Source organism: Massilia genomosp. 1 (genome assembly GCF_011682185.1).
In the GTDB taxonomy this organism is placed as follows: domain Bacteria; phylum Pseudomonadota; class Gammaproteobacteria; order Burkholderiales; family Burkholderiaceae_D; genus Telluria_A; species Telluria_A rubra.
This window is the reverse complement of record NZ_WHJF01000041.1, coordinates 1-55,390: the sequence shown is the minus strand read 5'-3', so window position 1 is coordinate 55,390 and position 55,390 is coordinate 1. Positions and strand designations below refer to the sequence as shown.

Annotated in this window: 52 protein-coding genes; 31 read left to right on the top strand and 21 right to left on the bottom strand. The window is 63.5% G+C overall.

Annotated elements, in window-relative coordinates; translation table 11 throughout:
* Positions 1-81 precede the first annotated feature (81 nt).
* A complete protein-coding gene (locus F1735_RS16775; RefSeq protein ID WP_167237990.1) occupies positions 82-2,079 on the bottom strand; it encodes a DNA topoisomerase IV subunit B in 1,998 nt (665 codons plus the stop codon).
* 196 nt (positions 2,080-2,275) lie between these two features.
* Between F1735_RS16775 and F1735_RS16770 the strand changes: the two genes are divergently transcribed.
* On the top strand, positions 2,276-3,067 hold the full coding sequence (locus tag F1735_RS16770) for a response regulator (protein WP_229505821.1): 792 nt from the start codon (positions 2,276-2,278) through the stop codon (positions 3,065-3,067).
* A 68-nt stretch (positions 3,068-3,135) separates the two neighbouring features.
* Positions 3,136-4,146 carry a gamma-glutamyl-gamma-aminobutyrate hydrolase family protein gene (locus F1735_RS16765; RefSeq protein WP_229505820.1) on the top strand — a complete coding sequence of 337 codons (1,011 nt, stop codon included), beginning with the start codon at positions 3,136-3,138 and terminating at the stop codon, positions 4,144-4,146.
* 127 nt (positions 4,147-4,273) lie between these two features.
* On the opposite strand, the gene F1735_RS16760 is transcribed toward F1735_RS16765, so the two are convergent.
* The 5 genes from F1735_RS16760 to F1735_RS16740 all read right to left on the bottom strand — a co-directional run bounded on the left by F1735_RS16760 (position 4,274) and on the right by F1735_RS16740 (position 9,352).
* Positions 4,274-5,395 (bottom strand): YbdK family carboxylate-amine ligase, encoded by a 1,122-nt coding sequence (locus tag F1735_RS16760; protein ID WP_167237988.1) that lies wholly within the window; start codon positions 5,393-5,395, stop codon positions 4,274-4,276.
* 1 nt (position 5,396) lies between these two features.
* Positions 5,397-6,578 carry a cation:proton antiporter gene (locus tag F1735_RS16755; protein WP_167237987.1) on the bottom strand — a complete coding sequence of 394 codons (1,182 nt, stop codon included), beginning with the start codon at positions 6,576-6,578 and terminating at the stop codon, positions 5,397-5,399.
* Positions 6,579-6,715: 137 nt separating this feature from the next.
* A complete protein-coding gene (locus F1735_RS16750) occupies positions 6,716-7,885 on the bottom strand; it encodes a vWA domain-containing protein (RefSeq protein WP_167237986.1) in 1,170 nt (389 codons plus the stop codon).
* A gap of 1 nt (position 7,886) precedes the next feature.
* A complete protein-coding gene (locus F1735_RS16745; protein WP_167237985.1) occupies positions 7,887-8,486 on the bottom strand; it encodes a GNAT family N-acetyltransferase in 600 nt (199 codons plus the stop codon).
* A complete protein-coding gene (locus tag F1735_RS16740; RefSeq protein WP_167237984.1) occupies positions 8,486-9,352 on the bottom strand; it encodes an AAA family ATPase in 867 nt (288 codons plus the stop codon). Before F1735_RS16740 ends, F1735_RS16745 begins: the two co-directional genes overlap by 1 nt.
* 176 nt (positions 9,353-9,528) lie before the next feature.
* Between F1735_RS16740 and F1735_RS16735 the strand changes: the two genes are divergently transcribed.
* The 4 genes from F1735_RS16735 (at position 9,529) to F1735_RS16720 (ending at position 13,139) form a co-directional block, all read left to right on the top strand.
* Entirely contained in the window at positions 9,529-9,849 is a 321-nt protein-coding gene (locus F1735_RS16735; protein WP_126076226.1) for a c-type cytochrome, read from the top strand.
* Positions 9,850-9,859: 10 nt separating this feature from the next.
* On the top strand, positions 9,860-10,201 hold the full coding sequence (locus tag F1735_RS16730; protein ID WP_167237983.1) for a c-type cytochrome: 342 nt from the start codon (positions 9,860-9,862) through the stop codon (positions 10,199-10,201).
* Between the two features lie 260 nt (positions 10,202-10,461).
* Positions 10,462-11,613 carry a helix-turn-helix domain-containing protein gene (locus F1735_RS16725; RefSeq protein WP_167237982.1) on the top strand — a complete coding sequence of 384 codons (1,152 nt, stop codon included), beginning with the start codon at positions 10,462-10,464 and terminating at the stop codon, positions 11,611-11,613.
* A gap of 50 nt (positions 11,614-11,663) precedes the next feature.
* Complete coding sequence (locus F1735_RS16720; RefSeq protein WP_167237981.1) at positions 11,664-13,139, top strand: amidohydrolase family protein; 1,476 nt, start codon at positions 11,664-11,666, stop codon at positions 13,137-13,139.
* Between the two features lie 15 nt (positions 13,140-13,154).
* On the opposite strand, the gene F1735_RS16715 is transcribed toward F1735_RS16720, so the two are convergent.
* The 3 genes from F1735_RS16715 to F1735_RS16705 form a co-directional block, all read right to left on the bottom strand.
* The gene (locus F1735_RS16715; RefSeq protein ID WP_166871871.1) at positions 13,155-13,580 is read right to left on the bottom strand and encodes a DUF1841 family protein; all 426 of its coding nucleotides are present in this window, start codon (positions 13,578-13,580) and stop codon (positions 13,155-13,157) included.
* A gap of 67 nt (positions 13,581-13,647) precedes the next feature.
* The gene (locus F1735_RS16710) at positions 13,648-15,186 is read right to left on the bottom strand and encodes a retropepsin-like aspartic protease (RefSeq protein WP_167237980.1); all 1,539 of its coding nucleotides are present in this window, start codon (positions 15,184-15,186) and stop codon (positions 13,648-13,650) included.
* 88 nt (positions 15,187-15,274) lie between these two features.
* Positions 15,275-15,883: an RNA pyrophosphohydrolase gene (locus F1735_RS16705; protein WP_166887230.1), complete on the bottom strand. Its 609-nt coding sequence runs from the start codon at positions 15,881-15,883 to the stop codon at positions 15,275-15,277.
* A gap of 204 nt (positions 15,884-16,087) precedes the next feature.
* On the opposite strand from F1735_RS16705, the gene F1735_RS16700 reads away from it, so the two are divergent.
* The 4 genes from F1735_RS16700 (at position 16,088) to F1735_RS16685 (ending at position 21,688) form a co-directional block, all read left to right on the top strand.
* A complete protein-coding gene (locus tag F1735_RS16700; protein ID WP_167237979.1) occupies positions 16,088-17,821 on the top strand; it encodes a proline--tRNA ligase in 1,734 nt (577 codons plus the stop codon).
* A gap of 11 nt (positions 17,822-17,832) precedes the next feature.
* Positions 17,833-18,438: a lytic transglycosylase domain-containing protein gene (locus F1735_RS16695; protein ID WP_167237992.1), complete on the top strand. Its 606-nt coding sequence runs from the start codon at positions 17,833-17,835 to the stop codon at positions 18,436-18,438.
* 387 nt (positions 18,439-18,825) lie between these two features.
* Positions 18,826-20,265 (top strand): alkaline phosphatase, encoded by a 1,440-nt coding sequence (locus F1735_RS16690; RefSeq protein WP_167237978.1) that lies wholly within the window; start codon positions 18,826-18,828, stop codon positions 20,263-20,265.
* Between the two features lie 34 nt (positions 20,266-20,299).
* Positions 20,300-21,688 (top strand): alkaline phosphatase, encoded by a 1,389-nt coding sequence (locus F1735_RS16685; protein ID WP_167237977.1) that lies wholly within the window; start codon positions 20,300-20,302, stop codon positions 21,686-21,688.
* Between the two features lie 83 nt (positions 21,689-21,771).
* Here the strand turns inward: F1735_RS16685 and F1735_RS16680 are convergent, their stop codons facing one another.
* Both F1735_RS16680 and ffh read right to left on the bottom strand, forming a co-directional pair.
* Positions 21,772-22,185: an SWIB/MDM2 domain-containing protein gene (locus F1735_RS16680; RefSeq protein ID WP_099875175.1), complete on the bottom strand. Its 414-nt coding sequence runs from the start codon at positions 22,183-22,185 to the stop codon at positions 21,772-21,774.
* 304 nt (positions 22,186-22,489) lie between these two features.
* Positions 22,490-23,860 (bottom strand): signal recognition particle protein, encoded by a 1,371-nt coding sequence (gene ffh, locus F1735_RS16675; protein ID WP_166887218.1) that lies wholly within the window; start codon positions 23,858-23,860, stop codon positions 22,490-22,492.
* Between the two features lie 63 nt (positions 23,861-23,923).
* Here ffh and F1735_RS16670 point away from each other — a divergent pair, with 63 nt between their 5' ends.
* The 7 genes from F1735_RS16670 to F1735_RS16640 all read left to right on the top strand — a co-directional run bounded on the left by F1735_RS16670 (position 23,924) and on the right by F1735_RS16640 (position 33,211).
* Entirely contained in the window at positions 23,924-24,082 is a 159-nt protein-coding gene (locus F1735_RS16670; RefSeq protein WP_167237950.1) for a hypothetical protein, read from the top strand.
* Between the two features lie 122 nt (positions 24,083-24,204).
* The gene (locus F1735_RS16665) at positions 24,205-25,008 is read left to right on the top strand and encodes a cytochrome C assembly family protein (protein WP_167237976.1); all 804 of its coding nucleotides are present in this window, start codon (positions 24,205-24,207) and stop codon (positions 25,006-25,008) included.
* Positions 25,005-25,271, top strand: a complete 267-nt coding sequence (locus tag F1735_RS16660; protein WP_167237975.1) for a PP0621 family protein — start codon at positions 25,005-25,007, stop codon at positions 25,269-25,271. The genes F1735_RS16665 and F1735_RS16660 overlap by 4 nt, the downstream gene beginning before the upstream one ends.
* A 3-nt stretch (positions 25,272-25,274) precedes the next feature.
* Positions 25,275-27,005 carry a sensor histidine kinase gene (locus tag F1735_RS16655; RefSeq protein ID WP_167237974.1) on the top strand — a complete coding sequence of 577 codons (1,731 nt, stop codon included), beginning with the start codon at positions 25,275-25,277 and terminating at the stop codon, positions 27,003-27,005.
* Positions 27,002-28,420 (top strand): sigma-54-dependent transcriptional regulator, encoded by a 1,419-nt coding sequence (locus tag F1735_RS16650; RefSeq protein WP_167237973.1) that lies wholly within the window; start codon positions 27,002-27,004, stop codon positions 28,418-28,420. Before F1735_RS16655 ends, F1735_RS16650 begins: the two co-directional genes overlap by 4 nt.
* A 622-nt stretch (positions 28,421-29,042) precedes the next feature.
* Positions 29,043-32,003 (top strand): ribonucleoside-diphosphate reductase subunit alpha, encoded by a 2,961-nt coding sequence (locus tag F1735_RS16645; protein WP_167237972.1) that lies wholly within the window; start codon positions 29,043-29,045, stop codon positions 32,001-32,003.
* Positions 32,004-32,089: 86 nt separating this feature from the next.
* On the top strand, positions 32,090-33,211 hold the full coding sequence (locus F1735_RS16640) for a ribonucleotide-diphosphate reductase subunit beta (RefSeq protein WP_167237971.1): 1,122 nt from the start codon (positions 32,090-32,092) through the stop codon (positions 33,209-33,211).
* Between the two features lie 55 nt (positions 33,212-33,266).
* Here F1735_RS16640 and F1735_RS16635 read toward each other — a convergent pair whose 3' ends face one another.
* Complete coding sequence (locus F1735_RS16635; protein WP_167237970.1) at positions 33,267-33,746, bottom strand: cache domain-containing protein; 480 nt, start codon at positions 33,744-33,746, stop codon at positions 33,267-33,269.
* Positions 33,747-33,876: 130 nt separating this feature from the next.
* A complete protein-coding gene (locus F1735_RS16630; protein ID WP_167237969.1) occupies positions 33,877-34,200 on the bottom strand; it encodes a hypothetical protein in 324 nt (107 codons plus the stop codon).
* A 501-nt stretch (positions 34,201-34,701) separates the two neighbouring features.
* Between F1735_RS16630 and F1735_RS16625 the strand changes: the two genes are divergently transcribed.
* From F1735_RS16625 to F1735_RS16615, 3 genes are all read left to right on the top strand, one after another.
* Complete coding sequence (locus tag F1735_RS16625) at positions 34,702-35,730, top strand: transcriptional regulator (RefSeq protein ID WP_167237968.1); 1,029 nt, start codon at positions 34,702-34,704, stop codon at positions 35,728-35,730.
* 78 nt (positions 35,731-35,808) lie between these two features.
* Positions 35,809-36,339 (top strand): YggT family protein, encoded by a 531-nt coding sequence (locus F1735_RS16620; RefSeq protein WP_373888537.1) that lies wholly within the window; start codon positions 35,809-35,811, stop codon positions 36,337-36,339.
* Positions 36,336-36,635 (top strand): DUF167 domain-containing protein, encoded by a 300-nt coding sequence (locus F1735_RS16615; protein ID WP_167237967.1) that lies wholly within the window; start codon positions 36,336-36,338, stop codon positions 36,633-36,635. Before F1735_RS16620 ends, F1735_RS16615 begins: the two co-directional genes overlap by 4 nt.
* 78 nt (positions 36,636-36,713) lie before the next feature.
* Here the strand turns inward: F1735_RS16615 and F1735_RS16610 are convergent, their stop codons facing one another.
* From F1735_RS16610 to F1735_RS16575, 8 genes are all read right to left on the bottom strand, one after another.
* On the bottom strand, positions 36,714-37,652 hold the full coding sequence (locus F1735_RS16610; RefSeq protein ID WP_167237966.1) for a carbohydrate kinase family protein: 939 nt from the start codon (positions 37,650-37,652) through the stop codon (positions 36,714-36,716).
* Positions 37,653-37,661: 9 nt separating this feature from the next.
* Positions 37,662-39,806 (bottom strand): zinc-ribbon and DUF3426 domain-containing protein, encoded by a 2,145-nt coding sequence (locus F1735_RS16605; RefSeq protein WP_167237965.1) that lies wholly within the window; start codon positions 39,804-39,806, stop codon positions 37,662-37,664.
* 4 nt (positions 39,807-39,810) lie between these two features.
* Positions 39,811-40,758, bottom strand: coding sequence for a 50S ribosomal protein L11 methyltransferase (gene prmA / locus F1735_RS16600; protein ID WP_167237964.1), 948 nt, complete (start codon positions 40,756-40,758; stop codon positions 39,811-39,813).
* On the bottom strand, positions 40,755-42,155 hold the full coding sequence (gene accC / locus F1735_RS16595; RefSeq protein ID WP_166887165.1) for an acetyl-CoA carboxylase biotin carboxylase subunit: 1,401 nt from the start codon (positions 42,153-42,155) through the stop codon (positions 40,755-40,757). Before accC ends, prmA begins: the two co-directional genes overlap by 4 nt.
* Before the next feature lie 9 nt (positions 42,156-42,164).
* A complete protein-coding gene (gene accB / locus F1735_RS16590) occupies positions 42,165-42,629 on the bottom strand; it encodes an acetyl-CoA carboxylase biotin carboxyl carrier protein (RefSeq protein ID WP_166887162.1) in 465 nt (154 codons plus the stop codon).
* 92 nt (positions 42,630-42,721) lie between these two features.
* Positions 42,722-43,159 carry a type II 3-dehydroquinate dehydratase gene (aroQ, locus tag F1735_RS16585; RefSeq protein ID WP_167237963.1) on the bottom strand — a complete coding sequence of 146 codons (438 nt, stop codon included), beginning with the start codon at positions 43,157-43,159 and terminating at the stop codon, positions 42,722-42,724.
* Positions 43,160-43,356: 197 nt separating this feature from the next.
* Positions 43,357-43,929 carry a TlpA family protein disulfide reductase gene (locus F1735_RS16580; protein WP_167237962.1) on the bottom strand — a complete coding sequence of 191 codons (573 nt, stop codon included), beginning with the start codon at positions 43,927-43,929 and terminating at the stop codon, positions 43,357-43,359.
* Positions 43,926-44,570, bottom strand: a complete 645-nt coding sequence (locus F1735_RS16575) for a hypothetical protein (RefSeq protein WP_167237961.1) — start codon at positions 44,568-44,570, stop codon at positions 43,926-43,928. Before F1735_RS16575 ends, F1735_RS16580 begins: the two co-directional genes overlap by 4 nt.
* Positions 44,571-44,648: 78 nt before the next feature.
* Here F1735_RS16575 and mpl point away from each other — a divergent pair, with 78 nt between their 5' ends.
* The 11 genes from mpl (at position 44,649) to F1735_RS16520 (ending at position 55,299) form a co-directional block, all read left to right on the top strand.
* On the top strand, positions 44,649-46,040 hold the full coding sequence (mpl, locus tag F1735_RS16570) for a UDP-N-acetylmuramate:L-alanyl-gamma-D-glutamyl-meso-diaminopimelate ligase (RefSeq protein ID WP_167237960.1): 1,392 nt from the start codon (positions 44,649-44,651) through the stop codon (positions 46,038-46,040).
* Complete coding sequence (locus F1735_RS16565; RefSeq protein WP_167237959.1) at positions 46,037-46,624, top strand: YqiA/YcfP family alpha/beta fold hydrolase; 588 nt, start codon at positions 46,037-46,039, stop codon at positions 46,622-46,624. The genes mpl and F1735_RS16565 overlap by 4 nt, the downstream gene beginning before the upstream one ends.
* On the top strand, positions 46,621-47,214 hold the full coding sequence (locus F1735_RS16560; RefSeq protein ID WP_167237958.1) for a chorismate--pyruvate lyase family protein: 594 nt from the start codon (positions 46,621-46,623) through the stop codon (positions 47,212-47,214). The genes F1735_RS16565 and F1735_RS16560 overlap by 4 nt, the downstream gene beginning before the upstream one ends.
* A 42-nt stretch (positions 47,215-47,256) precedes the next feature.
* Positions 47,257-49,314 carry a ribonuclease catalytic domain-containing protein gene (locus F1735_RS16555; protein WP_167237957.1) on the top strand — a complete coding sequence of 686 codons (2,058 nt, stop codon included), beginning with the start codon at positions 47,257-47,259 and terminating at the stop codon, positions 49,312-49,314.
* Between the two features lie 79 nt (positions 49,315-49,393).
* Positions 49,394-50,278 (top strand): energy transducer TonB, encoded by an 885-nt coding sequence (locus F1735_RS16550; protein WP_167237956.1) that lies wholly within the window; start codon positions 49,394-49,396, stop codon positions 50,276-50,278.
* Positions 50,275-51,102 (top strand): shikimate dehydrogenase, encoded by an 828-nt coding sequence (gene aroE, locus F1735_RS16545; protein WP_167237955.1) that lies wholly within the window; start codon positions 50,275-50,277, stop codon positions 51,100-51,102. The genes F1735_RS16550 and aroE overlap by 4 nt, the downstream gene beginning before the upstream one ends.
* Complete coding sequence (gene mtgA, locus F1735_RS16540) at positions 51,099-51,824, top strand: monofunctional biosynthetic peptidoglycan transglycosylase (RefSeq protein ID WP_167237954.1); 726 nt, start codon at positions 51,099-51,101, stop codon at positions 51,822-51,824. Before aroE ends, mtgA begins: the two co-directional genes overlap by 4 nt.
* A gap of 20 nt (positions 51,825-51,844) precedes the next feature.
* Positions 51,845-52,267: a DUF4124 domain-containing protein gene (locus F1735_RS16535; protein ID WP_167237953.1), complete on the top strand. Its 423-nt coding sequence runs from the start codon at positions 51,845-51,847 to the stop codon at positions 52,265-52,267.
* Positions 52,268-52,348: 81 nt separating this feature from the next.
* Positions 52,349-53,314 carry a magnesium/cobalt transporter CorA gene (corA, locus tag F1735_RS16530; protein WP_166887131.1) on the top strand — a complete coding sequence of 322 codons (966 nt, stop codon included), beginning with the start codon at positions 52,349-52,351 and terminating at the stop codon, positions 53,312-53,314.
* Between the two features lie 297 nt (positions 53,315-53,611).
* Positions 53,612-54,724: a DUF2169 family type VI secretion system accessory protein gene (locus F1735_RS16525; RefSeq protein WP_167237952.1), complete on the top strand. Its 1,113-nt coding sequence runs from the start codon at positions 53,612-53,614 to the stop codon at positions 54,722-54,724.
* Positions 54,721-55,299, top strand: coding sequence for a hypothetical protein (locus F1735_RS16520; protein WP_167237951.1), 579 nt, complete (start codon positions 54,721-54,723; stop codon positions 55,297-55,299). Before F1735_RS16525 ends, F1735_RS16520 begins: the two co-directional genes overlap by 4 nt.
* Positions 55,300-55,390: the final 91 nt, after the last annotated feature.

The following is a 55,390-nucleotide window of genomic DNA, read 5'->3' as shown; positions in this document are numbered from 1 at the left end:
TGGCTTCGGTGACACCGGGGTCAGACCCCTAAAAGAAGAACCGGGGTCTGACCCCAATTCTCCACCGCTCTTGCAACAAAATCAGATGTCGGCTTCGGTTTCGTTGCCATGTTCTTCGATCCAGGCGCGGCGGGCGGCGGCTTCGCCTTTGCCCATCAGCATGTTAAAGCGCGCCGAGGCGTCAATGTGGCTGAAGTCGCCCAAGGATACCGGCAGCAAACGCCGCGTGTCCGGGTTCATCGTGGTTTCCCACAGCTGTTCCGCATTCATCTCGCCCAGGCCCTTGAAGCGCGAAATGCTCCAGCTGCCTTCTTTCAAGCCTTCTTTCATCAGCTTGTCCTGGATCGCCACCAGCTCGCCATCGTCGAGCGCGTACAGCTTCTGGATCGGCTTCTTGCCGCGCGCCGGGGCGTCGACCCGGTACAGCGGCGGGCGCGCCACGCAGATGTGGCCGGGCGCGAACAGGGCCGGGAAGTGCTTGAAGAACAAGGTCAGCAGCAATACCTGGATGTGCGAGCCGTCCACGTCCGCATCGGACAGGATGCAGATCTTGCCGTAACGCAGGTTTGAGAGGTCGGGCGTGTCGCCCACGCCGTGCGGATCGACCCCGATCGCCACGGCGATATCGTGGATCTCGTTGTTGGCGAACAGGCGGTCGCGGTCGGTTTCCCAGGAGTTGAGCACCTTGCCGCGCAGCGGCAGGATGGCCTGGAATTCCTTGTCGCGCCCCATCTTGGCCGAACCGCCCGCCGAGTCGCCCTCGACCAGGAACAGTTCGTTGCGGCCGATGTCGCTCGATTCGCAATCGGTCAGCTTGCCCGGCAAAACGGCCACGCCCGAGGATTTTTTCTTTTCGACTTTTTGCAGCGAGCGCAGGCGCGACTGGGCCTGGCGGATCACCAGTTCGGCCAGCTTGCGGCCGTATTCGACGTGCTGGTTGAGCCACAGTTCGAGCGGCGGCTTGGCGAAGGTCGACACCAGCCGCACCGCGTCGCGCGAGTTCAGGCGTTCCTTGATCTGGCCCTGGAACTGCGGATCGAGCACTTTGGCCGAGAGCACGAAGGAGACGCGCGCGAACACGTCTTCCGGCATCAGTTTTACGCCTTTCGGCAGCAGCGCGTGCATCTCGACAAAGCTCTTGACCGCGCCGAACAGGCCGTCGCGCAGGCCCGATTCGTGGGTGCCGCCGTTCGAGGTCGGAATCAGGTTCACGTACGATTCGCGCACCACCGCGCCTTCTTCGGTCCACGCCACCACCCAGGCCGCGCCTTCGCCTTCGGCAAAGCCGTCCGACTCGCCGTTGGAATACTGGGCGCCTTCGAACACGGGAATGACGGTGTCGCCGCTGGTACTTTGCGCCAGCATTTCATTGAGGTAGCCGCGCAGGCCTTCGTCGTACTTCCAGGTCGTCACGTCGCCGGTCTTGGCGATGGTGAGGGTGACCGTCACGCCGGGCAGCAGCACCGCCTTGGAGCGCAGCAGGCGCGCAAGCTCGACCTGCGAGATCGCCGGCGAATCGAAATATTTCGGGTTCGGCCAGGCGCTCACGCGGGTGCCGCTCTTCTTGCCGTCGCGCGGCGCCGGGATCGACGCCAATGGCTCGATCACGTCGCCGTCGGCGAACACCATCTTGTGCAGGCCGGTGCCGTTGTCTTCCTTGCGCCAGACCGTGATTTCCAGGCGCGAGGAAAGCGCGTTGGTCACCGACACGCCGACGCCGTGCAAGCCGCCCGAGAAGGCATACGCGCCGCCCGAACCCTTGTCGAACTTGCCGCCCGCGTGCAGGCGCGTAAAGACGATTTCCACCGTCGGCACGCCTTCTTCGGGATGCAGGCCGACCGGGATGCCGCGGCCGTCGTCTTCGACCGTGATCGAGCCGTCCGCATTGACCGTCACGCCGATATTCTTGCAATGGCCGCCGAGCGCTTCATCGGAGGCGTTATCGATCACTTCCTGGATGATGTGCAGCGGATTTTCCGTGCGGGTGTACATGCCCGGACGCTGTTTGACGGGTTCGAGTCCCTTGAGGACCCGGATGGAGGATTCGCTGTAGTCGGATGCAGGTTTTTTGGTGGCCATATCTAAGTTCTTTATGCGGATGCCTGCGCATTCTATCTTGTCAGCCGGAAAAGAAGCCAAATTTGAGCGCGCTGAATGTGCTTGCCAGCCCGGACGATTGTGGTTAGATTTGTACGCACACCAACAGGTGTGGTCAAAACTATTCCATAAGTTGCTAAAAATGCATTCAAAAAGGCAGTCTCTGAGCGTTCGCCTGTTGGGCTTTCCTTCTTCCGAAGGGGCCGAGCTGGGGACGGCGCTGGCCCATCCCCCGCGCGACGGCCCGTCGTATTCTTGCTTGCTGGGCGACAGTTTGCAAGAGCCGGACCTGATGATTGCCAACGGCGACGACCTGAGCGCGCTGGCCGCCTTGCTGGCGTGGCAGCCGGACCGGCTGCGTCCCGGCCTGGTGATCGGTTCGGCCGGGATGGACTTTCCCTGCGCGCAGCTGGCGCGGCCCCTGGACATGTTCCAGATGTTCAAGCAGCTCACCGAGCTGGGACGCAAGCGCGCCGAGGCGGTGAAAAACATGCCGGCGCCCGTCGCCGCGCCGCAGCACGAGCGGCGCCGCCGCATCCGCCTCGATCTTGACGTCACCGACCCGGCCGAGTTCATCAAGATGCGGCGCCCGGCCCCCGCCGGCGCGGTGCTCATCGTCGACAAGCGCGGCGCGCTGCGCGACCATGTGGCGCGCCTGCTCGCGCCGCACCAGGTGGCGGTGGAGTGGACCGAAAGCGCGGTGGCGGCGCTGCGCCTGTGCGCCGAGACGCCGGTGGCGGTGGTGATGATCAATACCTCCACGCCCGGCGTCGATCCGTATGCGCTGTGCAGCGAGATCAAGCGCCAGGACGGGGCCGAACGGATCGCCGTGGTGCTGCTGGTGAACCAGGCGTCCGGCTACGATACGGCGCGTGCGCGGGCGGCCGGGGTGCGCGGCCTGCTCGACAAGCCGATGGCCGACCGTCATCTGCTGGCGGCGCTCAAGAAGCTGCTGTCGCTGCCGGCTTAGGAAGTGACAGTCACAATTTTGTTACAACTTTGAATCGTGCGCCCGCATGGGAGCGCTATATTTAAGGCATGCCCGATACTGACAAGCCCCTGTTGCCCACCGCCGTTCCCGATCCTTCGCCTGTTCTTCCGTCCGGGCAGGAGACCGATACCGGTGTCCATGCGCCGCGCGTTCCCGACCGGCGCGCCGCCGACGCCCTGCCGCGCTACCAGAAAGACAGCGACACGCCGCTGGCCCTGGCGCGCCGCGTGCTGGCCTCGCGCTGGCGCAACCTGCGCGACAAGATCGGCCGCGACTTCATGCGACGCACCTTGCGCATCGGGGTCTCGGCGCGGATTTTCCATCCCGAGCCTGGCTCGACCGGCCTGCGCAGCAAGAATTTGCAGTACCTGGAGGAGTCGATTGCGCAGTGGGTGATGTCGCGCGATGTGCTGGTGTTTATGATTCCCACGGTCAATACCAACGGCTTGCTACATCCCAGTAACATCACCTTGCGCCATTACGCGCGCCATCTCGACGGGCTGGTGCTGCAGGGCGGGGCCGACGTGTCGCCGCAGACGTATTCGGAAAGCCCGACCCGGCCCGAATGGAGCGGCGACCGCGCGCGCGATGTGTACGAGCTCGAACTGCTGCACGAATTCGTCGATGCGGGTAAACCGGTGCTGGGCATTTGCCGGGGGTGCCAGTTGATCAATGTGGCGTTCGGGGGGACCTTGTACCAGGACGTGGCGACCAATGTGCCGGCGGCGCACGCGCACGTACACAGCGATTACGACGCGCACCGGCACAAGGTGATTTTTCCGTCGGGGTCGTCGCTGGGACGCATGTTCCCGGACGTGCGGCGGCCGGTGGTCAATTCGATTCACCACCAGGCGGTCAAGGACCTGGGGCGCGATATTTTGGTGGAGGCGATGTCGGACCCGGACGGGATTATCGAAGCGATCCGCTATCAACGGGCCAATTTTGTGATGGGATTGCAGTGGCACCCGGAGTTTCACCGGGCCGGTGGAGTGGATCTGCTGGACTGCACGCCGATCCTGGACGAGTTCTTGCGGGCGGCGCGCGAAACGCGGTTGTAATCGATATCCCGTCGTTCCCGGCCTCGGCGGCCCCCTTGGCGGGAACCCAAGTTCGTTCCGTAGTTGTTGGCCGCGCGACGAACTTGGGTTCCCGCCGAGGGCCGCCTTGGCGCGGGAACGACGTAGGCTAGCGCTTGCCCCTGAAGCGCCGGATCGCCGCATTGACCATCCCCTCGGCGCTGCCCTGTTCCTCATACTGCCTGCGTAAATACGTCGCGTCGCTGGCCTCCTGCGCCGCCGTCGACAAATGCCTGAGCGCCCCCAAGCTGCCCAGCGCTTCGCCGTGAGGCTCTATCTTCCTCAACGTCGTCAGGATATCCTCGCGCAGCGACATCGTCTCGTAGGTCTTCGGATGGGTAATCGCCCCATCGAGCCCGAAGCGGCACGCCTGGAAGCGGTTGAAGTTATACACAAGATAGTCGTCTTCCACCGGCGGCTCTTCGCGCCGCTCCAGCAGATGGCGGCACAGCGCCTGTAAATACCCGGCCAGGGCCGCTGCCCGTTCCACCGTCAGCGGCGTGTCGCACACGCGCAGCTCGATGGTGCCGTACTCCGGCTTGGGCCGCACATCCCAGTAAAAATCCTTCATGCTCTTGATGATGCCGGTGCCTTCCATCTTCGCAAAGTACACATTCGCAAATTCGTCCCAGCTCAATGTAAACGGCGCGCGCCCGCTCATCGGAAACGCAAACACCGAATTCAAACGCGCCGAATCGAACAAACTGTCGTGCCCCTGCACGAACGGCGACGAGGCCGACAGCGCGATAAAGTGCGGAATATACCGGTTCAGCGAATGCAGCAAGAACATCGCATCGTCGCCCGAGGCGCAGCCGATGTGCACGTGCTGCCCGAACACCGTGAACTGCTTGGCCAGGTAGCCGTACAGGGACGAGAGCTCCTGGAAGCGCTGCTTCGGATAGATTTTCTGCTCCGACCAGTGCTGGAACGGATGCGTGCCGCCGCCGCACAAGCCGATATTGAGGCGGTCGCCCGCCGCCACCAGGATATCGCGGATCTCCAGCAGTTCGGCCAGCAGCGGCAGGTGGCTCGAATGCACGCTCGAATTAATCTCGATCATGCTCTCGGCGATTTCGGGCGTCACATTGCCGGGGAAGGGCTTTTGCGCGAGCAGGTGCAGCAGGTCGGGACTGGCGGCGGTCAGGTCGAAGTCCGACAGGCTGACCAATTGCAGCTCCAGTTCCACGCCAAAGGTCAGTGCCTTGGAAGTGGCAAACGGTTCAAGCGCCATCTCAGGCCTCCGTGGTTTCGCGGGCCCAGATCAGGGCGCGCTGGATGATAATGGGGCCGAATACTTCGAGCATCATGGTCACCGCGGCCATCGAGCGCAGTTCCTGCACGTCGATCCCGCGCGAACGCGCATGCTCGAGCAGCAAAATGACGAACACCGACACCGGCGCGAGCGCGAGGCCGGTCAGCGCACCTTTGCGCCACGAGATGCCGGACAGCTGCGAGAAGACCGTCACGCCCAGCGTCTTGGTGAGCAGGCGCACGATCACCACCGTCACCGCCAGGGCGCCGCCGGCCATCAGTTCGCGCCATTCCAGGGTCGAGGCAGCGTACACGAACAGCAGCACGGTCAGCAACTCGCCGAGCGCGCCGAAATTGCGCTGCGCGCCGCTGAAGGCCACGCGCCGGTGGCGCGCCGTCAGGCCGAAGGCCAGGGTGGCCATCACCGGCGACAGGTGCATGGTATAGGTGATCGAGACGATCAAGATGACGGCCAGTGCAAAGGCCACCGTGGCGTCCTGCGCCAGGTTGCCGAGGTGGCGCAGCATGGCCGGCACCACCACCCCGAACACGGCGCCGATGACGCCCGAGATCAACAGCGCAACCAGGCTGTTGATGGTGGCGTCGCCGATGTCCGACGAACTGTGGAACAGCCAGAAGCCGACGATCACGTTAAACGTAAACACCGACAGCACGCAGTTGATCGCCGACAGGTGCAGCACCCGTTCGGTCACCTGGCCGGAGCTGCGCTGTTCATTGATGATGCGTACCACCGTGGCGGGCGAGGTGGACATGGCGAGCGAGGCGAGCATCAGTGCGGTCATGGTGCTCACGCCGAACCACAGGGCGACGAAATACACGGCCACAAAGGTGCCCAGCGCTTCGACCAGCGAGGCCATCGCGAACCAGGGATTCATGCGCAGCCAGCGCAGGTTGATGCGGTAGCCAAGTTCGAACAAAATCAGGCCGAAGGCCACGTCGGCCATGAACAGGACCGTGCCCGTTCCGGAGGTCGATGCGGGCAGCACGCCGATCTGGGTGCTGGCCAGCGCAAAACCGACAATGCCGTAGAAGCTGATGCGCGGCAGGCCGGTCCAGCGCTTGCCGAATTCGCCGGCCATCCAGGCGATACAGATCGCGAAGGGCCAGGCGAGATTGGTGAGGATCGTCAGCAGATCGGGCATGAATTCCTTTCGTTCCACCGGTCGATGGGTGCGCCAAGATTCTACAAGACGAGGCCGTGCGCACGATTCCGCATCACGAAAAATGTTGCCCAAAGTGCAAGCGGGCGCTCCGGGCAGCGCCGCAACAGGCTATTGGGCTATTTGCTCAAGGTGCGCATGGCGCGCTCGAGGCCATCGATCGTCAGCGGGAACATGCGGTGGCTCACAATCTGGCGGATCAGCGATATCGACTGGCGGTACTGCCACACGCCTTCCTGCTCGGGATTGAGCCAGGCGAATTTGGGGAAGGCATGGCAAAAACGCGCCAGCCAGGCGGCGCCGGCTTCTTCGTTGTTGTATTCGACCGAGCCGCCCGGATGCAACACTTCGTAGGGGCTCATGGTGGCGTCGCCGACGAAAATGAGCTTGGTGTCGGCCGGGTACTTGCGCAGGATGTCCCAGGTCGGAAAGCGCTCGGCGTTGCGGCGCCGGTTGTTCTTCCACAGGTAGTCGTAGACGCAGTTATGGAAGTAGAAGAACTCCATGTTCTTGAATTCCGTCTTCGCCGCCGAAAACAGTTCTTCGGTGCGTTCGATATGGTCGTCCATCGAGCCGCCCACGTCGAGCAACATCAATACCTTCACCTTGTTGCGGCGTTCGGGCCGCATCTTGATGTCCAGGAAGCCGGCGTTGTTGGCGGTGGCGTGGATGGTGGCGTCGAGCGCCAGTTCGTCCTCGGCGCCTTCGCGCGCGAACTTGCGCAGGCGGCGCAGCGCCACCTTGATGTTGCGCGTGCCCAGTTCGCGTTCGGCGTCGTAGTCGCGGTAGGCGCGCTGTTCCCACACCTTGACGGCGGTGCGGTTGCCGCCCTTGCCGCCGATGCGCACGCCTTCCGGATTGGTGCCGCCGTTCCCGAACGGGGAGGTGCCGCCGGTGCCGATCCATTTGCTGCCGCCTTCATGGCGCTCTTTTTGTTCCTTGAGCAGTTCGTTCAGGCGGTCCATCAGCTTGTCGTAGCCGAATTTTTCGAGCTGGCGTTTCTGCTCGTCCGACAGTTCGCGCTCCATGCGCTTGACCAGCCAGTCGAGCGGAATGGCGGCATTGGTCTCGAAGGCGGCGTTGATGCCCTTGAAGTACTGGGCAAAGGCGCGGTCGAATTTGTCGTAGTGCGCTTCGTCCTTGACCAGGGTCAGGCGCGCTACATAATAGAAGTCGTCCATCGATGCGCCGACGACGTTGCGCTGCATCGCTTCAAGGAGCGTGAGGAACTCCTTGATCGTGACCGGGATTTTGGCGTCCTTGAGGGTAAAGAAGAAGTCGATCAGCACCTTATGTTTCCCCCCTCGCCCCCGCGCGTTGCAGCTGGTAGTGCAAGTGCGACTTGATTTCGGGCCATTCGCCGCGCGCGATGCTGTACATGACCGTGTCGCGCACGGTGCCGTCGCGGCGCACCGCGTTGTGGCGGATCACGCCATCTTTTTTGGCGCCGAGGCGCTCGATGGCCGCCTGCGAAGCGTGGTTGAAGTTATCGGTGCGCAGGCCGACCACCGCGCAGCCGAGCGTGTCGAAGGCGTGCGAGAGCAGCAGCAGTTTGCAGCTGGTGTTGACATGGCTGCGCTGGCGGCTTTTGGCGTACCAGGTCCAGCCGATGTCGAGCCGGTCGACCTTGGGCAAAATGTCGTGGTAGCTGGTCGAGCCGACAACGTGCCCGCTGCCGATGTCGATCACGGCGAAGGCCAGCCGGTCGGGCGTATCGAGGGCATGGCCGATGTACTGCTCCACGTTGTGCGGCTCCGGCACCGAGGTGACGCGGATGTTCCACAGTTCGCCGTCGGCGGCGGCCGCGCGCAGGCCCTCGGCGTGCGCCAGCGACAGCGGTTCCAGGCGAACCCCGTTGAACTCGAGGGTGAGGGCGTCGACCTGGATCATCAGCGGTTGGTCCGCGACATATATACCAGGCGCTCGAACAGGTGTACGTCCTGCTCGTTTTTCAGCAGGGCGCCGTGCAGCGGCGGCACGATGGCCTTGGCGTCATTGCTGCGCAGCGCTTCGGGCGGGATGTCTTCGGCCAGCAGCAGCTTGAGCCAGTCCAAAAATTCCGAGGTCGAGGGCTTTTTCTTCAGGCCCGGCACGTCGCGCACTTCGTAGAAGCTTTGCAGCGCCTGCGCCAGCAGGTCTTGTTTCAAGGTCGGGTAATGCACCTTGACGATCTGCTCCATCGTGTCCTTGTCGGGGAATTTGATGTAGTGGAAGAAGCAGCGGCGCAAGAACGCGTCCGGCAGTTCTTTTTCATTGTTCGAGGTGATGATCACCAGCGGGCGGTGCTTGGCCACGACCATTTCGCGCGTCTCGTAGACGTAGAACTCCATGCGGTCAAGTTCGCGCAGCAGGTCGTTGGGGAACTCGATGTCGGCCTTGTCGATTTCGTCGATCAGCAGCACCACCGGCTCGGGCGCGGTGAAGGCTTGCCACAGCACGCCCTTGACGATGTAGTTGTGGATCTCGCGCACGCGCTCGTCGCCGAGCTGCGAGTCGCGCAGACGCGACACCGCGTCGTACTCGTACAGGCCTTGCTGGGCCTTGGTGGTGGACTTGATATGCCACTGCATCAGCGGCATGTTCAGGGCGGCCGCGACTTCTTCGGCCAGCATGGTTTTGCCGGTACCCGGCTCGCCCTTGATCAGCAAGGGACGCTGCAAGGTGAGGGCGGCGTTGACCGCCAGTTTCAGGTCGGCGGTGGCGACGTAACTGTCCGAACCCTGGAAGCGGTGCGCCTGCGAAGTCGATGCGTGCATGTGCGTGTATGGTCAAAAGTGGAATTATTTCGAGTATATGCCAGAACCGGAAGGGCGGCACTGCAACACCGTGGAAGTGGACGGGTCACGTCAGTTCGGTTAAACTCTCAGGTTGATAGTGCAAAACATAATAAGTTTGCACGTGCGATACCCGATTATCACTTACCCTCGCCACCATGAAAAAACTCATCGCACTCCTCGTGCTCGCCTGCGTCGCGAACGTGTCCGCCGCAGCGGACATCGTTGGAAACGCCAAGGCTGCCAAAGTTGAACAATGTATCGGCTGCCACGGCATCCCCGGTTACAAAGCGACTTTCCCCGAAGTCTATCCGGTGCCGATGATTGGCGGCCAGTCGGCCAAGTACATCGAAAACGCGTTGAACGCCTATAAAAAGGGCGACCGCAAACATCCTTCGATGCGCGGTGTGGCCGGCAGCATGACCGACCAGGATATCGCCGATGTCGCTGCCTACTACTCGCAGCAAGTGAAAAAATAAGGACAGAGCCATGAAAAAACTGATGATCGCCCTGTTCTGCGGCGCTGTATCCCTGAGCGCAAGCGCCGGCGGCAATATCGCCAATGGCGAAGCCCTGGCCAAGAAATACAACTGCGCGTCCTGCCACGGCGCCGACTACACCAAGCCGACCGACCCGAGCTACCCGAAGCTGGCCGGCCAGCACGCCGAATACCTGAAGCACGCTTTGACCGCCTACAAGCGCGGCGACGGCCCGAACGGCCGTAACAACGCCATCATGGGCGGCTTCGCCAAGCCATTGTCCGGCAAAGATGTCGAAGACCTGGCAGCCTACCTGCACAGCCTTCCTTCGGGACTGGTGCTGCAGCGCTAAGGGGTACGTACTCTCGGCACGCACCGGCAGCACCCCGGGCGCCTTCCACCTTCTCTTGATCGGGAAGGGGAGGGCGTTTTGTATTGGTCCCCCGCTTACGGAGCCGCGTTTGCCTGCCTTGTCGCCGCACTACCTCAAATCGAAGCTGCCCAGCGGCCTGACCGTGGCGCTGGCCATGGTGCCGGAGGCGACATGATCGAGGCGAACCTGGCCGAGGACCCGCGCTACCGTATCGCCGACGACAAGCTGGCCTGAGCGTCATGACGCAAAGCGCCCTCTCCGTACTCCTGCTGCTGGCGATGGGGCAGGGCATGTTCCTGGCAATCGCCTTGCTGGCGGCGCGCCAGGCCGAGCTGCGCGGGGCCAACCGCCTGCTGGCAGCGCTGCTGCTGGGGAGCGTGGCGGTCATCGGGCACGCCTGGCTCGGCATCAACCATCTATATACGACCTATCCGCACAGCGCCCTGGCGATTGCCACCATTGGTTTGCTGAGCGGGCCGCTGCTGTATTTATACCTGCGCAGCGCGCTGACCGAACGGCGCCTGGCCGCGCGCGACTGGCTCCACGGCGCGCCGTTTTTGCTGGCGACAGTGGCCATGCTGCCGTTTTACCTGCAAAGCGCCGCGGCCAAGCTGGCCTGGATGCAGCAGCGCCCGGTGCTGCCCTGGTATATCGGGCTGTCGGTGCTGGTCAAGACGGCGATGTTCGTCTGTTATGTCGTCGCCAGCTACCGCCTGATGCGCGGCGCCGCCGGCGGTCCGCTGGCCGGCGGCCTGGCGCGCCTGGCCAAGATCTGGGTGATCGGCGCCGCTGGCAGCGTGGCCGCCTTCGGCATCGAATTTTTCGACGTGGCGCTGCCGCTGTCGTCGGACGCGCTCGGCGCCATTGCGCTGGCCTGTTTTGTCTACGCCACCGCGTTCCTGGCGATTCGCCTGCCGCTCGGGTATCGCGCGCAGGCGCCGATACCTGCGCCATTGCCGGAACCGGTTCCGGCGCCGCGCTACGCCAACAAACGGCTGTCGGAAACGGACCGCGCCAGCTTTCTCGATGCATTGAAACGGTGCATGGAAGTCGACCAGGTGTATCGCAACGGCGAACTGACGCTCGACGAACTGGCCGCGCTGCTGGCCATGACCCCGCACGAACTGTCGCAGCTGATCAACGATGCCTGTGGCGTCAACTTGCAGGAATACCTGAACCGCTACCGGGTCGATGCGCTCAAAGTGGCTTTGCTGGCGCCCGGGGAGGCCAATGCCAGCATCCTCGAGCTGGCGCTGGCGTGTGGCTTTAATAGCAAGACCACCCTGAACCGCGCATTCAAGAAGCAGACCGGCCTGACCCCGTCCGAATTTCGCCGTGGCGGCTGCGGAACAGGTGCCGAATCATCATCCGGGACGACTCCTCCGGGCTAAATCGTGAAAATGGGTTCATTCGCCCCTTCACTTACCGTTACGGAGATTTGATGAAACCTACCCTGTTGCCGGCCTTTCTGGCCTCCCTGCTGCTGTGTACCCCGGCCATTGGCGCCGGCACGATCTGGATTTCGAACGTCAAGCTGGTCTCGCCCGAAAAGCTCGACCGCGTCGAAACGGGCGCTGTGCTGATCGAGGGCGGGCGCATCGCCCGGGTTGAGCGCGGCCCGTCCGGCCCCGCCCCGGCCGGCGCCAGCGTGGTCGATGGCAAAGGCTACTACCTCACCCCCGGCCTGATCGACTCGCACGTACACCTGCACGCCGTGCCGGGCATGAGCATGGAGCAGGGCGCGTCCGGCGACAGCCTGGCCCAGGCCTACTTCCGCCAGCTGCCGCGCTCGTTCCTGTATTACGGCTTTACCACCGTGATCGACCTGGCCGTGTCGGATTTCGGCGTGATCGAGCGCTTGCGCAAGGCGCCGCTGCATCCCGACGTATTCCATTGCGGCGAGCCGCTGGTGCTGGCCAACGGCTACCCGATGTCGTTCTACGCGCCCGATAAACGCTTCCAGGGCTTCGGGAACTACCTGTTCGATCCGGCCATGCCGACCTTGGTGCCGGAGCAGTTTGCGCCCTCGGCGCACACCGTGGCGGCGGGGGTGGCGCGGGTGGCCAAGGCCGGCGGCATCTGCGTGAAGACCCACTTCGAACGCGGTTTCGGGGCCGACCGCAACCTGCCGGTGATGAGCCCCGCCAAATTTGCCGAAGTGCGGGCCGCGACCACGCGGGCCGGCAAGGTGCTGGTCACGCACGCCAATTCGTTCGAAGCGCAGTCGTTCGCGGTGGCCGGGCGGGCGGACGTGCTGGCGCACGGCATGTGGCACTGGGGAGCGCTGAACGGCCGGCCCGGCCTGCCGCCGGAGATCAAGGCGCTGCTCGACAAGATCGTCGACCAGCGCACCGGCTACCAGCCGACCATGCAGGTGCTGTATGGCTTGCGCGCGTATGTGGAGCCGGGTTATCTGGACGATCCCGCCTTGCGCAAGGTGGTGCCGGCCTCGCTGCTGGCCTGGTTTTCAACGCCGCAAGGGCAATGGTTCAAGCCGGAAGTGACCGAAGGCGAAATTGACGCCGCCGTCATGCAGTCGATGGAAGGGCCGCTGCGGCGCCAGCGCGCGGTGGTGGCCTACCTGGCCGGGCGCGACGCCAACTTCGTGTTCGGGTCGGATACGCCGTCGTCGCCGACCTATGGCAATTTGCCGGGCTTGAATGGCTATCGCGAGATGCGGCAATTGCACGCGGCGGGCATGTCGCTGGCGCAGATTTTCAGGGCGGCGACCATCAACAATGCACGCACCTTCAAGCTCGATGGGGAACTGGGATCGATCGAAGTGGGCAAGGCGGCCAACCTGCTCTTGATGAAAACCTCGCCGCTGGAGGATGTGAGCGCGTATGACAGCGTGCTGACGGTGTGGGTACGGGGCGAGCAAACGGCGCGCGAGGCGCTGGCGGCGGATTATCGATAGCGCGAGCGGAGCGGATCAAGCGCAGCGCGCACGCACGCACTCGACGTACGCAACGCTGTCGGGCGGCACGCCGTTGCGCTGCGAAGTCCAGATCATCTGGCCCAGGCATTCCATGATTTCGTGATGGGCGTCATGCGCCCCCAGGCGCTGGGTCAGCGCATTGCAGGCCGCCCGGATTCCCGGCGGCTGGTCGATCGACACCTGCTCGGCGATCGACAGATGCATCGACAGGTGCAAGAACGGATTGGCCTGCCCGCCCTCGACCGAATAATCGCGCGCGAGCGCCGCTTCGGCGTCGGACAGCACGTCGGCATACTCGGGATGCTGGACGATCCAGTCGGCGGCGATGGCGTCCATCGGGCTGAGGATCTCGCCGCTGCGCTGCTTGCGGTAGGCTTCGCAGAAAAAACGGCGAACGTCGTCGGAGGAAGGGGTAAACATGATTGGCGGGGCGGGCAAATGGTTCAGGCCGCATTGTACCGCCATCGCCGCGCCGCCGTCGCTACGGCTAGTTCTTCCTCGGCTTGCAGGCGTCGCTGATGCTGTCCATGGTCTGGTGCGCCAGCGCCAGCTCGCCCGAGCTGCGCTGCAGCGACGCGATGTAGCCACCGGCCTGGCAGACGCGCGCCCGCTCCTGGGTGCTGCCGTCGCGGGCGGCGGCCATCAGCGCGGCGGCGTCGATCCGGCCCAGGTAGAAGGCGGCCACCGGCGCTGGCCAGCGCGTGTCGGTGGCCGCCGCCAGCTCGCGTCTGGCGGCCTCGCGCTCGCCGGCCTCGACCTGGGCCAGGAACAGCGCCAGGTCCAGCTCGATCTTGTCGGGCTTGCCGGCCAGGACGGCGCGCAGGCGCGTGACCGCCTCCTGCGGCTTGCCGGCTTCGCGCAGCAGGCGTGCCGTGAGCAGCAGCGCGGCCGGATGGTTGTGCGCGGCCGCCTTGTCGAGCCACGCACGGGCCTCGATCTGGTCTTTGGGCAGGCGCGCGCCATTGTAGTAGTCGCGCGCCAGGATGTACTGGGCGTCGGCGTTGCCGGCGTCGGCCTCCTTGCGCACCAGGGCCAGGTTGCCGCTGCCCGGCTTGGCGAACACCTCGCCGCCCAGGTAGCTCAGGTAAACGCGGCGCTGGCTGTTGACAAACAAGACCCGGTGCGCGCGCAGGAAGTCGGTGCCGAGGATGACATCGACCTGCCCGTACTCGCCATTGAGCGATTCGGCGATGGCGATATCGGCATTGCGCACCGTCTCGTCGCCGATGGTGAAGGTCTTGAAGACGGCGTTCCAGCGCGCCGCCCGGCCGCCGCCGGCGCCGACAAAGAAGCCGTTGCGCTTCACGTCCGCCATGTCGGTGGTGACGCCGGCGCGCCGCGCGGCGTTCTGGCTGATCGAGCTCACGCCCGCGCCGGTGTCGAGAATCGCCGAAAGGGTCACGCCGTTGACCCGCACCTCCACCTGCGGCGTGGCCGCCTTGCGGCTGGTGCCGCAGGAGGACGTGCAAGTCATCGGCACCATCATGGCCTGCGCATCCCAGTACGACAGCAGATTGTCGTCATTGCAGTTCTCGCTGCGGTGAAAGCGCAGCACCTTGTCGGCCAGCGCCACTTCGAGATCGGACTGCATCAGGAAGTCGGCGCCGACGATCGCGTCGTACCAGGGCGTGGTGCCCATCTCGCCGAGGACCGGCAGGGTGATCTTGCCGCCGCCGCCCGGGCCGACGGTGAAGTCGTCCAGGCTCGCCAGATAGAGCGCGCTGCTGCCGCCCGTTCCCGCCACTGTTCGCCCGCCGCCGGAGCGCAGCGCCAGTTTGCGGTTCTCGGCCCCGGTGCGGGTCAGCATGGTCATGAAGGCGCCGGTATCGAGCAGCATGAGCGCCGGCTTGCCGTTAATGGCGCCGTGTACGGACGGCTGCAGCGCCGCGCCGCGCAAGGTGATCGGCAGCGCTTGCTGCTGGACGAATGTGCAGGCGGGGGACGGCGCGGCAAAGCCGGTGGCGGGCGCCGCGACGCACAGCACGGACAGAAGCAGGGCGCAACAGGGGAGGCGGAAGATCGGCATGGCAGGGATTATACGCCCTAAAAATTGCCTGAAAAGCAACTACCCGGACGAAAAAACGGCGCCGTGAAGCGCCGTTTCGGGTTGCTTGCTAGTCCTTGCTCGGCACCAGCACCAGTTGCGGTTCCGGGGTACAGGGCTGTTCCGGAGAGGGCTGGCGCGGCGCGTGCGGCTGGCGCAGGTAGCGCGCCGTGTGGCGCCGTTCGTGCGTATGGCCGCCGTTGGCCGGCCAGGTCAGGAAACGCGACAACTCCTGCAAGGCACGCTGGTACACATCGCGCTTGAACTCGATGACCACATCGAGCGGCACCCAGTAATCGTGCCAGCGCCAGGCGTCGAACTCGGGATGGTCGGTCAGGCGCAGGTTGACGTCGTTATCGCGGGCACACATGCGCAGCAGGAACCAGATCTGCTTTTGCCCGCGGTAATGACCGCGAATCTCGCGCTTGATAAAATGGTCGGGTACTTCATAGCGCAGCCAGTCGCGGGTACGTCCCACAATCTTCACATGCTCCTGCCGCAGCCCTATTTCTTCCTCCAGTTCGCGATACATTGCCTGTTCCGGTGTCTCACCGTATTTAATGCCCCCTTGCGGGAACTGCCACGAGTGCTCGCGCACCCGCTTGCCCCACCACACCTCGTTATGGGCGTTTAGCAGGATGATGCCGACGTTGGGCCGGAACCCTTCACGATCGAGCATAGTGCACCTCGAAACTTTCTGCCAGCGCGCGCCTTCTTTACATATTTGCCCACAAATTCTGGTCCCCGCCCGGCTTTCGGGGTACGAAAACGGCAGGAACCGCGTCAAACGGGTCCATTTGTATAAGATTTGGACGCATCAGCCAGCTAATCCTTTAAAATTAGGTTGATTATAACCCTCTCTTTTTAAAAAGAATTCACCGATATGCGTGCCTCCCGTTTTTTTATTTCAACTTTAAAAGATGCACCTTCCGACGCTGAAATCGTCAGTCACCAGCTGATGATGCGCGCAGGAATGATCAAGCGCCTCGGCTCCGGTATCTATACCTACATGCCGACCGGCCTGCGCGTGATCCGCAAGGTCGAAGCGATTATCCGCGAGGAAATGAACAAGGCGGGAGGCATCGAACTGCTGATGCCGCTGGTGCAGCCAGCCGAGCTGTGGCAGGAAACCGGCCGCTGGGAAAAGATGGGGCCGGAACTGATGCGCGTGAAAGACCGCCACGGCCGCGAATACGCGATCCAGCCGACCTCGGAAGAAGTCATCACCGACGTGGTGCGCTCCGAGATCAAGTCCTACCGCCAGCTGCCGCTCAATTTTTATCACATCCAGACCAAGTTCCGCGACGAGCGCCGTCCGCGTTTCGGCTTGATGCGCGGCCGTGAATTCACCATGAAAGATGCGTACTCGTTCGACCGCGACGAAGCGAGCATGAAGGCCTCGTACAAGATCATGTACGACGCCTACACCGCCATTTTCAACCGCTTCGGTTTGACATTCCGCGCGGTGGCGGCCGACAACGGCGCCATCGGCGGCTCCGGCTCGCACGAATTCCACGTCATCGCCAGCACCGGCGAAGACGCCATCGTCTACTGCCCGACGTCCGACTACGCGGCCAACATGGAAGCGGCCGAAGCGCTGCCGCCGGCCGCCGCGCGCGCCGCCGCCACTGCGCCCCTGAGCAAGACCGCCACCCCTGGCGCGACCAAATGCGAGGCCGTGGCCGAGCTGCTCAAGCTGCCGTTGAACCAGACCGTCAAGACCATCGCCCTGACGGTCGAAAAAGAAGTCGCCGGCAAGCAGGTGCTGGAAAACTGGATGCTGCTGCTGCGCGGCGACCATGAAGTCAACGAGATCAAGGTCGGCAAGGTAGCCGGCCTGGCCGGGTACCGCTTCGCCACCGAAGCCGAGATCCTGGCCTGCTACGGCAGCATTCCCGGCTACCTCGGTCCGATCGGCACCAAGCAGCCGGTCACCATCGTGGCCGACCGCACGGTTGCCAACATGGCCGATTTCGTCTGCGGCGCCAATGAAGAAGGCTTCCACTACACGGGCGCCAACTGGGTGCGCGACCTGCCCGAAGGCTTGGTAGCCGACCTGCGCAACGTGGTCGAAGGCGACGCCTCGCCGGACGGCAAAGGCGTGCTGGCGATCGAACGCGGCATCGAAGTCGGTCACGTGTTCCAGCTCGGGACGTCCTACTCCGAGAGCATGAAAGCGACGTTCCTGGACGAAAACGGCAAGCCTGCGCCGCTGCAGATGGGTTGCTACGGGATTGGCGTCACCCGCATCCTGGGCGCGGCGATCGAGCAGAATGTCGACGACAAGGGCATCATCTGGCCGGCCGCGATCGCGCCGTTCGAAGTGGTGTTGTGCCCGATGGGGATGGACCGCAGCGAGATGGTCAAGACCGAAGTCGAAAGCCTGTACGCGGCGCTGCAAGCGGCCGGCGTGGACGTCATCGTCGACGACCGCGGCCTGCGTCCGGGCGCCATGTTCGCCGACTGGGAACTGATCGGCGTGCCGCACCGCGTGGTGATCGGCGAGCGTGGCCTGAAGGAAGGCAACCTCGAATACCAGGGCCGGCGCGACCTTGAGGCGACGGCCGTGCCGGTGGCCGGCATGGTCGAATTCATCAAAGGCAAATTGAGCCAGTGAGCGCTTCGGTCATGGTGAATGGACTGGCGCAGGCGGTGCTGGTGGCCGGCCTGCTCTGGTCCTGGGCCGCGTGGGCGGGCAACCAGAAAGAGGAGGCGATGGCCGACTCGGTGCGGGTAGCCTTGTCGAACGCGATCAAGGACACGCGTCCGCCGCAGCCGGTGTTTCGCGACGAGGCGGGGCGGGTGCGCTACCAGCAATGGCTCGCGACCATGTCGGACCGGCTCAAGCGCAAGCTGCCGGACGACCAGGTGCGGCTCGAATTCCTGCAATCGGTCTGGTACGAATCGAACCGTGCCGGGCTCGATACGGGCATGGTGCTGGGGCTGATCCAGGTCGAATCGGCGTACCGCAAGTACGCGGTATCGATGGTGGGCGCGCGCGGCTACATGCAAGTGATGCCGTTCTGGACCAACGCGATCGGCGACAGCGACCGCAGCAAGCTGTTCAATATGCAGACCAACCTGCGCTACGGCTGCTCGATCCTGCGCATGTACCTCGACATCGAAAACGGCAATCTGTACCTGGCGCTGGGCCGCTACAACGGCAGCCGCGGCAAGCCCGCCTACCCCAACGCGGTACTTGCCGCCTGGGAAAAGTGGAAATTTCCTACCTAAAAACTCAGACCCCGCCTACAACCGGGGTCAGAGCTTTAATCTGAAACTCATTGCCCGACTAGCGCATCGCAAAGATGCCAATTGAAACGAAAACCGTCTTTCTCCTTGGGGAATGGCGGTTTTGACATTTACGGCCGTCTATGTTCGCCTCAAACGTGCGCTTGCATGAAATCTTTCGAATTAAAGCTCTGACCCCGGTTGTAGGAAGTTGGAGGCCGGTTGTAGGCGGTTTAGCCGAAAGTTTCGAATCAGAGCTCAGACCCCGGTGCGGGACTAGACGATCAGCTAGCTATCAAATTTTGCAGGTGAGTAGCTGTTGAAGTCCGGCACCACGGCGGCGGCCGGGGGTGTAGACTGCCTTTTTTCTCAGAGCTCACGAAAATGCACATGCGATTGACTCTTCTTGCCGCAGCGTCCGCGCTGGCGGTCTTGTCGGGATGCGCCAGCGTCCAGCCGCCGTCCCAGGCCCTCTCCCACACCCACGCGCCAGCCCGAAATATCATCTTCTTCCTCGGCGATGGCATGGGCATCAATACCCTGACCGCTACCCGCATCTATGCCGTCGGCGAAGACGGCGAGCTGACCCTCGACACCCTGCCCGAATCGGCGTTCGTCAAGACGTTCTCGAACGATGCCCAGGTCACCGACAGCGCCGCGTCCATGTCGGCCTATATGACCGGGGTGAAGGTCAATAACAATGTGCTGTCGATGAGCACCGATACGCCGGCCAGCGCGCCCGCGCTGGACGCTTCCGGCAACAAGCTGGCCGGCCGCTGCGGCGCCGGGCGCCCGGTCGCCCCCCTGGCCGAACTGGCCAAGCAGCGCGGCATGTCGGTCGGCGTGGTCACCACCACCCGCGTTACCGACGCCACCCCCGGCGCGGTGTTCGCGCACGTGTGCCATCGCGCCATGGAGAACGATATCGCCGCCGCCCTCGTTCCCGGCGGCGCCGGCTACAACGCGGCCCTCGGCGCGCGCGGCCTCGATGTGCTGCTCGGCGGCGGCAGCGATTACTTCACCAGCACCGCCAAAGGCGGCAAGCGCAGCGACGGGCGCGACCTGCTGGCCGAACTGGCCGCGCAGGGCGTGCGCACGGTTTCCGACAGCGCCCAGTTGAACGCCGTCGATAGCAGCGCCGGCACCCCGCTGGTCGGCCTGTTCGCCCCGCACGACCTGAGTTTCGATTCGATGCGCGATGCGGCCAAACAGCCATCCCTGCCGCAGATGGCCGGCAAGGCCATCGGCATCCTGGCGAATAATCCGAAGGGGTTCTTGCTGGTGGTCGAGGGCGGCATGATCGACCTGGCGCTGCATAACTCGAACGCGCGCCGCGCCTTGCAGGAGACGGTCGTCTTCGACAATACCCTCAAGGCGGCCATCGCGCAGATGCGCTCGATCGATCCGGACTTGAAGAACACCCTGATCGTGGCCACCGCCGACCATGATCATTCGCTGCTCCTGAACGGTTATGCGCGCCGCACCGGCAAGACCACGCCGACCGAACCGGGCGTGCTGGGATTGATGCGCCGGGTCGATAACAACGAGATCAAGCTCGATGCCGATGGCGCGCCGTTTACCATCATCGGCTTCGGCAATGGCGAGCACCGGGTGCAGGGCAGCCGCGGCGCGGTCCCGCACCTGACCAGCGCCCAGGTCAGCGCCGACGACTACCGCCAGGAGGCGGTGGTGCGCACCGAGCCCGGTTACGAGACGCACAGCGGCACCGATGTGTACCTGGGGGCGATCGGCGCGGGCGCCGCGCGCTTCGGCGGCACCATCGACAACACCCGCGTGTTTGAACTGATCAAGGCGGCCGCCGGCTGGTAAGCCGCGCCCCGTTGTCACCATAATGAGAGTCACCATGACGCCTTCCCGCTTTCCCTTGCTCCTGCTGGCCGCCGCGTGCGCGCTGGCGCCATCCCTGGCCGGCGCGGCTCCCCAGCCTGTCGCCAAGAACATCATCTTCTTCCTCGGCGACGGCATGGGCCCGACCACCATCACCGCCGCGCGCATCGATCGCTACAAGGAGGAGGGCTTGCTCCACTTCGAGCGCATGCCGCATTCGGCGCGCATCAAGACCTATTCGAACGATGCCCAGACCACCGACAGCGCACCGTCGATGGGTGCTTACATGACCGGCATCAAGATCAATAACGATGTGATCTCGATGGCCGACGCCAAGCCGTTCGCCCCGCGCAAGGACGCCAACGGCAACGCCAGCATCGACGCTTGCCCGGCCGGGAACGGGCGTGCGGCGGCCACCATCCTCGAACTGGCCAAGGCGGCCGGCAAGTCGGTGGGCTCGATCACGACCACGGAGCTGACCCACGCCACCCCGGCATCGACTTTTTCGCACGTGTGCGAGCGCGACATGGCGTACCAGATCGCCGCCCAGGTGGTGCCGGGCGGCGCCGGCTTCAATCCGGCCCTGAAAGACGGCGTCGATGTGCTGATGGGCGGCGGGCGCAATCACTTCACGCCGTTCGACCCGGCGCGCAACCGGCTGGGCCGGGCCGACGGGCGCGACCTGATGGCTGAACTGGCGGCGCAGGGCTACACGGTGGCGGCGAATGCGGATCAGATGCAGGCTGCGCCAGGCGGTAAGAAATTCGTCGGCATCTACAGCGACGTGAGCCACCTCGATTACGCGCTGGCGCGGCGCGCCGGCCAGCCGCCGCTGGCGCAGATGACGGCCAAGGCGATCGATCTGCTGGCGCCCAATCCGAAGGGCTTTTTCCTGATGGTCGAAGGCGGCAAGATCGACCATGCGCTGCACGATACCAATATCAAGAACGCGCTGGCCGAAACGGTCGATTTCGACGACGCCATCAAGACCGCGCTCGACAAGATGGAGGCGCTCGATCCTGGCTTGCGCAATACGCTGCTGGTGGTCACGGCGGACCATGATCACACGATCGTGATGAACGGCTACGCCAAGCGCGGCAACCCGATCCTCGACCTGGTGCGCAATGTCGACGATGGCGCGCCGGCGCGCGACGCCGATGGCAAGACCTTTACCACCTTGGTGTTCGGCAATGGCCCGAACCGCCCGCATCAACGGCTTGACGTCGATAGCGCCACGGCGCTGGGCGACGCCTATCACCAGGAGACCGGGGTGCGCCTCAAGGGCGAGACTCATGGCGGCGGCGATGTGAAGCTGTTCGCCACCGGCGCCGGGGCGGGCGTGTTCAAGGGGACCATGGAAAACACCAAGGTGTTCCACCTGATGAAGGCGGCTTTCGGTTTCTGAGGTGTTGACCTGACCCGCAAACAAAAAGCCCCGTTCGCGAGAACGGGGCTTTTTGTAATCCGGCTTGGACAGGCGAACTGTTTTTATTTCAGATGGTCGGAAATGAGTTTGGTCATTTCGAACATCGATACCTGCGCTTTGCCGCCGAAGACTGCTTTGAGCTTGTCGTCAGCATTGATCATGCGGCGGTTGGCCGCGTCTTGCAGATCGAGCTTCTTGATATAGTCCCAGACTTTCTTGGTCACTTCGGTGCGCGGCAGCGGCGTTGCGCCAACCACGGCTGCCAGGACGGCGGACGGAGTCATCGCCTTCATGAAGGCGGCGTTCGGCTTGCGTGGGGCTGCTGCCGGTTTTTTTGCGGCTGCTGCTTTTGGTGCTGCCGCAGCTTTTGCTGGAGCGGCTTTCTTCGCTGCTGCTGGCTTTGCCGCTGCGGCTGGCTTAGCTGCGGCGGCCTTTTTTGCTGGCGCTGCTGCTGGGGTTTTTTTGGCTGTTGCCATCTTCAAGCCTCCTTAACGAACACATGGGAAATTGCGCAATTCATCGCACGGCTTATATTGGTGGGGATTTACCGATGACGCAAGTGTTTTTCAAGAATTTTTCGGCGTTTTCATAGGGAAAAGGCAGAACGATGGCCCGAGAAGGCCGATTTTGCTGGATCGGGAAGAATAACCGTGGAACCGTCGCCCCCGCGCAGGCGGGGGGCCAAGTTCTTCGCTGAGCAGCCAACTTGGGCCCCCACCGGCGCGGGGGCGACGGTTTGACGCTCTGGGGCCGGCGCGAACAGTCCTGGATGCAGATTGCTTAGCGCATCCCGCCCGGCATCATGCCCTTCATCGAGCGCATCATTTTCATCATGCCGCCGCCTTTGAATTTCTTCATCATGGCTTGCATCTGGTCGTATTGCGCCAGCATGCGGTTTACTTCCTGCACCTGCACGCCGGCGCCGGCGGCGATGCGGCGCTTGCGCGTGGCCTTGATCAGTTCCGGCTTGGCGCGCTCGGCCGGTGTCATCGAATCGATGATGCCGACCATGCGCCGCACCTGCTTGTCGGCCTGGTCCATGTTGGCGCCGCCGGCCGCTTGCTGGAACTGCGCCGGCAATTTGTCGATCAGGCTCGACATGCCGCCCATCTTCTTCATCTGGCCCAGTTGCGACTTGAAGTCGTTCATGTCGAAGCGGCCGCCCACCTTGATCTTGTTGGCCAGGTCGGCCGCGGCCTTGCTGTCGACGCCCTTGCGCGCTTCTTCCACCAGCGCCAGGATGTCGCCCATGCCCAAGATACGGTTGGCCATGCGCTGGGCGTCGAAGGCTTCCAGGCCATCGAGTTTTTCGGACACGCCGGCAAACTTGATCGGTTTGCCGGTAATGTGACGCACCGACAGCGCCGCGCCGCCGCGCGAGTCGCCATCGAGCTTGGTGAGCACGATGCCGGTCAGCGGCAGCGCGTCGTTAAAGGCCTTGGCGGTGTTGATCGCATCTTGCCCCAGCATGGCGTCGACCACGAACAGGGTTTCGATCGGGTTGACCGCCGCGTGTACGGCCGAGATCTCCTGCATCATCGCTTCGTCGATGCCCAAACGGCCGGCGGTGTCGATGATCAGCACGTCGTGGTAGTGCTTCCTGGCCCAGTCGAGCGCGGCCAGGGCGATGTCGACCGGCTTGTCGGTGGCGGCGGACGGGAAGAAGTCGGCGCCGACCTGCTTGGTCACCGATTCGAGCTGGGCGATCGCGGCCGGACGGTAGACGTCGGCCGAGACGGTCAGGACCTTCTTCTTTTTTTCTTCCTTGAGGTACTTGGCCAGTTTGCCGACGGTGGTGGTTTTACCCACACCCTGCAAACCGGCCATCAGGATGATCGCCGGCGGCTGCTGGGCAAAGCTCAGCTGCGACGCTTCGGGACCGAGGTCGGCCCCCATCAGCGCGCCCAGCTCGCGCTGGACCACGCCGACCAGGGCCTGGCCCGGGCTGAGCGAGGCCAGTACTTCTTCGCCGAGGGCTTTTTCCTTGACCCGGCTGATGAACTCGCGCACGGCGGGCAGCGCCACGTCGGCTTCGAGCAGGGCCAGGCGCACTTCGCGCAGCATCTCGGCGGTATTCGATTCGGTCAGACGCGCCTCACCGCGCATGGTCTTGACGACCTTGGCAAGGCGTTGGGTTAAGTTATCTAGCATGGCAGACCTGACTAATATATAGGGCGATGCCGGCACGCGCCGGTTGTGGCGTCATTTTACCCTATGTCCGAAGGAAAAATGACCGGCGCCGGGCTGGTCTTCGGAAGCTTGCGCACACAGCTTGCGCCCGTCGCGGGACGCATGGCGCGCGCGCCGCTGGCGACCGACCGGGTGCGCACCGACCTGCCCGAGGCGGCCAAGAAAAGCGCGGGCGTGAAATAGATGTCCAGCGTCGGCGTCCAACGCCGGCACCCAACGTCCGCCCCCAACGACGAGCGACGCATGGCCGCCATCGATTCCGACGCCGTCCCCGCCGGCACGCGCCGATAGTGTAAACTTGCAGGATGCAGACTTACTTACTTATCGCAGCGGCGCTGCTGTACGCCGTGTGTACCCTTCTTCCCTCGCCCCGGGGTTCGCTCATTTCCGCCGTCACGGCCGTGGCCTGGCTGCTGCATGGCGCCGCCCTGTGGCTCGACATGATGGCGCCCGGCAGCGTGCGGATCGGCTTCGCGCTGATGATGTCGGCCGCGCTGTGGATCTCGGTGGCGGCCTACTGGATCGAAAACCGCAATTTCGCGCTCGACGGCCTGCGCCGCCTGGTGATGCCGTGCGCCGCCGCCGCCGCGCTGCTGCCGGCCGTGTTCCCGGGCAGCGTGCTGCTGCTCGAAGGGCGCGCGCCGGCCTTCGGCTGGCATATCGCGGTCGCCATCCTGGCCTACAGCACCTTGACCATCGCCGCCTTCCACGCGGTCCTGATGGCGCTGCAGGAAACGCGCTTGCATGCGCGCAACCCGCAAGCCGGCTGGCTGGCCAGCGCGCTCGACCAGCTGCCGGCCTTGCTGACCATGGAAAAATTGCTGTTCCGCCTGATCTGGATCGGTTTCGTGCTGCTCAGCCTGACCGTGCTGTCGGGGATCGTGTTCTCGGAACAGTTGTTCGGCACCGTGCTCAAGTGGGATCACAAGAGCGTCTTTGCGTTGCTGTCGTGGTTCCTGTTCGCCGCGCTGCTGGCCGGGCGGCGCTGGCGCGGCTGGCGCGGCAAGACCGCGCTGCGCTTTACCCTGGCCGGTTTCGCCACCTTGGTGCTGGCCTATGTCGGCAGCCGTTTCGTTCTTGAAGTAATTTTGCACCGGGGCCTGGCATGATGCGCATTCTGTTCTGGATCGGCTTGATCGTGCTGGTCATCGCGGCCATTCGCAGCAAGATTCGCGGCAAGCTGCGCGAGATGACGCCGCCGCCCGGGCATCCCGGCTACCCCGGCGCCGGGCCGCAGGCGGCGCCGACGCGCGAACTGGGCGCCACCGTCGAGTGTGCGCACTGCCATGTGTATTTCCCGGAGTCGGAAGCGGTCACGGCCAACGGTCGCGCCTACTGCAGCCCCGAGCACGTCAACCTGCCGCCGGCCTGAGCGATGTCGTTCTGGAGCGGCTTGTCGGCCGAGTCGCGCGAAACATTCTGGCGCTCGCTGCAGGCGCTCTCCGCCACCCGCATCGTCATTTCGCTGGTGCTGCTGGCCTACCTGATGTTCGACCGCCGCGATGTGCCGACCGCCGGCCACTATCTGTATACCGAAACCTGCATCGCCTACCTGGTCATGGCCGGCGCCTTTGCGCTGGCCTGCCTGTACGTGCGCACCCGCTTCCTGGCGCAGGTGGTGGTGCAGATCGCGGTCGACATCGCGGTCATCTCGGTGCTGTACCTGGCCGGCCAGGAGGGCCGCGGCAGCCTGGTGATCCTGTACCTGTTCCCGCTGGCCGGGGCCGCGATCCTGGTGCCGCGCGTGCTGGCCCTGTTTTCGGCCGCGCTGGTCACCATGTTCCTGCTGCTCGACTCGGTGTACCAGATGTTCATGGGCACGAACGGCATGCCGGTCACCCAGGCCGGCCTGTACGGCGGCGCCTTCTTCGCCATCGTGATGGTGGTCAGCCGCCTCGCCGCCAAGCTGATCCGGCAGGAAGAACTGGCCGCGCGCCACGGCGCCGATCTCCAGATCCAGCTGGCGATCAACCAGATCGTCATCGCCGACGTCGCCGACGGCATTCTCGTGGTCGACCGCGACGGCCACATCTTTGCCGGCAACCCGGCCGCCCAGCAGATGCTGGGGCTGGCCAACGGCGACAGCGGTTTTGCCCTGTCCGAGGTGGCGGCGCTGGAGCCGGTCGCGTTTGCGTTTTCCGAGTGGCAGCAGCAAGTCGGGCCGGCCAGCCCGAGCGGGGCGCCGCGCGCCGCCTTTGTGACGGTCAAGCCGTATCGCGACAGCGGCGGCGGCAACGCCGGCACGGCCGCCTGGAGCGGGCGGCGCGACCTGGCGGCCCACCTCAAGCTGCGCTTTGCCCGCGTCGACACGGTCGAGGAGGCCGCCGAGCGCTGCGTGATCTTCCTGCAGGATGTCACCGCCATCGAAAACCAGGCCCAGGAACTGAAACTGGCCTCGATGGGACGGCTCACCGCCAGCATCGCCCACGAGGTGCGTAATCCGCTCTCGGCCATCGGCCATGCCACCGCGCTGCTGGCCGAAGACTTGCACGAGCCGGGCCAGGCGCGCCTGCTCAAGATCGTCGGCGACAATGTGGCGCGCGTGAACCGCATGGTGGAAGACATACTCCAACTGTCGCGCAAGGTCCAGCCGAATGGCGAGCCGTTGTTGCTCGGCCCGTTTTTGAATGAGTTGAAGACCGAATTTGATGAAACCCAAGGGGTCGCCAATGATATAGTGTGGCTAGGCAATACCGGCGCCGTGCCGGTGCGTTTCGACGCGCTGCACCTGCGCGAAGTGGTGATCAACCTGCTGACCAATGCGCTGCGCTACGCCAGTGGCGGGGTGGGCAGTATCCGGGTGTACGTCGTCACCGATACGGCCGGCGGCATGGAGCTGCACGTGCAGGACGACGGTCCCGGCATCACGCCGGACGTGCGGGCGCACCTGTTCGAGCCGTTTTATACGACCTCGAGCAAGGGGACCGGGCTGGGGCTGTATTTGGCGCGCGAGCTGTGCCTGAACAACGCGGCGATGCTCGATTACGAATACCGCTTCGATGCCAGCGGCGCCGGCGTGCGGGCGGCCAGCGGCCGCTTTGTGATTTCGTTCGCGCAGCCGCTGGGCGCGCGCGGCGCTACTGCTAACAGAAAGGCAACAACATGACATCACCCCGCGTACTGGTCGTCGATGACGAGGCCGATTTACGCGAACTGCTGGAAATCACGCTGGTCAGGATGGGGCTCGATGTGGACAGCGCCGAAACGCTGCGCGAGGCGCGCGCCTTCCTGGCGCAGAACGATTACGCCCTGATCCTGACCGACATGCGCCTGCCCGACGGCCTGGGCCTGGAACTGGTGCAGGAAGTGGGCGCCTCCAACAAGTCGACCCCGATCGCGGTCGTCACCGCTTACGGCAGCGCCGAAAACGCGGTGGTGGCGCTCAAGGCGGGCGCCTTCGATTACGTGTCCAAGCCGGTGGTGCTGGACGACTTGCGGGTGATGGTGCAGTCGGCCTTGCGTCTGTCGGCGCCGTCCGGCCAGGCCGGCAGCCCGGCGGCGGCCGGCACCGCCTCGCGCCTGATCGGCGAATCGGCCGTGATGCAGTCGCTGCGTAACCAGATCGAGCGGCTGGCGCGTTCGATGGCGCCGATCGCCATTACCGGCGAGTCGGGCAGCGGCAAGGAACTGGTGGCGCGCGAAATCCACGCGCGCAGCTCGCGCGCGGGTAAACCTTTTATCGCCGTCAACTGCGGCGCGATTCCCGAAGCGCTGATGGAAGCGGAGTTTTTCGGCTACCGCAAGGGCGCGTTTACCGGCGCGGCCGACGAGCGCGACGGGTTTTTCCATGCGGCCAACGGCGGCACCCTGATGCTCGACGAAGTGGCCGACCTGCCGCTGGCGATGCAGGTCAAGCTGCTGCGCGCGATCCAGGAGCGGCGCGTGCGCAAGATCGGGGCCACCAGCGAGGAGCCGGTCGACGTGCGCATCATCAGCGCCACGCACCAGAACCTGGCCCAGTGCGTCGAGACCGGCAAATTCCGGCAAGATCTGTTTTACCGCTTGAATGTGATCGAACTGAGCGTGCCGCCGCTGCGCGAGCGGCTCGACGACCTGGGCGTGCTGGTCGGCGCCATGCTGGCGCGCCTGGCGGGCGCGGGGCAGCCGGCCGCGCTCGGGCCGCAGGTGCTCGACACCTTGCGCACGTATTCGTTTCCGGGCAATGTGCGCGAACTGGAAAATGTGCTGGAACGGGCGCTGGCGTTTGCCAATGACGGCGTGATCGAGGTGGGCGACTTGTCGCTCAAGGGCGCGCGGGTGGCCGAGGCGCCGCCGCTGGCCGAGGCGCCGCCGGCTCCGGTGGCGGCGCCCGCCGCGGCGGCGCCGGTCAGCCCTGGCGTCCCGGCCGAGCTGCCCAGCAGCCTGCCCGATTACCTGGAACAGGTCGAGCGCGAGATTATCTTGCGCGCGCTGACCCAGACCCAGTTCAACCGCACCCAGGCGGCCATGCTGCTCGGGATCAGTTTCCGGCAGCTGCGCTACCAGATGCAGAAGCTCGATATCCAGGAGCCGGAGGGGTAGGGCGGCTCGCCACGGTTGCGTGTACTTTCTTCGATACACTTTAAGCCGTCTCCCCCGGCCTCGGCGCCCCCTTGGCGGGGGGCAAGTTGGTCTTCACCGTGGAACCGAACAAACTTGGGTTCCCGCCTTCGCGGGAACGACAATCAACGCCCGCTCCCCCCACGGTTTATAATGCTGCCCTGCGCCGCGAAAACGGCAAGCGTGCGGCCGTGCGTCTGCCGCAAAAAATGGCAGCCGTTAGTACCTGCTAACCGGGCAGTCCTTCCTGCGGCCTGACTCAAAAAAGTCAAGCGAAGCACAGGAAAATATTGCTACTTAATTCTATTGCCACTCCCGGAGTGAGGTACTACAATTAGTCCCAGAATCGAGCAATCGACTAGATATAGTGGTTTTTAGCGCTCCGCCACTGATTGGTCGGCCCCTTAATACAGTACGGCACGCAGCACGGCAAGTCTAGTTCTTAACGCACTCAACCCACCATCGCGCGTCACGGCGCCGGCCTCGGATTCCAGGCCGGCGGGGTAGTTTTTTGTTTTTACATTTGTTGGGGACGGTTGATCGACGCCGTCCACTTGATAACAACCGGCGGCAGACCAAAGCCCGCCGCTCCAGGAGGTCCCACATGCAAACATCCCAAGATTCTTCGATTAACCAATTGCACGTCACACCTGGAGCTGCCGCTCCGGCCGCGGCCACCAGCGCCGCCGCTGTCGCCTCCCGCGGCGACTATCGCATCATCCGCCGCAACGGCGCCGTCGTCGCATTTGAACCATCGAAGATCTCGATCGCCGTCACCAAGGCCTTTTTGGCCGTGAACGGCGGCCAGAGCGCCGGTTCGGCGCGCGTGCGCGAACTGGTCGAGCAACTGACCGAGAACGTCGTCTCCGCCCTGATCCGGCGCCAGCCATCGGGCGGCACCTTCCATATCGAAGACGTGCAAGACCAGGTCGAACTGTCGCTGATGCGTTCGGGCGAGCACGACGTGGCGCGTGCCTACGTGCTGTACCGCGCCAAGCACATGGAAGAGCGCCGCCTGCAGAAGGAGGCGCAAGGCGGTTCGGCCGACGTGGCCGCCCCGCAAATCCACGTGCTTGAAAACGGCCAGCGCCGCCTGCTCGACATGAACCAGGTGCGCGACCTGATCGCCGCCGCCTGCGTCGGCCTGGAAAAACACGTCGACGCCGACGCCATCCTGGCCGAAACGGTCAAGAACCTGTACGACGGCGTGCCGGTCGAAGAGCTGCACAAGTCCGCCATCCTGGCTGCGCGCGCGCTGATGGAAAAGGACCCGGCTTACTCGCAGGTGACCGCCCGCATCCTGCTGCACACCATCCGCAAGGAAGTGTTCTGCGAAGAAGTGCCGCAAGCCCAGGCGGCGGCGCACTATATCGAGTACTTCCCGAAATACATCGCCAAGGGCATCGACAACGAGCTGCTGGACCCGGTCCTGGCCACTTTCGACCTGGCCAAGCTGGCCCGTGCGCTGGTCGCCGACCGTGACTTGCAGTTCGGTTACATCGGCCTGCAAACCCTGTACGACCGCTACTTCCTGCACGTGCGCGACGTGCGCATCGAAATGCCGCAGGCGTTCTACATGCGGGTCGCCATGGGCCTGTCGCTGCGCGAAGAAAACCGCGAAGCGCGCGCCGTCGAGTTCTACAACCTGCTGTCCTCGTTCGACTTCATGAGCTCGACCCCGACCCTGTTCAACTCCGGCACCCTGCGCTCGCAACTGTCGTCGTGCTACCTGACCACCGTCTCGGACGACCTGGAAGGCATCTACGACGCGATCAAGGAAAACGCGCTGCTGGCCAAGTTCGCCGGCGGCCTGGGTAACGACTGGACCCCGGTGCGCGCCCTGGGCGCCCACATCAAGGGCACCAACGGCAAGTCGCAAGGCGTGGTGCCGTTCCTGAAAGTGGTCAACGACACCGCCGTGGCGGTCAACCAGGGCGGCAAGCGCAAGGGCGCGGTGTGCGCCTACCTGGAAACCTGGCACATGGACGTGGAAGAATTCCTCGACCTGCGCAAGAACACCGGCGACGACCGCCGCCGCACCCACGACATGAACACGGCCAACTGGATTCCCGACCTGTTCATGAAGCGCGTGATGGAAAAGGGCGACTGGACCCTGTTCTCGCCATCCGAGACGCCCGACCTGCACGACAAGGTCGGCAAGGCCTTCGAACTGGCGTACACCGGCTACGAAGCGAAAGCGGCCGCCGGCGAGATCCGCGTATTCAAGAAGATCGCCGCGCTCGACCTGTGGCGCAAGATGCTCTCGATGCTGTTCGAAACCGGCCACCCATGGATCACGTTCAAGGACCCATGCAACATCCGTTCGCCACAGCAACATGTGGGCGTGGTCCACAGCTCGAACCTGTGCACCGAGATCACCCTGAACACCAACGAGTCCGAAATCGCGGTCTGCAACCTGGGTTCCGTGAACTTGCCGGCGCACATGAAAGAAGGCAAGCTCGATCCGGTCAAGCTGCAGAAAACGGTGCGCACCGCGATGCGCATGCTCGATAACGTCATCGATATCAATTACTACGCCGTCGAAAAAGCCCGTAATTCGAACATGCGCCACCGTCCGGTGGGCATGGGGATCATGGGCTTCCAGGATTGCCTGCACATGATGCGGGTGCCGTATTCGTCGAACGCGGCCGTGGAATTTGCCGATTCCTCGATGGAAGCGGTGTGCTACTACGCCTACCTGGCCTCGACCGAGCTGGCCGAAGAGCGCGGCCGCTACGAGTCGTACAGCGGCTCGCTGTGGGACCGTGGCATCCTGCCGCAGGATTCGGTCAAGCTGTTGCTTGATGAGCGCGGCGGCTACCTGGAAGTGGACATGTCCTCGGCCATGGACTGGACCTTGGTGCGCGAGCGCATCAAGCAGTTCGGCATGCGCAACTCGAATTGCGTGGCGATCGCCCCGACCGCGACCATTTCGAACATCATCGGCGTGTCGGCCTGTATCGAACCGACCTTCCAGAACCTGTACGTGAAGTCGAACCTGTCCGGCGAATTTACCGAGATTAACTCGTACCTGGTGCGCGACCTCAAGGCGCGCGACCTGTGGGATGAAGTCATGATCGCCGACCTGAAGTACTTCGATGGCTCGCTGGCCAAGATCGACCGCATCCCGCAAGACTTGCGCGACATCTACGCCACCGCGTTCGAAGTCTCGCCGAGCTGGCTGGTGGAAGCGGCCTCGCGTCGCCAGAAGTGGATCGACCAGGCCCAGTCGCTGAACATCTACATGGCTGGTGCGTCCGGCAAGAAGCTCGATGAAACCTACAAGCTGGCCTGGCTGCGCGGCCTGAAAACCACGTACTACCTGCGCACCATCGCGGCGACCCACATGGAAAAGTCGACTTCCAAGACCGGCGCGCTGAACGCGGTGGCGGTGGACGGCGGCATGTCGGCCCACGCCATGGGTGCGGCGGCCGATACGGCGGCGGCGGCGGCTGCCGCGGCGACGGCGGCATCGGTGGCCGCCGCGGCGGCCGAGGAAGAGGGCGCGGCGTGCTACCTGCGTCCGGGCGACGATGGCTTCGAGGAATGCGAAGCCTGCCAGTAAGCCTTGAAAATCCGCTGATATACCAAGAGGAGCGCTGCGGCGCTCCGGCAAGACCGAATTGAACACAGACGAAAAGAGGAATCACCATGTTGTCCTGGGACGATGAAACAGCCAGCGCGCCAGCCGCGCGCCCCGTGGCGCCAAGCGCCGTAGCGGGTACCGAACCCGTAGCAGACGCCGCATTGGTCGCCAAGCGCGTCCACGCCGACGACAAGCGCATCATCAACGGCAAGACCGATGTGAACCAGCTAGTCCCGTTCAAGTACAAATGGGCGTGGGACAAATACCTGGCCGGTTGCGCCAATCACTGGATGCCGCAAGAGGTCAACATGCAGCGCGACATCGAGTTGTGGAAAAATCCCAACGGCCTGACCGACGACGAGCGCCGCCTGGTAAAACGCAACCTGGGCTTCTTCGTGACCGCCGATTCGCTGGCCGCGAACAACATCGTGCTCGGCACCTACCGCCACATCACGGCGCCGGAATGCCGCCAGTACCTGCTGCGCCAGGCATTCGAGGAAGCCATCCACACCCACGCCTACCAGTACATCGTCGAGTCGCTGGGCCTCGATGAAGGCGAGATCTTCAACGCCTACAACGAAGTCAAGTCGATCCGCGACAAGGATGAATTCCTGATTCCGTTCATCAACACGCTGACCGATCCGGCTTTCACCACCGGCACCGTGGAAAACGACCAGAAGCTGCTCAAGTCGCTGATCGTGTTCGCCTGCCTGATGGAAGGGCTGTTCTTCTACGTCGGCTTCACCCAGATCCTGGCGCTGGGCCGCCAGAACAAGATGATGGGCGCGGCCGAGCAGTACCAGTACATCCTGCGCGACGAGTCGATGCACTGCAATTTCGGGATCGACCTGATCAACACGATCAAGATGGAAAACCCGCTGCTGTGGACCCCTGCCTTCCGCGAAGAGATCAAGGTGCTGTTCCTGCAAGCGGTCGACCTGGAGTACGCCTACGCCGAAGACACCATGCCGCGCGGCGTGCTGGGCCTGAACGCGACCATGTTCAAGGGTTACCTGCGCTTCATCGCCAACCGTCGCGCCCAGCAGATCGGCTTGGACGCGCTGTTCGCGCACGAGGAAAACCCGTTCCCGTGGATGAGCGAGATGATCGACTTGAAGAAGGAACGCAACTTCTTCGAGACGCGCGTGACCGAGTACCAAACCGGCGGCGCGCTGAACTGGGAGTAACAGCGGGAACGCGGCGCACGCCGCCAGGCGGCCAGACTGCCGTCCCCTCAGCCTCTCAAGACTTGCCGGCCTTGTACACGCCGCAGGCGAAGTACACGTCGTCGACCCGCTCGATATAGGTGCTCTTCGATTCCAGCGCGCCGCTCTTGGCGTTGGGCCACTTGTACTCGACCCAGCCCTTGCCGTCCTTGGCGGCCACTTCACGGAAGCGGCGCGTGAAATACACGCCGTCGACGTCGCGCAGCTCGCCCAGTTCCTTGCCGACCAGCTTGGCGTTGGCGCCGTGCGCCGTCACCGGTCCCGGCGCGACGGGCGCGACGAACAGATACAAGTCCTTGCTTTCAAACATGCCGGTCTTGCCGTTGATCTCGGCGGCGGTCTTGTCCATGCCGTTTACCTTGTAATAGGCGATCGCCTTTTTCACGAGGGCCACCGCTTCCTCGCTGGTGCCGCGTTCGGCCGCTGGCGCCGCTCCCGCCGCCGCCATCAGCGTCGCCATGCCGGCGATGGCGAGCCACTTGACTAGTTTGTTCATCGACCTTCCTCCGTCTTGTGATGGTCGCCACGCGGCGCCTGAAACGATGCTATGCCAGCGTCGGCCGCAGCACAAGCGCGCATCGCGATACGCGCCGTGGCGCGCCACGGCGCGCGCCAAATGGTTTACATCAAGAGAGAAAGCGAGTGCGCACGCGCAGCCATCGCGTGTGCGTTTGCGCGAATACGTCTCGCAGTAGCAACGAACAGCGTGTGCCGCGCGCGTCGCGGCGCGCCTGCCGCATGCGCGCGCGTGCGCCGCCGCGCAGCGCGCGCTGGTGCGCGCCGCATGTCGCCGGCCTCCTCGGCGCGAAGCGCGCCGGCGCCGCCGCGCATCGCATATCGCCTTTAGGTACGGCATGTCTGCGTTGCGCGCTGGCGCGCCAGCGCAGCCACCGGGCCGCATCGACAGTCGCTGCCGCGCGCAGCGGCGCGCCGGCGCGCGGCATGATCATGCGCAGACGCGTGCATCACGCGAAAAAAAAGTCAAACAAATGCTGTGTGCCAGTTGCGCACTGACAAGGTTTTCGTGTACTTTACGTGATTGAATTTGTCAAAACGTGAACGTGACGATGCAAGCCGCGCGCGACGACAAAATCATCGATCAAAATGGGACGCTGATTCAAACAGATATGCGCTTAAACTTCTGCAAAAGACAAAGCCGCACTGCCTGATCCGGTTCAGGCATGGCGGCTTTTTCTTTTACGGTTGTGGGCTCTTGATGCGGACAGCGAACCATGAACACCGTATCCGTCGTCTCTGTTTTCAGAAACGACTATAGCTGAAGCGCTGCAAACTTGAGGAGTTGCAGCAGTTCAGCTGGTGCCGAATTCATTAGCATAAACACCGAACACGTTTGTGCCGATGAATAATTCGCCTGACCTCCAGTTACGGGTCGGACGGGTTTTACATCTTGTAGCGTGATTTTTTCCCATCGCAGATGAAGGAGAACCCAAATGGCAACAGCCGCTAAGAAACCCGCAGTAAAGAAACCAGTCGCGAAAGCCACTGCCGAGAAACCAGCGAAGAAAGTCGCCGCGAAAGCGGTCGCCGCGAAAGCGGTCGCAGCCAAGCCAGCCGCGAAAGCCGCAGCGAAACCTGCAGCCAAGCCGGCAGCGAAAAAGGTTGCAGCCAAAGCCGCAGCCAAGCCAGCAGCTAAAAAAGCCGCAGCCAAGCCAGCAGCGAAGCCAGTAGCGAAAAAAGCCGTGGCAAAAACCGCCGCCAAGCCAGCAGCGAAGGCAGCAGCCAAGTCGGCCGCCAAGCCGGTAGCGAAGAAAGCAGCAGCCAAGTCGGCCGCCAAGCCAGTCGCTAAAAAAGCGGCAGCCAAGCCAGTCGCCAAAAAAGCGGCAGCCAAACCAGCAGCAAGCAAGGCAGCAGCCAAGCCGGCAGCCAAGGCAAAAGCCACGGCCAAGCCAGTAGCGAAAAAGGCAGCAGCCAAGCCAGCAGCGAAAAAGGCCGTAGCGAAATCGTCGGCCAAGCCAGCAGCCAAGTCGGCAGCGAAGCCAGCGGCCAAGCCGGTAGCGAAGAAAGCCGCCGCCAAACCTGTCGCCAAGAAAGCAGCAGCAAAGCCAGCAGCCACCAAAGCCGCAGCCAAGCCAGCCGCCAAAAAAGCAGCAGCGACGTCGACCGCCAAGAAACCAGCAGTAACTAAAGCAGCAGCAAAGCCAGCAGCGAAAGCAGCAGCAAAGCCAGCAGCAAAAAAGGTGGCGGCTAAGCCAGCAGCAAAAAAGCCGGTTAAGGCTGCGGCAACGCCAGCAGCCAAGCCAGCGGCAGCGCCAGCGGCAATTCCTGCCGTGCCAGCAGCCAAGCCGGTCGTAAAGAAAGCAGCAGCGCCTAAGAAGGCAGCTGTGCCGAAAGTCGACGCAGCATCGAAGCCAGCGGCAGCCCCTGCACCAGCAGCGGCCGCACCGGCTCCGGTGCCAGCGGCGAAAACTGTGTTGGCTCCGGCAGCAGCATGGCCTTTCCCGACCAGCAGCCGTCCGTAACAGGTTGTAGGGCCTGGATCAGGCAAAATACCGCTGTGTGACTTGATTCACACAGCGGTTTTTTTTTAAGGAGAGCACGTGTACAGTATTGTTCAGTTGATCGTCGACACCATCGCCACCATCCTTGGTGGGGTCCTGTTACTCCGGTTCTGGATGCAGGCGATCCGCGTGCGTCCGCCGCCGCAGATCGGGCAATTTATCTTTACCCTGACCGATTGGATGGTGCTGCCGATGCGGCGCGTCATTCCTGGTGTGGGCGGCTATGACTGGGCCAGCCTGGTCGGCGCTTTCCTGGTGGTCGCGCTGGCGACGTCGGTGATCCTGTTTTTTGGCGCCTCGTTCGAGCTGGTGGCCATCATGTCCCTGTACACCTTCCTGACCTGGATACTGTACGGCTTCATGGGGACGCTGTTGATCGAGGTGGTGCTGAGCTGGGTCAACCCGCAGGCGCCGATGGCGCCCTTCGTCCAGGCCCTCAACGACCCGCTGCTGCGCCCCTTGCGCAAGGTGGTGCCGCCGATCGGCGGGATCGACCTGTCGGTGATGGTGGCGTTGATCCTGATCAAGATCGTGCATCTGTTGGTGCAGATGCTGTTCGGGCTGCGATGAGCCGTGCCTGGTGCTCGGCACTGCCGGGCGGGCTGCGGCTGGCGCTGCAGATCACGCCGAACGCCAGGAAGACCGAGGTGATCGGCGTGCATGACGACGCGCTCAAGCTCAAGTTGCAGGCGCAGCCGATCGAAGGCAAGGCCAACGAGGCCTTGATCAAATACTTATCGGGAGAATTGGGCGTGCCGAAAAGCGCGCTCACGATCACGCACGGCCTGAGCAACAAGCGCAAGCTGATCGACGTGGTGTCAAGCAGCCTGACGCCCGAGCAAGTCGCGCAGATCCTGTTGAAATGAAGCCAGCAATTTCTTAACCGGGGTCTGACCTCTGATTAGAAATCTTTCGAATCAGAGGTCAGACCCCGGTGCGACGACTTAGAAGCGGTAGCCGAACTCGGCTTCGAACTTGTCGGCGATCTGGGCGGCCGTGACGACGTGGTTCTGGCCACCCTGGTGGGCGATCTTGAGCGCGCCCATCAGGCTCGCCAGGCGCCCCGTGGTAGGCCAGTCGAGCTCGTTCGTGATGCCGAACAGCAGCCCGGCGCGGTAGGCGTCGCCGCAACCGGTCGGATCGACTACCGCCGCCGCTTGGACGCAGGCAATCTCGTGGCGCTTGCCGCCGGTGTGGATCTCCGACCCTTTTTCGCCGCGCGTGATGATCAGCGCTTCCAGGCGCCCGGCAATGTCGGCCAGGCTCAGGCCCGTGCGGTCCATCAACATTTCGAATTCGTAGTCGTTGGCGGCCACATAGGTCGCCTGGTTGATGAATTCGATCAATTCGTCGCCGCTGAACATCGGCAATTGCTGGCCCGGGTCGAACATGAACGGCACTTTCAGCGCCGCGCAGTCGCGCGCGTGCTTGATCATGCCGCCACGACCGTCCGGCGCGATGATCGCCACGCGCAGCGCGCCCTGGTCGCCGACATTGTTTTCATGCGCGAATTCCATCGCGCCCGGATGGAAGGCGTTGATCTGATTGTTGTCGAGGTCGGCCGTGACGAAGCATTGCGCGGTGTACGAGTGGGTAATCTTGCGGATCGCGCGCGTCTCGATGCCGAGCTTGTCGAAGCGTTCGAGGTATTCGCCGCCATCCTGGCCGATCGTGGCCATGATCAGCGGTTCGCCGCCCAGCATCTTTAGATTGTAGGCAATGTTGGCCGAGCAGCCGCCGTATTCGGTGCGCAAGGTCGGCACCAGGAAGGAGACGTTGACCTTGTGCAGTTGGTCGGCCAGCAGCGTTTCGCCGAAACGGCCGTTGTATTGCATGATCTTGTCGAAGGCGAGCGATCCGCAGATCAGGGTGGTCTTGGTCATGATGGTGCCTTATGGATAGAAGATGGCGATGCGGTAGCCGGACGCCTTGATCTGTTTTACTTCAAAAGTCAGTTTGATGGCTTGTTCGGACCGCGCGGTGAAGCCTTTGGCGATGACCGTGCCCTTGGGCAGGTATTCGGCCGGCACGACCACGCGCCGCAGCAAGGTCTTGTCGTTGCCATCGGTCAGCGCCAGTTCAATGTTCGGCCAGCCCTGGGTCAGGTCGCTCTGGTTGCGTAACAGGGTCGACAGGTTGAAGGCGTTGGCGCCGAGCGATTGCAGTTCGCCCGTTTCGATGCTCAGGCTGTCGATCTGGGCCGGCAGTTCGAGCTTGCAGCCCAGCGTGGCGCAGGCCGTTACCAGCACCGGTTCGATCGCCGGAAACTTGGCCACCAGGATGTTGCGGAAGGTGGTGACGCCCTGGGCCACGAGCAGGATCGCCAGTATGAGCGAGCCGATTAGCAGCGCAATCCGGCGCGAGCCTTGCTTTTCTTCAAATTCGCGGCTGCGGCGCAGGAAATCGGGCTCGTCGTTCTCGGGCTCGGGCTCGGGGATGACGGGCGCCGGCGGCGGTGGCGCGACCGGCGCGCTGGCCGGCTTGTCGCCCGACGACTGGCGCAGCAGCGGCAGCGGCGCATGCTCCAGGTCGCGCACCAGCGGTTCGGTGTTCGGGTTGAGCAAGGCGTCGCTGCGCGCGTGGTCGTCCGTTTCTTCGGCGTAGGACAGCACCATCACGGTGTGACCCGGCTCGTCATACGCATGCTCGACCAGCATCGGCTCGATGCGGGCCGGCTTGGTCGTGGCTGGTTCGACGCGCACTGGCGTGTCGAAGGCTGGCTCGGTCGCCGGTGTGTCGAACCGGTCCGGCTCGGCCTGGACCGGTTCATCGAACACAGGCTCGACCAGCGGCGGCAGGAATGGATCTGGCTCGGCAACGGCGGGCTCGGCCTGGACCGGCTGGTCGAACACAGGTTCGACCAGCGGCGGCAGGAATGGATCTGGCTCGGCAACGGCCGGCGCGAGCTGGACCGGCTGGTCGAACACAGGTTCGACCAGCGGCGGCAGGAATGGATCTGGCTCGGCAACGGCCGGCGCGAGCTGGAACGGCTCGTCGAACTCGGGCTCGATCGGTGGCAGTTCAGCCTCGGCCGGCTCGGGTGCGGCAACGATCGGCGCCGGTTCCGGTTCCGGTTCCGGTCCCGGTTCCGGCGCTGCTTCGGCAGGGACTTCATCCGGGAAAACCGGTTCGGCAAAGCGCGGCTCCGCGAAGGCCGGTTCGGCAAAGCGTGATTCTTCCAAGAGCGGCTCGACAAAGGCCGGCTCCTTGCGCTCCGGCTCGAAGAACACCGGCTCGATGCGTGCGTTCGCAGCGCGCGCCGGGGCCGATGGATAGTTCAGATCGAGCAAGGGCTCGTTAAAACTCAGTTCGCCAAAGTCAGGCTCGGACGAATCGTCCGGCGGAGCAATCGCGACGATTTCTTCATCGATCGGCATGTCGATCGAAAATGGCGCCGGGCTCGAAACAGGCGTTGCTGCGTCGCGCTCGCCGATATCGATGGTCGGCCAGGGCGTCTTGGACTTGCCGCGCCAGGCTGCCGCTTGCGGTTCGGGCTCGACGTAGGGAGCCGCGTACGGCTCGTCATACATATCCTCGGGCTCGACGAACATGGCGATCGAGAGCGGGACGAACGGCTTTGTGGGCGGCGGCTCGGGTTCCGGCGCGGGCTCGATCTCTTGAACATGCTCGATCTCCAGAGCAGGCTTGGCTTCGGGCGCGGGCACAGGTTCCGGTTCCGGCGCCGCCACCAACACTGGCTCGGGAAGCGGTTCGGGAAGCGGCTCGGGTTCAGGTTCAGGAACCGGCTGCGGCCTGAGCCACACCGGAACGAAAGCCGGCTCGAACGAGCTCTCCATCTGCAGCGTGGAGACGGCATTGCCGTTGTCCACGGGCGCACTGGTCGCTGCGGCGGCAGGTGGCGGCGCAACAGGGGAGGGGATGGCTGGCGGCAGCGCGTCGAGTTCGACCAGGGCCGCGTTGCCGTCGAAGATTTCATTGCAGGCGCCGCAGCGCACTATGCCCCCACGTAACTTCAACTGGTCGGAAGCGACCCGGAAAGTCGTGCTGCAATGGGGGCATCGAGTGGCGAGCGCCATGCCTTTATTGACCGCGAGGGGTAGGTGGAACGTTGCTGCCAAGCTGGCCGTGCAGTGCTACCCAGCCATCTTGTTCCGCCCACACGCCGAGCGTGATGAACGGCGCATACGCCTCGGCCACTTCTTCCGCCTGGCGCGCCAGCACGCCGGACAACACCAGCGAACCACCGGGGGCAACCCGGCCGGCCAGCATCGGCGCCATCAGCTTCAATGGGCTCGACAAAATATTGGCGACAACGGTGTTGAACTTGCCGCTGGCGTGATGCGGCTTGGCCGAGGTGGCGAAGTTGTCCGGCAGGTAGTAATCGATCTCGCACTGGTTACGCGCGGCATTCTCGCGCGCCGATTCGATCGCTTGCGGATCGATATCGACACCGGCCACGTCGCCGGCGCCCATTTTCTTGGCCACCATGGCCAAGATGCCCGAGCCGCAACCGTAGTCGAGCACGGTCTTGCCGGGGGCCGGATGCGCCTCCAGCCATTCCATGCACAGCCGCGTGGTCGGATGGCTGCCGGTGCCGAAGGCCAGGCCCGGATCGAGTTCGAGGATCAGGGCGTCCGGGTCCGGCGCTTCGTGCCAGCTCGGAACCACCCAGATGTTCTTGCCGATATGAATAGGCGCGAACTGCGATTGCGTCAGGCGCACCCAGTCTTCGTCGGCTACGGCGCGCGTAGTGAACGTTGGTGTGGTGTCGATGCCGATGGCGGCGGCCGCTTCGGCCACGATGGCGGCCTGGTCGGCGTCAACGTCGGTCAGGGCCACCACGCGGCTGTGATCCCACGCCGCTTCGGTCGGTTCCATGCCGGGTTCGCCGAACAGCGGCTTTTCCTGGTCGGTGCCTTCGTCGGCGTCTTCCACCGACACCGACAGGGCGCCCGCTTCCATCAGCGCGTCGGACAAGGCTTCGGCGTGTTCACGTGCAATTTCAATGACAACTTCTGTCCAACTCATGCGTCTGCCTTCGTTTCCGATTTATTGGGGCTGGTCGGGCCTTTCGGCAGGTCCGGCTTGTCGGCCAGTTTCTGCTCGAGGTAATGGATATTGGTGCCGCCTTCGATAAAGCGCGCATCGATCATCAATTCGCGATGCAGCGGAATATTCGTCAGGATACCCTCAACCACCATTTCCGACAGCGCGATTTGCATGCGGCGGATGGCTTGCTCGCGCGTGGCGCCGTAAGCGATGACCTTGCCGATCATCGAATCGTAATGCGGCGGCACATAATAACCGGCGTAAGCATGCGAATCGACGCGGATGCCAGGACCGCCCGGCGCGTGCCAGGACACGATGCGCCCCGGCGACGGGGTAAACTTGAACGGGTCTTCGGCATTGATGCGGCACTCGACGGCGTGGCCCGACAGCATGATGTCGCGCTGGCGGAAACGCAGTTTTTCGCCGCAGGCGATGCGGATCTGTTCCTGTACGATATCGATGCCGGTAATCATTTCGGTGACCGGGTGCTCGACCTGCACGCGCGTGTTCATTTCGATGAAATAGAACTCGTTGTTCTCGTACAGGAATTCGAAGGTGCCCGCGCCGCGATAACCGATCTTGCGGCAAGCTTCGGCGCAGCGGTCGCCGATCTTTTCGATGAGCTTGCGCGGAATGCCCGGCGCCGGCGCTTCTTCGATCACTTTCTGGTGGCGGCGCTGCATCGAGCAATCGCGCTCGCCCAGCCAGACGGCGTTCTTGTGTTCGTCGGCGAGGATCTGGATTTCCACGTGACGCGGATTTTCCAGGTACTTCTCCATATACACTTCCGGATTGCCGAAGGCGGCGCCGGCTTCGGTCTTGGTCATCGACACGGCGTTGAGCAAGGCCGCTTCGGTGTGTACCACGCGCATGCCGCGTCCGCCGCCACCGCCGGCCGCCTTGATGATCACCGGATAGCCCACGCGCCGCGCGGTCTGGATGATTTCTTTCGGGTCGTCCGGGAGGGCGCCGTCCGAGCCGGGCACGCACGGCACGCCGGCGCGGATCATGGCTTGCTTGGCCGATACCTTGTCGCCCATCAGGCGGATCGAGTCGGAACGGGGACCGATGAAGACGAAGCCGGATTTTTCGACCCGTTCGGCGAAGTCGGCGTTCTCGGACAGGAAACCGTAGCCGGGGTGAATCGCTTCGGCATCGGTGACTTCGGCCGCGCTGATGATCGCCGGCATGTTCAGATAGCTCAGCGCCGAGGGCGCCGGTCCGATACACACCGATTCGTCGGCCAACTTCACGTACTTGGCGTCTTTATCGGCTTCCGAGTGAACCACCACGGTCTTGATGCCCATCTCGCGGCAGGCGCGCTGGATACGTAGCGCGATCTCTCCACGATTGGCAATGAGAATTTTTTCAAACATAGTGGTCGATCAGCCAATCACAAACAGCGGTTGGCCGAACTCGACAGGCTGGCCGTTCTCGACCAGGATCTTGGTCACGACGCCGGAGAAGTCGGAGTCGATTTCATTGAGCAGTTTCATCGCTTCGATGATGCACAGGGTTTCGCCTTCCTTGATGTTCGAGCCGACGTCGACATAGGCCGGGGAGCCCGGGGCCGAGGAACGGTAGAAGGTGCCGACCATCGGCGACTTGACGATGTGGCCGGTCGGCTCGGCTGGCACGACCACCGGCGGGGCGACCGGGGCCGGCATGGGGGCCTGGCCACCGGCGTAGTGCTGCTGCATGCCTTGCGGCTGCATCATGACCATCTGATTCTGCGGGATTGCGGATGACTTGACGATGCGGACCTTGCTCTCGCCTTCGGTTACTTCGAGTTCAGCGATGTCCGACTCGGCGACGAGATCGATCAAGGTCTTGAGTTTTCGTAAATCCATGTGAAACCCCTTGGAATTATTGTGTTTTAAGAGTATGCGGCGTGCTTATCATAAAAGCAAAACCGCGCATAATGCTTGAAGATGCCAGTAGATTAACGCTTTTTAAGCGCAAAGTCGATGGCAAAGCGATATCCATCAATGCCGAGCCCGCAAATGGTGCCCTGCGCAATGGCGGACAAAAAAGAGTGATGGCGGAACGCTTCGCGCTGGTAAATATTGGAAATATGGACTTCCACAAATGGAATCGCCACCCCGGCCAGCGCATCGCGCAAGGCCACGCTGGTGTGCGTCAGCCCGCCCGGATTGATGACAATCGCGTCCACGCCGTCGCTGCGGGCGGCATGGATGGCATCGATCAGGGCGCCTTCATGATTGCTCTGAAAGCAAGATAGCGTGGCGCCCGCCGCGGCAGCCTGGGCTGTCGCAGCGTTCTCGATGTCGGCTAATGTTGCCTTGCCGTACACCTCAGGCTCCCGTGTCCCCAGCAGATTCAGGTTGGGGCCGTTCAGCAGAAGGAGCTTTTTTGCCATGGTTGAAGGGTCGTTATCACGCGAAAGTCACGCATTTTGCCGCCAACTGCGGGCATTGGCAAGCGAAAAAAATTGCTAAAAGTTACTGAGTGGTGCATTCCGTACCGTAAAGCACGGTCTTGCCAAGGGTTTGTGCCGCAGAGCTTGAGAGTTTTTCTGGCGTGCTGAGCAGGCATGATGGAAAGACTCTCAGCCTCTCAGGACTTGAGCGCGGCCAGGTCGGCCTTGAGCTCGTCGAACTTGATGCGTCCCAGATAGGTTTTCTTGACCTGGCCATCGGCGCCGATCAGCACGGTGTAGGGCAGGCCGCCGGCGCTGTTGCCCAGCTTGCGCGACAGTTCGGTGCCGCTGATGCCGGCCACATAGATCGGGTAACCGATGTTGAATTTGCTGGTAAATGCGGCGATGTTGGCAGGCGAATCGATGCCGATGCCAATGATATTGATGTTTTTGGCGCTCTGTTCGCGCGCCACCTCGGCCAGTTCCGGCATTTCTTCCACACAGGGCGGGCACCACGGCGCCCAGAAATTGACCACCAGCGGCTTGCCCTTCCATTGCGCCAGCGCTTGCGGCGTGCCGGCCGGGTTGTTCAGGGTTTCGGCGAACAGCGCTTCGACCGGGGTCGGGCCGTGGCCGGCCGGGTGCTGTTCGGCGCTTGGGGCGCTTGAGGCCACCGTGGGCGCTTGTTTGTTGCGGGTGCCGACCCAGGCGCCCAGCGCGCCGGCCAGCACGGCGATGCCGGCGAAGGTGAAAATGGTTTGCTTGTTCATGTCAGGTCCTGAAGGGGTGTCGGCGTGGTGGCGCAAGAGGTCATCCTGCTGCGCAGGGCGGCGGCGTCGGCGCGCTGGGGGCGGCCGTCGGCGCGTGCCTTGAGGGCGCCGCGCAGGTCGTGCTTTTCATACAGTTCGGCGTGTACGCCTTCGCCATGCCACAAAAAGCTCACCGTCTCGACCGGGTCGAAGCGCGCGCCCTTGAAGTGCGGCGTTTCGGAAATGTCGATCGTGACGTTGCGGTTCAACAGGTAAAGCTGCACTTCCTTGGCGCTGTCGGCGAACAGTTGCAGCTCGATGTCGTCGTGCTCGCCGGCGGTGCCGTTCAATACCGCGCCGGTGATGTAGGGCGAAAATTCGGCCAGCGCATCCATCACTTGCAGGGCGGCTGTGCGCAGCGCGAGCAAGCGCGCCGGCTGGCTGTCGGCCAAGAACAGCGCCTGGTAATCGCGCACGGCGGCCTCGATCTGCGCATTGTCGGGCAGCAGGTTGGCGCTGTCGGCGCGCTCGCCCAGCACCTGCAGCGCGGCCTTGCGCTTGGCGCTGGCGTAGTCGGCGCCGTCCCGGGCAACCAGGCGCGCGGCGACGGCGGCGATTTCCGTGCGCAGCAGGGAGAGATCGTCAATCGGGGTAGGCATCATGAGCGAGATCATACTCTGGAACGGAAAAACCCATTGGGTCGGGTAAAATCGCGTATTCATTCATTTGGCCACGACACCATGCATATTCACATCCTCGGCATTTGCGGCACCTTCATGGGCGGCCTCGCGGTCCTGGCGAAAGAAGCCGGCCACAAGGTCACCGGCTGCGACGCCAACGTCTACCCGCCGATGAGCACCCAGCTCGAAGCCCAGGGCATCGAACTGATCCAGGGCTTCAGCCCGGACCAGATCAAGCTCAACCCCGATCTGTATGTGATCGGCAATGTGGTGGCGCGCGGCAATCCGCTGGTCGAGGAAATCCTGAACCGCAGCCTGCCGTTCATGTCCGGTCCCCAGTGGATCGGTGAACATATTTTGCACGACAAGTGGGTATTGGCCGTGGCCGGTACGCACGGCAAGACCACCACCTCGGCCATGCTGGCCTGGATCCTGGAAGACGCCGGCTATTCGCCGGGCTTCCTGATCGGCGGCGTGCCGATGAACTTCGGCATTTCGGCGCGCCTGGCCGGCAGCGCGCCGTCCGGCTACTTCGTGATCGAAGCGGACGAGTACGACACCGCGTTTTTCGACAAGCGCAGCAAGTTCGTCCATTACCGCGCGAAAACCGCCGTGATGAACAACCTCGAATACGATCATGCCGACATCTTCCCCGATATCGGCGCCATCGAGACCCAATTCCACCACCTTGTGCGTACCGTGCCCGGCGTTGGGCGCCTGATCGTCAACGGCGACGAAGCGTCCCTGGGTCGCGTGCTCAAGCGCGGCTGCTGGAGCGAGAAGGAAATGTTCGGCGCCAGCGACGGGGTCGACTGGACCATGACGGAGCACGCCGGCGGCGATTTCGACGTGCTCTTCAAGGGCGCCGTGGTGGCCACGGTGGCCTGGGGCCTGACCGGCAAGCACAACCGCCTGAACGCGCTGGCGGCGATTGCCGCAGCGCGCCACGTGGGGGTGCCGGTGGCGCAGGCGGCCGCAGCGCTGGCCCGCTTCGAGAGCGTCAAGCGGCGCATGGAAGTGCGCGGCGTGGTGCGCAACATGACCGTGTACGACGATTTTGCCCATCATCCGACCGCGATCGCCACCACCGTCAACGGGCTGCGCCAACGCATTGGCTACCACGGCGGCAGCGGCGACAAGGCCCAGGGCCGCATCCTGGCCGTGCTCGAGCCGCGCTCGAACACCATGAAGCTCGGCTCGATGAAAGACGCCTTGCCGGGCAGCCTGCGCGAAGCGGACCTGGTGTTCGGCTTCGGCAGCCAGCAAGCGCTGGGCTGGAGCCTGGCCGACGCCCTCGCGCCGCTGGGGGCGATCGCGCACAGCTTCGACCATCTCGATTTCCTGGTCAAGGCCGTGGTCGACGCGGCCCAGCCGGGCGACCATATCCTGGTCATGAGCAATGGCGGCTTCGGCGGCGTACACCAGAAACTGCTGGAGGCGCTGGCCCAATGATTCTTTACCTGCACGGTTTCCGTTCCTCGCCCCGTTCGTACAAGGCGCGCGTGGTGGGCGAGAAAATGGCGGCGCTGGGGCGTGCTTCCGAGCTGATCTGCCCACAACTGCCGGCCTCGCCGAAAGAGGCGCTGGCGCTGGCCCTGACCCTGGTCGAACGCTACGATGGGGACGAACTGGCGATCATCGGCTCCTCGCTGGGCGCTTACTACGCCACCTGGCTGGCCGAGCATCTCGGCTGCCGCGCGGCGCTGCTCAATCCGGCGGTCTACCCCCTGAAAGACCTCGACAAGCATGTCGGCGTCACGACCGAGTATCATTCCGACAAAGTTTTCGAATTCAAGCGCGCATATATCGAGGAATTGGGCGCGCTGGCCGTGCCCGCCATTACGCGCCCGGAGCGCTATTTCCTGTTAGCTGCGAGCGGCGACGAAGTGCTCGACTACCGCGACATGACGGCGCACTACGCCGGCGCGCGCCAGCACGTGATCGATGGCAGCGACCACGCCATCGCCGAATTCGGGCACTACGTGGACGAGGTCCTGGCGTTTTGCCTGGACCGCGCCGCGAGCCCGGCGCGGTGAGGGGCGCCTCGCTGCGCCAGGCCTTATGGCATCGGCATGTGAACCGGGTCAACGCGCCGCCGGCGCTGCGCGACTGGCTCACCAGCGGCGGCTCGCTGACGGCGCGCCTGCTCGCGCACAGCGCGGCGTTTCGGGTGCAGCGCCTGCACCAGCGGCGCGCGCGCTGCCTGGCCGATGAAGCCGGGTTGCTGGGCTTGGCGCGCGCGGTCCAGGTGCTCGAGCGCGAAGTGCTGCTGCGCTGCGACGAGGCGCCGGTGGTGTTCGCGCACACGGTGGTGCCGCTGTCGGCCAGCGCCAGCGACTGGCCGCTGTTCGGCGGCCTGGGCGAACGCTCGCTCGGCAGCACCTTGTTTTACGACCCGCACGTGGCGCGCGGCGAGCTGGAATTTGCGCGCATCCGCGCCGGCCACCCCCTGATGACGCGCGCGCGCGCGGCGCTCGGCGTGGACGGCGACCCTGTTTTATATGCGCGGCGCTGCCTGTATCGCCGCCACCGGGGCATCTTGCTCGTGACCGAGGTGTTTCTGCCCCCGGTCCTGGCACTTGCCGGGCGCGACCTGACCCGCGCGCCAACGAACAATACCAAGTAAACATCGTCAGTAAAAATATCAAAGCAAAGACAAAGCGTTCACATGAATCTATTTTTTGAAGAATCCGGCGATTTCAAGGTCGGCACCGTGTTGTCGCAAGCGGGCGAAGCCTATCAAGTCGAAATGCCAAGCGGCAAGCGTACCAAGGTCAAGGTCAAGGACGTCCTGTTGCAGTACGAAAAGCCGTCCGCGGCCGACCTGCTGGAAGCGGCCAAGGCGGTTGCCGCCGACGTCGATTTCGAGTTCCTGTGGGAAGTCGCCGGCCAGGACGAGTTCGGATTTGCCGAGCTGGGCGCCGAGTATTTCGGCCACACCCCGCTGCCATCCGAAGCGGCCGGGCTGATCCTGGCGCTGCATGGCGCGCCGATCTACTTCTACAAGAAGGGACGCGGGCGCTACAAGGCCGCGCCCGAAGCGTCGCTGCGCGCGGCCCAGGCCGGCATCGAGAAAAAGAAACAGCAGGGCCTGATCCAGGCCGGCTATGTGGACCAGCTCAAGGCCAACACGCTGCCGGACGCCATGCGTCCGCTGGTGCAGCAACTGTTGTTCAAGCCGGACAAGAACAGCATCGAATTCAAGGCGCTCGACGCCGCCTGCAACGAACTGCACACCACGCCGCAGCGCCTGATGCTGGCCGCCGGCGGCATCGGCTCGCCCAGGCAATTGCACATGGCGCGCTTCTTGTTCGAGAACTTCCCGCGCGGCGCCGGTTTCCCGGCCGTGACGGTGCCGTCGATGCCGGCCAATTTGCCGCTGGCGAACGTGGCCGCGTTTTCGATCGATGACGTGACCACCACCGAAATCGACGATGCGTTCTCGGTCGTGACCCTGGCCGACGGCATGCTGCAGGTCGGCATTCACATCGCCGCGCCGGGCCTGGGCATCCGGCCCGATGACGCGATCGACAAAATGGCGCGTGTACGCATGTCCACCGTCTACATGCCGGGCGATAAAATCACCATGCTGCCGGACGAGCTGGTCGCCGCCTTCACCCTGGCCGAAGGCAAGACCTGCCCGGCGGTGTCGCTGTACGCCACCATCGACCCGGCCGACTGGAGCGTGAAGTCGACCGTCACCCGCGCCGAACTGGTGCCGATCAAGAGCAACCTGCGCAACAACGACCTGGACGACGTGGTCAGCGAAGAAGCGCTGGCGCTTGGGGCTGGCGAGTATCCGCACAAGGCCGAGATGGCCGTGCTGTGGCAGTGGGCGCTCACCCTGGAAGCGGCGCGCATGGTCAAGCGCGAAGGTTTCGGCCTGAAACCGGAGCAAAACAACCGGGTCGATTTCAATTTCTACGTCGAAGACGACGTCGTGACGGTGCTGCGCCGCAAGCGTGGCGCGCCGCTCGACAAGATCGTGGCCGAGCTGATGATTTTCGCCAACAGCACCTGGGGCAAGCTGATGCACGACTCGGGCGTGCCGGGTATTTACCGCTCGCAAGGCGCCGGCAGCGGCGCCGGCTGGGCCGCCAAGATGCAGGTGCGCATGGTCACCCATGCCGCGCCGCACCAGGGGCTCGGCGTGGACCAGTACGCATGGAGCACCTCGCCGCTGCGCCGGTATACCGACCTGGTCAACCAGTGGCAAATCCTGGCCTGTGCCGAGCACGGCGTCACGGCCCCGCTGGTGGCGCCGTTCAAGCCGCGCGACGCCAACCTGTTCGCCATCGTCTCGGCCTTCGACGCCGCGTATGCCGCCTACAACGACCATCAGCAGAACATGGAGCGCTACTGGTGCCTGCGCTGGCTCGGCCAGCAGGAGCAGCGCCAGGTCGAAGCGGTCGTGCTCAAGGATGAAGTGTTGCGCCTGGCCGACATTCCGCTGATCATTCGCTTGCCCGGCATGCCGCAGGTGGCGCGCGGGGCGCAGGTCAAACTCGACATCCTGCGTTGGGATGAGCTCGACCTGACGATCGAAGCGCGCTTGCTCGAACTGCCTTCCAACAACGAGATCGCGGCCGATGCCGACCTCGAGTACGAGGAAGAGGAGGCGGCCGCGACCGCCGCGCCGGCCGACACTGGCGAAGCGGCCGCCACCGAAGCGGTGGAAGCCGAAGGTTCGGTGACGGTGGTGAGCAGCGAACCGACAGCCGGCTGAGCTTGCCGGCATCGCCACGGCGGCCATTAGAATGTAGAATGGCCGTTCCCTGATTCAACAAAATTCTTCCCGGTATCGTGTGAAGCACTTGCAAAATATAAGCTCCCTGTCCATCGCCGTGGCCGTTTCGGTCGCGGTACACGCGGCCCTGCTGGCGGTCCGTTTCGTCGCGCCCGAGGCATTCAACCTGACCCCGACCGATCCCGGCCTCGAAGTCATCCTGGTCAATGCCAAGCACGCCAACAAACCGTTGAAGGCGGACGCGCTGGCCCAAGCCAACCTCGATGGCGGCGGCAATGCCGAGGATGGCCGCGCCGCCTCGCCCCTGCCCGACATGCGCAAGGACGAGACCGGCGAAAGCGTCAAATCGACCCTGCGCCGCATTACCGAACTGGAGCAGATGCAGAAAAACCTGCTGACCAAGGCCAACGATTCGACCTTGCACGCCTCTCCGGTGACGGACAAGGAAGCGCCCGATCCCGAGCGCGAGGGCAACGACCTGATCGAGAGCACCAAGCCGCTCTCGCGCCAGAAGGCCGAGATCGCCCAGCGCATCGAAGACCAGAACAAGCGTCCGCGCAAGACTTTCTTCACGCCGAGCACGCAGGAAGTCGGTTACGCCGTTTACTACAAATCGACGCAAAAGAAGATCGAAGATGTCGGTACGCTGAACTTTCCCCAGAAAGATGGCAAGAAACTGTACGGCGAGCTGATCGTGTACATCCCGATCTTCCAGGACGGCACCATTTACACCAAAGAAGGCGGCGTGCGCATCGAAAAAAGTTCGGGCAATCCCGCGCTCGACAAGGCGGCGCTGGCCATCGTGCGCCGGGCCGCGCCGTTCAGCCACTTCCCGAAAAACATGCGTTCCAACGACCGCGATGACTTGTGGATCATGATCACGAGCTTCAAGTTCACCCGTGAAGACAAGCTCGAAGCCGAGCTGCGCGGCCAGACTAAATGAGCGAGCGTTACTGCGTCATCGGGAACCCGATTGCCCATAGCAAGTCGCCCGAGATCCACGCCGCCTTTGCCCTGCAGACCGGGCAAGAGATGGTGTACGAACGCTGCCTGGCGCCGCTGGACGCATTCGAGGCCACCGTGCGCACCCTCATTGCCGCCGGCTACCAGGGCGCCAACGTCACCGTGCCGTTCAAATTGCAGGCGGCCGACCTGGCCGACCGCCTGACCGAACGCGCGCGCGCCGCCGGCGCCGTCAACACCCTGGTATTTAACAGCAGCGGCGGCATCATCGGCGACAACACCGACGGCGCCGGGCTGGTGGGCGACATCACCCGCAACGCCGGCGTCGACCTCGCAGGCAAGCGCGTACTGCTGCTGGGCGCGGGCGGGGCCGCGCGCGGCGCCGTGCTGCCGCTGCTGGCCGCCTTGCCGGCCGAACTGACGATCGCCAACCGCACCCTGGCCACGGCCGACGCCCTGGTCGAGCGCTTCGCCGCCCAGCTGGCGCAGGGGCAACGCCTGGCCGCCTGCGCCTTCGACGCCATTGGCGGCCGGTACGACGTCGTCGTCAACGCCACCTCGGCCAGCCTGCTTGATGCGATGCCGCCGGTGCCGGCCAGCGCCTTCGGTCCCGCCACCCTGGCGCTGGACATGATGTACGGCAAGGCTCCGACCCGCTTCATGGTCTTTGCCGCCGCCCAGGGGGCGCTCGCGCGCGACGGCCTCGGCATGCTGGTCGAACAAGCCGCCGAAGCCTTTTTGCTGTGGCGCGGCGCGCGTCCCGACACCGCGGCCATCCTGGACCGCCTGCGCCTGGCGCTATGAGCAAGGCCGCCAAGCCAGCCAAGGGGGGCGGCGCGCGCCGGCGCTGGATCAAGTGGCTGTTCCTCGGCCCGCTGCTGATTGTCGTTGCGGTCCAGCTGTATTTTTTCCTGATGGTGTGCTGGTACGCCCAGTTCAATCCGTCGAGCACGAACATGATGGACGACCAGCTGTCCCTGATGCGCGAAAAGAAACCCACGGCCATGCTGCAGCATCAGTGGGTGCCGTACGAGCGCATCTCGGACAGCCTGAAACGGGCCGTGATCGCCTCGGAAGACGCCAATTTTTCCGAGCATGACGGGGTCGACTGGGAAGCGCTGCAAAAAGCCTACGAACGCAACAACCGGCGCCACAAGGTGGTCGGCGGCGGCTCCACCATCACCCAGCAACTGGCCAAGAACCTGTTCCTGACCGGCTCGCGCAGCTATCTGCGCAAGGGCCAGGAAATGATCATCGCCTTCATGCTCGAAACGGTCATGAGCAAGCAGCGCATCCTGGAAATTTACCTGAACGTGGCCGAATTCGGGCGCGGCATCTTCGGCGCCGAGGCGGCCGCGCGCCATTACTACCGCACCACCGCGGCCAACCTGGGCGTGGCGCAGGCCGCCAAGCTGGCCGTGATGCTGCCCAATCCGCGTTATTACGACCGCAACCGCAGCTCGAGCTACCTGGCGCGCCGCACCACCCTCATCGTCAACCGTATGAGTTCGGCAGACTTGCCCTGATTCTTTACTGGAATATTCCCATGATCTATCGTCGCCAACAGGGCGCCATTTCGCTGTTCTGGGTCGCCACCGGCTCGGTCGCCCTGGCGGCGCTGGCCATGGCCGCCTTGTTTTCCATGCGCTACGAGCGCAATCTGTTCGCCGAGGGCGCTGCCAAACTCGGCAAGACCGTCACAGCCAGTCCGGCGGGCAAGGTGATCGATTCGGCCAAGCAAGCCGTCAGCGAGGCGGCCGGCAATGGCGACGGCGCCATGCGCAAGTGCGTCATCAACGGCAAGACCGTGATTTCCAACACGGATTGCACGCCTGACAACCGCACCAGCAAGCTCATCCAGATACACGACACCAAGGGCTTCGAAGCGCCGAAAAAGCCGCCGGTGGAGAAGGCCGCGCCGGGCTCGAACCCGATGCTCGACAAAATGATCGAAAAACAGCTGCGCTGAGCCAATTTAAGTGTTTCGGGGTGGCCGGCCCCGGGGCTAACGGGTACACTTGCGCTGTTTTGAATCCGGCCGAGAAAGCGCATGATCAACGTATTTGTCCTACAAAATGGCCGACTCAATCAGGTACCGATCGAGTCGCGGGCGGATCTCGAAAACGTGGACCCGGTCTGGGTCGACCTGACCGATCCGAACGACGACGAGCGGGCCTGGGTCAAGACCATCTACGGCGTGATCTTGCCGGGCGAAGACGAAGTCAAGGATATCGAAGCGTCGGCCCGCTATTACGAAGCGGAAAACGGCGACTTGCATCTGCGCACAGACTTCTTGCTGGAAGAAGACGACGGCCCCTCGCGCGTGGTCACGGTCGCCTTCATTCTCGCGCGCAAAATGCTGTTTTCGGTGCATACCGACGACTTGCCGGTATTTCGCCTGGTGCGCATGCGCGCGCGCTCGCGGCCGGGCTCGATTGCCGATTACATGGACGTGCTGCTCGACCTGTACGCCACCGACGCCGAGTATTCTGCCGATGCGCTGGAAGGGATTTACCAGCACCTGGAAGAAGTCAGCGGGCTGGTGCTGCAAAAAGAATTCACCGACAAGGATGCGGCCGACGCGCTGAACGCGATCGCGCGCGAGGAAGACTTGAATGGACGGATCCGGCGCAACATGATGGATACACGGCGCGCGGTGAGTTTTTTGATGCGCGGGCGCTTGCTCAATGCCGAGCAGTTCGAAGAAGCGCGCCAGATCCTGCGCGACATCGAATCGCTGGACGGCCACACATCGTTCCTGTTCGACAAAATCAACTTCCTGATGGACGCCACGGTCGGTTTCATCAACATTAACCAGAACAAGATCATCAAGATCTTCTCGGTGGCCTCGGTGGCGTTTTTGCCGCCGACCCTGATCGCCAGTATTTACGGGATGAACTTCAAGGCCTTCCCGGAGCTGGAGTGGCATTACGGCTACCCGTTTGCCTTGGGCTTGATGGTGGCCTCGATGATCACGCCGGTGTGGGTGTTCTTGCGCAGAGGGTGGTTGAAGTAGGGAAGCCTGGGTTGTAAGGTGGAATTCTTCCATTCCCTGCACCATAACCTGACATGACTTCGATTACCCTGCCATCGCTCGGCTTGGTTATCTTTGCCCCCACAACAGAAGGACGATGGTCGCGCAAACTGAATTATTCAACAAATATCAATGTTGAAAATATGATATATTTTATGGTTGATGGTTGATGATCGAGGAGCTTGCCAGTGCCACGCAACGCATCTTGGGCGAGCAGTCAATCTTAACTAGGCACGCTGACATGCCTGCGACACCACTGCACATAAGATACCGGAGTGTATGAACATCGTTATTAAGACCCAATTCGTGGTGGCGGACATCGCGATTGCGCTTGATGTGGCGGGTCATGAACACTTGGTCATCGCCGCCAAGAGCACTTGGACAATTCCGCAGCCTGGCCAGCGTCCGCGCCCATTGCCTCCCCAATCGCTGCAGCAATCCGATATCTACCTTGGCAAGTCTGGGGAAAGTCCCATGTTGTACGGATCGGATTTCGCCCGTTTCAAGCCACGTTGCGATGTATTGTTTAATGCAAGTGCGCATGCCCCCAACAGTGAACCGGTTGACGAACTGCTGGTTGCCTGGCAAGTTGGGGAGTTGCGCAAGGGGCTACGCGTCGTCGGTCCCCGTATCTGGCGCAGTAGGTTTGGTTTGTTATCGCTCAGCAAACCGGAGCCGTTTATTACTCAGCCGCTGCATTATGGACTGGCCTTCGGCGGTACCCGTAAATATACGAAGGGGCGCGATGAAGTGATGGACGAAACCTATCTGGAAAATCCTGTAGGGCTCGGTTGGGCCGGGCCGCGCACGGCTTCACAATTGGCTAACACGCAGGCGCCAAGTCTTGAAGCGCTGGATGATCCGATACGTAGCCCGCGCAACAAGCACGCGGCTGCCGCTTTTTCAGCAATAGGACGCCATTGGTCGCCGCGGAAGAATTACGCAGGCACGTACGACGCTGCCTGGAAATCCGATGTTTTCCCTTTGCTACCCGCTGACCATGATGATCGCTACCATCAATGCGCCCCGGAAAACCAACAAATGGATTATCCCCAAGGTGGGGAGGCAATCGTGCTGCGCAATATGGTGAAAGGTCGTCCCGATGTACGTTTTGCCTTGCCAACCCTGAATCGACAAACTGTTCGCGTACTGCGCACCGATTACAGCAACGAGCTATTGAAGCCGGTAGTCGATACCCTTTACTTCGAGCCGGATGAAGGCCGGTTCTCCGTTGTGTGGCGGGTCAGCACGCCGATTCGGCGCCGTTTGCAAGAGTTCGATACGTTGGCAATTGGCCCCGTCAACGCTGCATGGTGGGCCAAGAAATCGCTTGGACAGGATGGCTCCGGGTGCCCCGGCTGCGGCGATGACGATGATGGAGCGGGCACATGAGCCGCTGGCTAAGTTCACTCACCCGCAATCTCAGCGGCCCCCAGGAGGCAAGTTGGGCTCCTTTGCGCATTGTGTCGCGTAGTATGTGTTGCGCAGTTGGGCACAATGCGCCGGCCGCAACGGCTGCGATCAATGCGCGAATGAACCATTTTAGAGAGACCGCGTTTGTTGCGCGCGGCGGCATTCCAATCGTAGGCGGAGCCTTGTTCGACGTGGGCGCGTGGGGTGCCGAGCGCCTGGACCATATGCTGCAGCTTGTGGTTGCAGAAGCGCTGGCGGCGCAAACGGCTGGTGAGCCAGCACACATTGCGCTGATCGTCATGGGGGCCGAAGCCGGCCGTCCGGGCAGATCGAGCAACTGCCTGGCCGAGGCGCTGGCTCAGCTGCTGTCCCAACAGCGCAGTACTGGATCGACGTTTCATCCGTCGAGTCGCTTCTGCTCCTACGGCAAGGGCGGCATTGCGCGAGCATTAACAGATGCGGCCCTATTGATGGCGCAGGAAAATGGACCGCAATTCGTTTTGCTGGTAGCCGTCGATCCCCCTGTGTCAAACTGTTGTGAGACAACTTCATAACTCTAATTAAGGAAGTTGGTACCCACATGGAATCGAATATGACACCAGCAGCAGGACGCATCCAAGACGATATCGATGGTTTTTCTGACGG

Bases quoted from the DNA above. Each gene is read 5' to 3' on its own strand.
- prmA (WP_167237964.1), bottom strand. From the start codon at position 40,758: ATGAGTTGGACAGAAGTTGTCATTGAAATTGCACGTGAACACGCCGAA.
- F1735_RS16535 (WP_167237953.1), top strand. From the start codon at position 51,845: ATGATCTATCGTCGCCAACAGGGCGCCATTTCGCTGTTCTGGGTCGCC.
- F1735_RS16745 (WP_167237985.1), bottom strand. From the start codon at position 8,486: ATGATCCAGGTCGACGCCCTCACCCTCGAGTTCAACGGGGTTCGCCTG.
- F1735_RS16740 (WP_167237984.1), bottom strand. From the start codon at position 9,352: ATGCACGCATCGACTTCGCAGGCGCACCGCTTCCAGGGTTCGGACAGT.
- mpl (WP_167237960.1), top strand. From the start codon at position 44,649: ATGCATATTCACATCCTCGGCATTTGCGGCACCTTCATGGGCGGCCTC.
- F1735_RS16765 (WP_229505820.1), top strand. From the start codon at position 3,136: ATGCCCGATACTGACAAGCCCCTGTTGCCCACCGCCGTTCCCGATCCT.
- F1735_RS16635 (WP_167237970.1), bottom strand. From the start codon at position 33,746: ATGAACAAACTAGTCAAGTGGCTCGCCATCGCCGGCATGGCGACGCTG.
- F1735_RS16525 (WP_167237952.1), top strand. From the start codon at position 53,612: ATGAACATCGTTATTAAGACCCAATTCGTGGTGGCGGACATCGCGATT.
- F1735_RS16655 (WP_167237974.1), top strand. From the start codon at position 25,275: ATGTCGTTCTGGAGCGGCTTGTCGGCCGAGTCGCGCGAAACATTCTGG.
- F1735_RS16690 (WP_167237978.1), top strand. From the start codon at position 18,826: ATGCGATTGACTCTTCTTGCCGCAGCGTCCGCGCTGGCGGTCTTGTCG.
- aroE (WP_167237955.1), top strand. From the start codon at position 50,275: ATGAGCGAGCGTTACTGCGTCATCGGGAACCCGATTGCCCATAGCAAG.
- F1735_RS16555 (WP_167237957.1), top strand. From the start codon at position 47,257: ATGAATCTATTTTTTGAAGAATCCGGCGATTTCAAGGTCGGCACCGTG.
- F1735_RS16665 (WP_167237976.1), top strand. From the start codon at position 24,205: ATGCAGACTTACTTACTTATCGCAGCGGCGCTGCTGTACGCCGTGTGT.
- F1735_RS16710 (WP_167237980.1), bottom strand. From the start codon at position 15,186: ATGCCGATCTTCCGCCTCCCCTGTTGCGCCCTGCTTCTGTCCGTGCTG.
- ffh (WP_166887218.1), bottom strand. From the start codon at position 23,860: ATGCTAGATAACTTAACCCAACGCCTTGCCAAGGTCGTCAAGACCATG.
- accC (WP_166887165.1), bottom strand. From the start codon at position 42,155: ATGTTTGAAAAAATTCTCATTGCCAATCGTGGAGAGATCGCGCTACGT.
- F1735_RS16725 (WP_167237982.1), top strand. From the start codon at position 10,462: ATGACGCAAAGCGCCCTCTCCGTACTCCTGCTGCTGGCGATGGGGCAG.
- F1735_RS16610 (WP_167237966.1), bottom strand. From the start codon at position 37,652: ATGACCAAGACCACCCTGATCTGCGGATCGCTCGCCTTCGACAAGATC.
- F1735_RS16670 (WP_167237950.1), top strand. From the start codon at position 23,924: ATGTCCGAAGGAAAAATGACCGGCGCCGGGCTGGTCTTCGGAAGCTTG.
- F1735_RS16730 (WP_167237983.1), top strand. From the start codon at position 9,860: ATGAAAAAACTGATGATCGCCCTGTTCTGCGGCGCTGTATCCCTGAGC.
- F1735_RS16735 (WP_126076226.1), top strand. From the start codon at position 9,529: ATGAAAAAACTCATCGCACTCCTCGTGCTCGCCTGCGTCGCGAACGTG.
- F1735_RS16695 (WP_167237992.1), top strand. From the start codon at position 17,833: ATGGTGAATGGACTGGCGCAGGCGGTGCTGGTGGCCGGCCTGCTCTGG.
- F1735_RS16755 (WP_167237987.1), bottom strand. From the start codon at position 6,578: ATGCCCGATCTGCTGACGATCCTCACCAATCTCGCCTGGCCCTTCGCG.
- F1735_RS16640 (WP_167237971.1), top strand. From the start codon at position 32,090: ATGTTGTCCTGGGACGATGAAACAGCCAGCGCGCCAGCCGCGCGCCCC.
- F1735_RS16760 (WP_167237988.1), bottom strand. From the start codon at position 5,395: ATGGCGCTTGAACCGTTTGCCACTTCCAAGGCACTGACCTTTGGCGTG.
- F1735_RS16520 (WP_167237951.1), top strand. From the start codon at position 54,721: ATGAGCCGCTGGCTAAGTTCACTCACCCGCAATCTCAGCGGCCCCCAG.
- F1735_RS16650 (WP_167237973.1), top strand. From the start codon at position 27,002: ATGACATCACCCCGCGTACTGGTCGTCGATGACGAGGCCGATTTACGC.
- F1735_RS16625 (WP_167237968.1), top strand. From the start codon at position 34,702: ATGGCAACAGCCGCTAAGAAACCCGCAGTAAAGAAACCAGTCGCGAAA.
- accB (WP_166887162.1), bottom strand. From the start codon at position 42,629: ATGGATTTACGAAAACTCAAGACCTTGATCGATCTCGTCGCCGAGTCG.
- F1735_RS16645 (WP_167237972.1), top strand. From the start codon at position 29,043: ATGCAAACATCCCAAGATTCTTCGATTAACCAATTGCACGTCACACCT.
- F1735_RS16580 (WP_167237962.1), bottom strand. From the start codon at position 43,929: ATGAACAAGCAAACCATTTTCACCTTCGCCGGCATCGCCGTGCTGGCC.
- F1735_RS16705 (WP_166887230.1), bottom strand. From the start codon at position 15,883: ATGCTCGATCGTGAAGGGTTCCGGCCCAACGTCGGCATCATCCTGCTA.
- F1735_RS16615 (WP_167237967.1), top strand. From the start codon at position 36,336: ATGAGCCGTGCCTGGTGCTCGGCACTGCCGGGCGGGCTGCGGCTGGCG.
- F1735_RS16630 (WP_167237969.1), bottom strand. From the start codon at position 34,200: ATGATCATGCCGCGCGCCGGCGCGCCGCTGCGCGCGGCAGCGACTGTC.
- F1735_RS16605 (WP_167237965.1), bottom strand. From the start codon at position 39,806: ATGGCGCTCGCCACTCGATGCCCCCATTGCAGCACGACTTTCCGGGTC.
- mtgA (WP_167237954.1), top strand. From the start codon at position 51,099: ATGAGCAAGGCCGCCAAGCCAGCCAAGGGGGGCGGCGCGCGCCGGCGC.
- F1735_RS16685 (WP_167237977.1), top strand. From the start codon at position 20,300: ATGACGCCTTCCCGCTTTCCCTTGCTCCTGCTGGCCGCCGCGTGCGCG.
- F1735_RS16660 (WP_167237975.1), top strand. From the start codon at position 25,005: ATGATGCGCATTCTGTTCTGGATCGGCTTGATCGTGCTGGTCATCGCG.
- F1735_RS16775 (WP_167237990.1), bottom strand. From the start codon at position 2,079: ATGGCCACCAAAAAACCTGCATCCGACTACAGCGAATCCTCCATCCGG.
- corA (WP_166887131.1), top strand. From the start codon at position 52,349: ATGATCAACGTATTTGTCCTACAAAATGGCCGACTCAATCAGGTACCG.
- F1735_RS16565 (WP_167237959.1), top strand. From the start codon at position 46,037: ATGATTCTTTACCTGCACGGTTTCCGTTCCTCGCCCCGTTCGTACAAG.
- aroQ (WP_167237963.1), bottom strand. From the start codon at position 43,159: ATGGCAAAAAAGCTCCTTCTGCTGAACGGCCCCAACCTGAATCTGCTG.
- F1735_RS16575 (WP_167237961.1), bottom strand. From the start codon at position 44,570: ATGATGCCTACCCCGATTGACGATCTCTCCCTGCTGCGCACGGAAATC.
- F1735_RS16680 (WP_099875175.1), bottom strand. From the start codon at position 22,185: ATGGCAACAGCCAAAAAAACCCCAGCAGCAGCGCCAGCAAAAAAGGCC.
- F1735_RS16715 (WP_166871871.1), bottom strand. From the start codon at position 13,580: ATGTTTACCCCTTCCTCCGACGACGTTCGCCGTTTTTTCTGCGAAGCC.
- F1735_RS16720 (WP_167237981.1), top strand. From the start codon at position 11,664: ATGAAACCTACCCTGTTGCCGGCCTTTCTGGCCTCCCTGCTGCTGTGT.
- F1735_RS16700 (WP_167237979.1), top strand. From the start codon at position 16,088: ATGCGTGCCTCCCGTTTTTTTATTTCAACTTTAAAAGATGCACCTTCC.